General features: G+C 38.1%; 56 protein-coding genes, 3 tRNA genes and 1 pseudogene (1 of these 60 only partly in view). 18 read left to right on the top strand and 42 right to left on the bottom strand.

Annotation, left to right across the window (positions count from 1 at the left end):
- Nucleotides 1-406: the 5' portion of an anthranilate synthase component II gene (locus tag ACLCEG_RS07665; RefSeq protein ID WP_039250772.1), read on the bottom strand. 179 nt of this gene lie to the left of the window's left edge; the window shows 406 of its 585 coding nt (coding positions 1-406); it begins with the start codon at nucleotides 404-406; its stop codon lies beyond the left edge, outside the window.
- A 206-nt stretch (nucleotides 407-612) separates the two neighbouring features.
- Nucleotides 613-1,263, bottom strand: a complete 651-nt coding sequence (locus ACLCEG_RS07660; protein WP_240287338.1) for a hypothetical protein — start codon at nucleotides 1,261-1,263, stop codon at nucleotides 613-615.
- A gap of 113 nt (nucleotides 1,264-1,376) precedes the next feature.
- On the opposite strand from ACLCEG_RS07660, the gene ACLCEG_RS07655 reads away from it, so the two are divergent.
- Genes ACLCEG_RS07655 through ACLCEG_RS07645 form a run of 3 tightly spaced genes read left to right on the top strand, consistent with a single transcriptional unit; the run spans nucleotide 1,377 to nucleotide 3,605 of the window.
- Nucleotides 1,377-1,817, top strand: coding sequence for a hypothetical protein (locus ACLCEG_RS07655; RefSeq protein WP_410566942.1), 441 nt, complete (start codon nucleotides 1,377-1,379; stop codon nucleotides 1,815-1,817).
- Nucleotides 1,818-1,819: 2 nt separating this feature from the next.
- Nucleotides 1,820-3,136 (top strand): LysM peptidoglycan-binding domain-containing protein, encoded by a 1,317-nt coding sequence (locus ACLCEG_RS07650; protein WP_410566940.1) that lies wholly within the window; start codon nucleotides 1,820-1,822, stop codon nucleotides 3,134-3,136.
- A complete protein-coding gene (locus tag ACLCEG_RS07645; RefSeq protein ID WP_019457764.1) occupies nucleotides 3,126-3,605 on the top strand; it encodes a hypothetical protein in 480 nt (159 codons plus the stop codon). The genes ACLCEG_RS07650 and ACLCEG_RS07645 overlap by 11 nt, the downstream gene beginning before the upstream one ends.
- Nucleotides 3,606-3,727: 122 nt before the next feature.
- On the opposite strand, the gene ACLCEG_RS07640 is transcribed toward ACLCEG_RS07645, so the two are convergent.
- The gene (locus tag ACLCEG_RS07640; RefSeq protein WP_410566937.1) at nucleotides 3,728-5,530 is read right to left on the bottom strand and encodes an aminopeptidase P family protein; all 1,803 of its coding nucleotides are present in this window, start codon (nucleotides 5,528-5,530) and stop codon (nucleotides 3,728-3,730) included.
- A pseudogene (locus tag ACLCEG_RS07635) lies at nucleotides 5,527-7,088 on the bottom strand (peptide MFS transporter). Before ACLCEG_RS07635 ends, ACLCEG_RS07640 begins: the two are co-directional and overlap by 4 nt.
- A gap of 702 nt (nucleotides 7,089-7,790) precedes the next feature.
- Between ACLCEG_RS07635 and glnA the strand changes: the two are divergent.
- From glnA to ACLCEG_RS07610, 5 genes are all read left to right on the top strand, one after another.
- A complete protein-coding gene (glnA, locus tag ACLCEG_RS07630) occupies nucleotides 7,791-9,206 on the top strand; it encodes a type I glutamate--ammonia ligase (RefSeq protein ID WP_171057781.1) in 1,416 nt (471 codons plus the stop codon).
- Nucleotides 9,207-9,331: 125 nt separating this feature from the next.
- On the top strand, nucleotides 9,332-9,841 hold the full coding sequence (locus tag ACLCEG_RS07625) for a chorismate--pyruvate lyase family protein (protein ID WP_019457767.1): 510 nt from the start codon (nucleotides 9,332-9,334) through the stop codon (nucleotides 9,839-9,841).
- Entirely contained in the window at nucleotides 9,838-10,716 is an 879-nt protein-coding gene (gene ubiA / locus ACLCEG_RS07620) for a 4-hydroxybenzoate octaprenyltransferase (RefSeq protein WP_410566934.1), read from the top strand. The genes ACLCEG_RS07625 and ubiA overlap by 4 nt, the downstream gene beginning before the upstream one ends.
- 110 nt (nucleotides 10,717-10,826) lie before the next feature.
- On the top strand, nucleotides 10,827-12,134 hold the full coding sequence (locus ACLCEG_RS07615; RefSeq protein ID WP_004700383.1) for an alpha/beta hydrolase family protein: 1,308 nt from the start codon (nucleotides 10,827-10,829) through the stop codon (nucleotides 12,132-12,134).
- 103 nt (nucleotides 12,135-12,237) lie between these two features.
- Nucleotides 12,238-12,438 (top strand): hypothetical protein, encoded by a 201-nt coding sequence (locus tag ACLCEG_RS07610; protein ID WP_004700385.1) that lies wholly within the window; start codon nucleotides 12,238-12,240, stop codon nucleotides 12,436-12,438.
- An 11-nt stretch (nucleotides 12,439-12,449) separates the two neighbouring features.
- Here ACLCEG_RS07610 and ACLCEG_RS07605 read toward each other — a convergent pair whose 3' ends face one another.
- The 6 genes from ACLCEG_RS07605 to ACLCEG_RS07580 form a co-directional block, all read right to left on the bottom strand.
- Nucleotides 12,450-12,893, bottom strand: coding sequence for a DUF2726 domain-containing protein (locus ACLCEG_RS07605; RefSeq protein WP_004700388.1), 444 nt, complete (start codon nucleotides 12,891-12,893; stop codon nucleotides 12,450-12,452).
- Nucleotides 12,894-12,949: 56 nt separating this feature from the next.
- A tRNA-Asn gene (locus tag ACLCEG_RS07600) sits at nucleotides 12,950-13,025 on the bottom strand.
- Between the two features lie 181 nt (nucleotides 13,026-13,206).
- A tRNA-Asn gene (locus ACLCEG_RS07595) sits at nucleotides 13,207-13,282 on the bottom strand.
- Nucleotides 13,283-13,290: 8 nt separating this feature from the next.
- A tRNA-Asn gene (locus ACLCEG_RS07590) sits at nucleotides 13,291-13,366 on the bottom strand.
- 146 nt (nucleotides 13,367-13,512) lie between these two features.
- Nucleotides 13,513-14,139, bottom strand: coding sequence for a superoxide dismutase (locus tag ACLCEG_RS07585; protein WP_004700390.1), 627 nt, complete (start codon nucleotides 14,137-14,139; stop codon nucleotides 13,513-13,515).
- Nucleotides 14,140-14,284: 145 nt separating this feature from the next.
- Nucleotides 14,285-15,043: a Nif3-like dinuclear metal center hexameric protein gene (locus tag ACLCEG_RS07580; protein ID WP_410566932.1), complete on the bottom strand. Its 759-nt coding sequence runs from the start codon at nucleotides 15,041-15,043 to the stop codon at nucleotides 14,285-14,287.
- Nucleotides 15,044-15,237: 194 nt separating this feature from the next.
- Between ACLCEG_RS07580 and ACLCEG_RS07575 the strand changes: the two genes are divergently transcribed.
- Nucleotides 15,238-16,413, top strand: a complete 1,176-nt coding sequence (locus ACLCEG_RS07575) for a S1C family serine protease (protein WP_410566930.1) — start codon at nucleotides 15,238-15,240, stop codon at nucleotides 16,411-16,413.
- 49 nt (nucleotides 16,414-16,462) lie between these two features.
- Here the strand turns inward: ACLCEG_RS07575 and ACLCEG_RS07570 are convergent, their stop codons facing one another.
- From ACLCEG_RS07570 to ahcY, 6 genes are all read right to left on the bottom strand, one after another.
- Complete coding sequence (locus ACLCEG_RS07570) at nucleotides 16,463-17,701, bottom strand: multifunctional CCA addition/repair protein (protein ID WP_004700397.1); 1,239 nt, start codon at nucleotides 17,699-17,701, stop codon at nucleotides 16,463-16,465.
- 91 nt (nucleotides 17,702-17,792) lie between these two features.
- Nucleotides 17,793-20,063 (bottom strand): NADP-dependent malic enzyme, encoded by a 2,271-nt coding sequence (locus ACLCEG_RS07565; protein ID WP_004700400.1) that lies wholly within the window; start codon nucleotides 20,061-20,063, stop codon nucleotides 17,793-17,795.
- A 235-nt stretch (nucleotides 20,064-20,298) separates the two neighbouring features.
- Complete coding sequence (locus ACLCEG_RS07560; protein ID WP_410566928.1) at nucleotides 20,299-23,151, bottom strand: putative bifunctional diguanylate cyclase/phosphodiesterase; 2,853 nt, start codon at nucleotides 23,149-23,151, stop codon at nucleotides 20,299-20,301.
- A 134-nt stretch (nucleotides 23,152-23,285) separates the two neighbouring features.
- Nucleotides 23,286-24,008, bottom strand: coding sequence for a 16S rRNA (uracil(1498)-N(3))-methyltransferase (locus ACLCEG_RS07555; RefSeq protein ID WP_191028957.1), 723 nt, complete (start codon nucleotides 24,006-24,008; stop codon nucleotides 23,286-23,288).
- Between the two features lie 18 nt (nucleotides 24,009-24,026).
- Complete coding sequence (metF, locus tag ACLCEG_RS07550) at nucleotides 24,027-24,863, bottom strand: methylenetetrahydrofolate reductase [NAD(P)H] (protein ID WP_134261917.1); 837 nt, start codon at nucleotides 24,861-24,863, stop codon at nucleotides 24,027-24,029.
- A 70-nt stretch (nucleotides 24,864-24,933) separates the two neighbouring features.
- Entirely contained in the window at nucleotides 24,934-26,316 is a 1,383-nt protein-coding gene (gene ahcY, locus ACLCEG_RS07545; RefSeq protein WP_410566925.1) for an adenosylhomocysteinase, read from the bottom strand.
- A gap of 222 nt (nucleotides 26,317-26,538) precedes the next feature.
- Between ahcY and ACLCEG_RS07540 the strand changes: the two genes are divergently transcribed.
- Nucleotides 26,539-27,075, top strand: a complete 537-nt coding sequence (locus ACLCEG_RS07540) for a cysteine peptidase family C39 domain-containing protein (protein WP_410566923.1) — start codon at nucleotides 26,539-26,541, stop codon at nucleotides 27,073-27,075.
- A 38-nt stretch (nucleotides 27,076-27,113) separates the two neighbouring features.
- On the opposite strand, the gene ACLCEG_RS07535 is transcribed toward ACLCEG_RS07540, so the two are convergent.
- The 3 genes from ACLCEG_RS07535 to lipA form a co-directional block, all read right to left on the bottom strand.
- Nucleotides 27,114-27,497, bottom strand: a complete 384-nt coding sequence (locus ACLCEG_RS07535) for a carboxymuconolactone decarboxylase family protein (protein ID WP_032025652.1) — start codon at nucleotides 27,495-27,497, stop codon at nucleotides 27,114-27,116.
- Nucleotides 27,498-27,600: 103 nt separating this feature from the next.
- On the bottom strand, nucleotides 27,601-30,066 hold the full coding sequence (locus ACLCEG_RS07530) for an acyl-CoA dehydrogenase (RefSeq protein ID WP_410566921.1): 2,466 nt from the start codon (nucleotides 30,064-30,066) through the stop codon (nucleotides 27,601-27,603).
- Between the two features lie 279 nt (nucleotides 30,067-30,345).
- A complete protein-coding gene (gene lipA / locus ACLCEG_RS07525) occupies nucleotides 30,346-31,359 on the bottom strand; it encodes a lipoyl synthase (protein ID WP_004700412.1) in 1,014 nt (337 codons plus the stop codon).
- Between the two features lie 196 nt (nucleotides 31,360-31,555).
- Here lipA and sthA point away from each other — a divergent pair, with 196 nt between their 5' ends.
- Nucleotides 31,556-32,968 carry a Si-specific NAD(P)(+) transhydrogenase gene (gene sthA / locus ACLCEG_RS07520; RefSeq protein WP_004700414.1) on the top strand — a complete coding sequence of 471 codons (1,413 nt, stop codon included), beginning with the start codon at nucleotides 31,556-31,558 and terminating at the stop codon, nucleotides 32,966-32,968.
- 243 nt (nucleotides 32,969-33,211) lie between these two features.
- Here the strand turns inward: sthA and ACLCEG_RS07515 are convergent, their stop codons facing one another.
- The 4 genes from ACLCEG_RS07515 to map form a co-directional block, all read right to left on the bottom strand.
- A complete protein-coding gene (locus tag ACLCEG_RS07515; protein ID WP_410566919.1) occupies nucleotides 33,212-34,426 on the bottom strand; it encodes an MFS transporter in 1,215 nt (404 codons plus the stop codon).
- Between the two features lie 171 nt (nucleotides 34,427-34,597).
- Complete coding sequence (locus tag ACLCEG_RS07510; RefSeq protein WP_347913530.1) at nucleotides 34,598-35,944, bottom strand: MFS transporter; 1,347 nt, start codon at nucleotides 35,942-35,944, stop codon at nucleotides 34,598-34,600.
- A gap of 410 nt (nucleotides 35,945-36,354) precedes the next feature.
- Nucleotides 36,355-37,479 (bottom strand): OmpW/AlkL family protein, encoded by a 1,125-nt coding sequence (locus ACLCEG_RS07505; RefSeq protein WP_039250808.1) that lies wholly within the window; start codon nucleotides 37,477-37,479, stop codon nucleotides 36,355-36,357.
- 205 nt (nucleotides 37,480-37,684) lie between these two features.
- Nucleotides 37,685-38,509 carry a type I methionyl aminopeptidase gene (map, locus tag ACLCEG_RS07500; protein ID WP_004700423.1) on the bottom strand — a complete coding sequence of 275 codons (825 nt, stop codon included), beginning with the start codon at nucleotides 38,507-38,509 and terminating at the stop codon, nucleotides 37,685-37,687.
- A gap of 210 nt (nucleotides 38,510-38,719) precedes the next feature.
- On the opposite strand from map, the gene rpsB reads away from it, so the two are divergent.
- The 6 genes from rpsB (at nucleotide 38,720) to ACLCEG_RS07470 (ending at nucleotide 43,085) form a co-directional block, all read left to right on the top strand.
- Nucleotides 38,720-39,472, top strand: a complete 753-nt coding sequence (rpsB, locus tag ACLCEG_RS07495) for a 30S ribosomal protein S2 (RefSeq protein ID WP_001982118.1) — start codon at nucleotides 38,720-38,722, stop codon at nucleotides 39,470-39,472.
- Between the two features lie 137 nt (nucleotides 39,473-39,609).
- Entirely contained in the window at nucleotides 39,610-40,485 is an 876-nt protein-coding gene (tsf, locus tag ACLCEG_RS07490) for a translation elongation factor Ts (protein ID WP_019457162.1), read from the top strand.
- 66 nt (nucleotides 40,486-40,551) lie between these two features.
- Nucleotides 40,552-41,034 carry a DUF3465 domain-containing protein gene (locus ACLCEG_RS07485; protein WP_216133976.1) on the top strand — a complete coding sequence of 161 codons (483 nt, stop codon included), beginning with the start codon at nucleotides 40,552-40,554 and terminating at the stop codon, nucleotides 41,032-41,034.
- A 96-nt stretch (nucleotides 41,035-41,130) separates the two neighbouring features.
- Nucleotides 41,131-41,955, top strand: coding sequence for an AraC family transcriptional regulator (locus tag ACLCEG_RS07480; RefSeq protein WP_039250811.1), 825 nt, complete (start codon nucleotides 41,131-41,133; stop codon nucleotides 41,953-41,955).
- Between the two features lie 94 nt (nucleotides 41,956-42,049).
- A complete protein-coding gene (locus ACLCEG_RS07475) occupies nucleotides 42,050-42,766 on the top strand; it encodes an AzlC family ABC transporter permease (protein WP_348901440.1) in 717 nt (238 codons plus the stop codon).
- Between the two features lies 1 nt (nucleotide 42,767).
- Nucleotides 42,768-43,085, top strand: coding sequence for an AzlD domain-containing protein (locus ACLCEG_RS07470; protein WP_348901441.1), 318 nt, complete (start codon nucleotides 42,768-42,770; stop codon nucleotides 43,083-43,085).
- A gap of 38 nt (nucleotides 43,086-43,123) precedes the next feature.
- On the opposite strand, the gene ACLCEG_RS07465 is transcribed toward ACLCEG_RS07470, so the two are convergent.
- From ACLCEG_RS07465 to ACLCEG_RS07430, 8 genes are all read right to left on the bottom strand, one after another.
- Nucleotides 43,124-43,576 (bottom strand): DUF962 domain-containing protein, encoded by a 453-nt coding sequence (locus ACLCEG_RS07465; protein WP_198072323.1) that lies wholly within the window; start codon nucleotides 43,574-43,576, stop codon nucleotides 43,124-43,126.
- A 573-nt stretch (nucleotides 43,577-44,149) separates the two neighbouring features.
- Nucleotides 44,150-44,767 (bottom strand): septal ring lytic transglycosylase RlpA family protein, encoded by a 618-nt coding sequence (locus ACLCEG_RS07460; protein WP_002052473.1) that lies wholly within the window; start codon nucleotides 44,765-44,767, stop codon nucleotides 44,150-44,152.
- A gap of 289 nt (nucleotides 44,768-45,056) precedes the next feature.
- Entirely contained in the window at nucleotides 45,057-46,058 is a 1,002-nt protein-coding gene (gene mltB, locus ACLCEG_RS07455; RefSeq protein ID WP_019457156.1) for a lytic murein transglycosylase B, read from the bottom strand.
- 19 nt (nucleotides 46,059-46,077) lie between these two features.
- The gene (gene rodA, locus ACLCEG_RS07450; protein ID WP_019457155.1) at nucleotides 46,078-47,220 is read right to left on the bottom strand and encodes a rod shape-determining protein RodA; all 1,143 of its coding nucleotides are present in this window, start codon (nucleotides 47,218-47,220) and stop codon (nucleotides 46,078-46,080) included.
- Nucleotides 47,221-47,346: 126 nt separating this feature from the next.
- On the bottom strand, nucleotides 47,347-47,997 hold the full coding sequence (locus ACLCEG_RS07445; protein WP_410566914.1) for a hypothetical protein: 651 nt from the start codon (nucleotides 47,995-47,997) through the stop codon (nucleotides 47,347-47,349).
- Between the two features lie 23 nt (nucleotides 47,998-48,020).
- A complete protein-coding gene (queF, locus tag ACLCEG_RS07440; protein ID WP_410566912.1) occupies nucleotides 48,021-48,833 on the bottom strand; it encodes an NADPH-dependent 7-cyano-7-deazaguanine reductase QueF in 813 nt (270 codons plus the stop codon).
- Complete coding sequence (locus ACLCEG_RS07435) at nucleotides 48,830-49,603, bottom strand: ABC transporter permease (protein WP_039250823.1); 774 nt, start codon at nucleotides 49,601-49,603, stop codon at nucleotides 48,830-48,832. The genes queF and ACLCEG_RS07435 overlap by 4 nt, the downstream gene beginning before the upstream one ends.
- A complete protein-coding gene (locus tag ACLCEG_RS07430) occupies nucleotides 49,600-50,535 on the bottom strand; it encodes an ABC transporter ATP-binding protein (protein WP_068933489.1) in 936 nt (311 codons plus the stop codon). The genes ACLCEG_RS07435 and ACLCEG_RS07430 overlap by 4 nt, the downstream gene beginning before the upstream one ends.
- Before the next feature lie 298 nt (nucleotides 50,536-50,833).
- On the opposite strand from ACLCEG_RS07430, the gene ACLCEG_RS07425 reads away from it, so the two are divergent.
- Nucleotides 50,834-51,820: a site-specific integrase gene (locus tag ACLCEG_RS07425; protein WP_410567289.1), complete on the top strand. Its 987-nt coding sequence runs from the start codon at nucleotides 50,834-50,836 to the stop codon at nucleotides 51,818-51,820.
- Here the strand turns inward: ACLCEG_RS07425 and ACLCEG_RS07420 are convergent.
- The 11 genes from ACLCEG_RS07420 to ACLCEG_RS07370 all read right to left on the bottom strand — a co-directional run bounded on the left by ACLCEG_RS07420 (nucleotide 51,817) and on the right by ACLCEG_RS07370 (nucleotide 57,567).
- Nucleotides 51,817-52,086: a helix-turn-helix transcriptional regulator gene (locus tag ACLCEG_RS07420; protein WP_000123991.1), complete on the bottom strand. Its 270-nt coding sequence runs from the start codon at nucleotides 52,084-52,086 to the stop codon at nucleotides 51,817-51,819. The two genes, ACLCEG_RS07425 and ACLCEG_RS07420, sit on opposite strands and share 4 nt — an antisense overlap.
- 1 nt (nucleotide 52,087) lies before the next feature.
- Complete coding sequence (locus ACLCEG_RS07415) at nucleotides 52,088-52,279, bottom strand: hypothetical protein (protein WP_410566910.1); 192 nt, start codon at nucleotides 52,277-52,279, stop codon at nucleotides 52,088-52,090.
- Nucleotides 52,276-52,500: a hypothetical protein gene (locus ACLCEG_RS07410; protein ID WP_001286975.1), complete on the bottom strand. Its 225-nt coding sequence runs from the start codon at nucleotides 52,498-52,500 to the stop codon at nucleotides 52,276-52,278. Before ACLCEG_RS07410 ends, ACLCEG_RS07415 begins: the two co-directional genes overlap by 4 nt.
- A complete protein-coding gene (locus tag ACLCEG_RS07405; RefSeq protein ID WP_410566908.1) occupies nucleotides 52,497-53,063 on the bottom strand; it encodes a hypothetical protein in 567 nt (188 codons plus the stop codon). The genes ACLCEG_RS07410 and ACLCEG_RS07405 overlap by 4 nt, the downstream gene beginning before the upstream one ends.
- Nucleotides 53,064-53,360, bottom strand: coding sequence for a hypothetical protein (locus ACLCEG_RS07400; RefSeq protein ID WP_410566906.1), 297 nt, complete (start codon nucleotides 53,358-53,360; stop codon nucleotides 53,064-53,066). It lies immediately after the preceding gene.
- Entirely contained in the window at nucleotides 53,360-54,361 is a 1,002-nt protein-coding gene (locus ACLCEG_RS07395; protein WP_410566904.1) for a hypothetical protein, read from the bottom strand. Before ACLCEG_RS07395 ends, ACLCEG_RS07400 begins: the two co-directional genes overlap by 1 nt.
- Nucleotides 54,358-55,479, bottom strand: a complete 1,122-nt coding sequence (locus ACLCEG_RS07390) for an ATP-binding protein (protein ID WP_410566902.1) — start codon at nucleotides 55,477-55,479, stop codon at nucleotides 54,358-54,360. Before ACLCEG_RS07390 ends, ACLCEG_RS07395 begins: the two co-directional genes overlap by 4 nt.
- Nucleotides 55,480-55,490: 11 nt before the next feature.
- On the bottom strand, nucleotides 55,491-55,814 hold the full coding sequence (locus tag ACLCEG_RS07385) for a hypothetical protein (RefSeq protein WP_144677609.1): 324 nt from the start codon (nucleotides 55,812-55,814) through the stop codon (nucleotides 55,491-55,493).
- Nucleotides 55,815-55,816: 2 nt separating this feature from the next.
- Nucleotides 55,817-56,257, bottom strand: a complete 441-nt coding sequence (locus tag ACLCEG_RS07380; RefSeq protein ID WP_144677607.1) for a hypothetical protein — start codon at nucleotides 56,255-56,257, stop codon at nucleotides 55,817-55,819.
- A gap of 217 nt (nucleotides 56,258-56,474) precedes the next feature.
- A complete protein-coding gene (locus tag ACLCEG_RS07375) occupies nucleotides 56,475-56,777 on the bottom strand; it encodes a hypothetical protein (protein WP_410566899.1) in 303 nt (100 codons plus the stop codon).
- 40 nt (nucleotides 56,778-56,817) lie between these two features.
- Nucleotides 56,818-57,567, bottom strand: coding sequence for a S24 family peptidase (locus ACLCEG_RS07370; protein ID WP_144677603.1), 750 nt, complete (start codon nucleotides 57,565-57,567; stop codon nucleotides 56,818-56,820).
- Between the last annotated feature and the right edge of the window lie 104 nt (nucleotides 57,568-57,671).

Raw genomic sequence — 57,671 nt, 5'->3', positions numbered from 1 at the left:
TTTGCTGATCGATCACCAATGAATGATAACGAGTTGCCGAGAATGGGCTAGGAAGATTACTGAAAATACCTTTATTACTATGGTACATATCAGATAAACGTCCGTGCATCACTGTTTTGGCTCTTACAATGTTTCCGCCAAAAGCTTGCCCAATACTTTGATGTCCTAAACACACGCCAAGCAAAGGAATTTTTCCGGCAAAGTGGTTAATTGCAGGAATTGAAATACCAGCTTCACTTGGGGAGCAAGGACCAGGACCAATAACCAGATATTTAGGTTGCCATCGTTCAATATCCTCTAATGTGACTTGATCATTGCGAACTACTTTTACTTCCTGATTCAACTCGCCAAAATACTGGACGATGTTGTAGGTAAAAGAGTCGTAATTGTCGATCATTAGAAGCATTTTAGATTCAACTCGCTAATAAATAAGGGGATTCCATTTAGATGTGGTTTTTGATACTCAATTGGTACTCAGGATTGCTAAAGTACTCATGTTTAAAATAAAGCCACCATCAATAGATGGCTACTATATCAGAATTTTTATATTCTTCGACTTTATCTTTTACATAGAAGTATACCAAAATAAGTACTTCTAAATTAGATGTTTAGTCATTTAAACATAGTAGATGATATTAAAAGTGGATTTTCAATATGTAAAGCAAGCCTTTGACCTGTATGGCAAGACTCTAAATATAGATCAAATGCAGAAGTAACACTGGGATCAATTGAAGCTTGGATTGCAAAGATTTGTTTGAGTTGTTCAACATAACAGGTAAGGAATTGAACAGTGCTATCGAAACTATTAAGACTCCGTAAATTACTTTGAAAGTTTTTTAGATACGATAAATCTGGAGGAGTATGTAGACAGCACACTTCAACTGTTTTTGGTTCAACTTTATTAAGATAATTATTAGAGAGTTGTTTTTCAAGAAATGCGCTAATCGGTATTGAGTATAATAAGGAATTCACACCATTAAAAATAGAAAATACAATTGTATTATTATTAATAAAATCTATCGGTAACCCTTCATATAATCTTCTATTTATTTCCTCAGCAATAAAATCTATTTGTTTAATCTTTTGTTCTTCAATAGGGATATCAGCGAATCGCTTCATTATTCTACTTATTAATACAACATCACCTGTTCCCGCAACTGCACCTCTGCACCATAACTGTATTTTATTTTCATTATTATGTGATACGCTTAATTCATTAGTATTAATATTATAATTCATTGCTCTCTTATCTGCTGCAATCATAATAACATCACCTAGGTGAGCAGAAACAATCATAGTCATTGGGTTTAATTTTTAGATTTAATCAGATTATGCTAGTATAACTTTATATTCTAATATTAGAGAATAAAAAAAGTATGGCTGGTGGTACACGTATTGTAATTAATGATAAAGGTATTAGTTTGATAACAGGGGGTAAGTTTGAAGTTAAAGCTGGTCAACATATCTTTAATAATGGACAGCGAGTTAAAGCGGAACTTCCTAATTTACCTATCGTTAATCAGGTTAATAATTATACAAATAAATGGGATTTTTATGATTTATTTTATGAATCTAATTTTTCAAATGTGAAATATAAATTAATTAATAATAAAAGCAATACTTATATTTCAGGAACGCTAGATGAACATGGTCGAACTCAACGTATAAATACATCTACTAATGAAGCCTGCGATATTCTGATTGGTATAGATGAGAGCTGGACTGTTTCAGTCGAAACTGGCAATGAAGATGATGAACATGATTATGAATGTAAATGTGGTTCACACGAAAATCATGAACATGGGGGTGAGATATAATCATGGATTGTTTAGCCAATATAAAATTCTTAGATGCCCTTGGCCAACCAATAAATGGATTAGCTCATCAACTTTGGGTTGGTTCCTCATTAATTTCTGAGTTTGTTACTATTGCCAATGGCGAATCAGTATGGATTAAACGTCCAGTTGGAACAGTTATTGATGTTCGAGTTAGAAGCATAGTCACTGGAGAGTACAACTCTAAAGTTAAAATACAACTAATTGGCGAAAAGACTATTTTTACTATACGTAGTCCTAAAGTCTTGCTTAAAGGTATAAAGCTAACTACTAAAGAAGTAGCACAGGGAGGATATGTTAGATCAACTTATATTGTTGCTGAAGGAGATTATTTATCTCGAATCGCGAAAGACAACAATACAACTTCGGCTGAGTTAATAAGAATCAACAACTTAAAAAATGACCAAGATATTCATGCTGGGCAAGTCTTAAAGATACCTACCAATAAAACTGAGGTTTCTTCGCCTGCACCTGAAAATAAGCCAACCCCCTCTGTATCACAGCAATATCAGGCAGAGAAAACTAAGGTTATCGTAGCTCAGCGAACCGATACTTTGCCTTTAATTGCTAAACTTACAGGTAATAGCATTGACGAAATTAAGAAACTTAATGGATTAAGTGATGGTAAAATCTCACAAAACCAGAAGATAAGAGTCTATGATCGTCAAATTAAGCCTACTGTGCCTAAACCACATACTGAGAAGGAAAAAGAAGAGAATCACCCTGTAACATCACCTAAAGTTGTTCAGGATGCCTCAAAAAATAAGGAAAAGACACCAGTTGCAAAGGTATCATCATCAAACTCTGTATCTTCAAAAGTTTCTGCAAAGAATGAGAGAGCTATAGCTAGATTACATCCACAAGTAAGGGACTTAATCAGAAAGTTCATCAATGAAGTGTATGCAAAGCATCAGGTACAACTTGTTATTGTTCAAGATTATCGTACCTATGCACAGCAAGATGCTTTATACGCCAAAGGACGTACAACGTCCGGAAGTATTGTAACAAGAGCACGAGGTGGTCAAAGTAACCATAACTTTGCTTTGGCTGTTGATGTTTTTCCATTATGGGAAGATGGTAAACTTCACATGGATGCAAAGTCGGATGCTAAAAATATTCAAATACTGAGAAAAGTCGCTCCTGTCGGGAAAAATATTGGATTAGAGTGGGGTGGCGATTGGAAATCAATAATTGATAATCCTCACTTCCAACTAAAAACTGGAAAAACTATGTCGCAGCTTAGACAATTAACTAAAGATGCAGGCGGTGATCCATTAAAGGTAGTATATGATGTTAAATAAACAAGGTACCATAATAAAACTTATTATTAGCTTTTTCTTTCTCTTAACAGGATGCAACTTATCTGCTAAAACTAACATGTCTCCAAAGAAAATCTATGAGCTGGATTTAACCGATCAGGGAATTAGTCCTGAAGGTGGTGGGATTGAATTGAAAAAAGAGAAAAATTATTGTTCTCTTATATTGAGTCTTTATGGAGAATCTGGACAAGAAAAATATAAGTTCAATTTTAAGAAGGATAATTTGATTAATACAAATTATTTAAAATATAGATATAAGAATGGTTTGATAGAAACTAATGATGACTTGGATGATCTTATTGCTGATGATAGTAAAAAATCAAATAAAGGTGATATGGAATTAATAGCTAATAAGTCATTTGTTGGAAACAGAGACAGACAAATTACAAAAAAGTTTGAACTCTATAAGAAAAAAGTTCCTAAAATTCTATTAGACAGAAACTGTAACTAAATCAAAAATAATAAACGGATTAGAATAAGTATTTAGTATGGTTTTTGATTATTCCCATATCTTATAGGATTTAAATCAAAGCCTTGACTCTTTCAAGGCTTTGATTTAATGCTATTAAATATTTAAATCTTACGTGTGTTATAAATCAGCCAATCTAAAACATCGTCAGACACGTGTTCAGCTAGTCTTTCTTGAACAGTTTGATGGTAACCATTTAACCAATCTTTTTCTTCATTCGTTAGCAGATCAATAACGATACAATCTAAATGAATCGGGCAAAGGGTCAGCGTTTCAAACTCTAAAAATTCACCGTAAGTTTTTTCAAATCCAGAGTGGAGACGGTTTGCAACGAGGTTTTCAATACGAATACCGTATTGTCCCTCATGGTAAAGACCTGGCTCGTTAGAAATAATCATTCCCGCGCGTAGTTTGCTATGGGCATGTATTGGTGCGTAATAAGAAAGTACTTGCGGTCCTTCGTGTACGTTAAGCGCAAAGCCTACGCCGTGTCCTGTTCCATGGCGATAATCTAAACCATGTTGCCATAAAGTATGACGACAAATTGAATCGAGTAGAGGAGCAGCTAAACCTTCTGGATAAATGGTTTTTGCCAAAGCAATATGACATTTTAAAACCAGAGTATAGTCACGTTTTTGTTGCTCTGTTGGTGTACCAACTGGAACAACACGCGTGATATCCGTTGTTCCATCAACATATTGCCCGCCAGAGTCAATCAGTAATAGGCCATCGCCTTGAATGAATGAGTAGTGTTCTTCAGTTGCACGGTAATGGGGTAGAGCGCCATTGGCATTAAAGCCAGCAATCGTTGAAAAACTTGGGCCTATAAAACCCTCTTGCTCAGCACGGAAAGCTGTAATCTTTTCATCAATGGTCAGTTCGGAAATGCTTTCACCGTGATGAAGTGCTTTTTCCAACCAGTGAAAAAAGTGACATAGTGCAACCCCATCTTTCACCATGGCGTGACGGATATGAGCTATCTCACTTTCATGTTTACGCGATTTAAAAAGTGTACTTGGGTTGATGTCGTAGACAATCCGAATATCTTTTGCGATGGCTTGTTCATGAAAAATCGATACTTTGGCTGGATCTAAAAGTACCGAGGCATCTGAAATATTCGCTAAAAACTGAGCTGTATCTTGATAGTCACGAATCTCAATACCATTAGTTTGGAAAGCTTGCTGAGTAGTTAAATCGACTTTGTTGCTATCAATGAATAAAACAGCTTGTTCGGCACTGATATATAAATGCGAAAGGAATACTGGGTTATATTCTACATCTTGCCCACGTGCATTTAAGACCCATGCAATATCATCTAAAGATGAAATAAAATGACCCGTAATATTCTTGTTAGCTAATGTCTCACGAAGCGCCTGAATTTTTTCTTTACGAGATAGTGCATTTAAGCCTTCGGACATTAAATGAATCTGCTCTGAAGGAAGTTCAGGGCGGTTGGACCAGATTGAACCGATTAAATCTTGTTGTGTTTCAAGTTTAAAACCGCGTTGTTTTGCTGTAGCTTCTAAAGCCTTAAATTGCTGGATTGAAAGCGTTTGACCGTTTACTGAAATAACCGAACCAGCGGATAAGTTTTTCTCAATCCATGCAAGATGTGTTGAAGACTCATCACTGGTCAGCTTTTGTAATTGAAAGCCAGTTCCAGCGAGTTGTTGTTCGGCTTGCACCCAATAGCGACCATCAGCCCACAGTCCAGCAAAGTTTTGGGTCACAACTAAGGTGCCAACAGAGCCACTAAAACCGCTTAACCACTGCCTTGCTTTCCAGTAGTCAGGTAAATACTCTGACATATGAGGATCTGCACTCATAACAACCAAAGCATCAACGTGTTGAGTGGTCATGAGTTCACGAAGTTTTGCTAGTTTTTCTGGAACAGTTAAGTCGGTCATATCGTTTCCAAATTAGGTTGAACTTTGTTGCTAGTTTTATTCATTAATTTATTCAGGGGTTTCTTTAATAAAAATAACACGATTGCGCCAATAACCAACGCCAATACGCAGCGCATAAATAAACTTGGTAAATGTTCGATCGCATCTGCTGAAACTTGTCCGCCAATTAGACCTGCCATGAGGTTACCTAAAGCAGTACCTGTAAACCATAGTCCCATAATTTGCCCACGAATTACATTTGGTGCAAGTTTGGTCATGGTCGATAAACCAATTGGACTTAGGCAGAGTTCTCCTAGTGTAAGTAAAAATAAACTGCCTACAATCCAAAACGGCGAAACCAAACCATCACTAATCGCAAAACGGCTAGCAAACGACATTACTAAAAATCCGCCTGCCGCGAGTAAAAGCGCAATAATAAATTTTGAAATGTAATTGGGGTCTTTATTCGATTTGCCTAGTTTTGCCCACAGCCATGCGGCAATTGGGGCAAAAATAATGATAAAAAAGGCATTAATAGACTGGAACCATACGGTTGGAATTTCAAAGCCTAAAACATTGCGGTTTGTATAGTCCTGAGCAAATAAATTAAAAGATGTTGGCTTTTGTTCAAAAGCAGACCAAAAAAGAGCGGAAGTGATCAATAACACAAAACAAATAATAATTTTAAATTTGTCGTTTTGATCTAAATTAAGGAAAAGCAATAAATAAGCAAAGTAAGCAATAATTCCTAGGCCAATTCCTAAGGTTAAGTAGGTTGCTACCATGACTGGGTTAATGTGGATAATCCCAAATAAAGTTAACGCAATAATCATCGCAACTACGAATAAAAAACTAAATACAATTTTGGGTGCATTTTTATTATCTACAACAGGTTTATTGCAGGTGTTGGTTTCCTGACGTAACTCATTAAAAGTTTGAAGTTGCGGGAGTGCAAAAAAGCGGAAAATTAATAAAGCAATTAACATTCCGATGCCACCAATACCAAAGCCTAAATGCCAGCCATGATTTTGTACCAACAGTCCCGTTATGAGTGGGGCAATAAAAGACCCCATGTTAATTCCCATATAAAAAATAGAAAAACCTGCATCACGCCTTGCGTCATGAGTTTTATATAGTGTTCCTACAATCACCGAAATACAGGTTTTAAATAATCCGGTACCTAAAACAATCAGTACTAAACCTAAGTAAAAGAAAGACTGATTAAACAGAGAGCTAAGGGCAATTGATAAATGACCTAAGGCAATAATAATTGATCCATACCAGACAGCGCGTGCTTGCCCTAACCAGTTATCTGCAACCCATCCGCCAAAGACGGTCATTAAATACATTGAACCTGCAAATAACCCAACAATAGCGGCAGCCGTTGGTCGGTCGAGTGCTAGGCCACCCTCATTGACCATAGCAATCATGTAGAGAATAAGTAAAGGCTGAATACCATAATAAGAAAACCTTTCCCAAAGCTCTGTAAAAAATAAGCCTTGTAGCGGTTTAGGATGACCAAAAAATGCTTTATCTGGCTGTTTAAGTTCATGTTTCATTATTCAAATCCTTGAATGATTTTCTGTTTTTTTATAAACATAACTTTTAGTTTGATTATTTATAACCAAAATTTATATTTTATTTTTTAGTTATTTTTAATAATAAAAGCAAATTTACCTTGTATAAAAAAAGTGAATGAAAAAGAACATGAATAGTGGAGTTAGTTATTAGGTGTTAATTATGATCAGTGTTCATTTGCTGAATAAAAGAACTGTATAGTGCTGAAATGAAAGATAAGAATTCATAAAAATGAAAACTATTTATAAGATTGTAGGTAAACAACAGAAAGATTATTTGGATTACTTAATGAGTTAGCTTGACTCATTTAAGCATCGTAAAAATGAGCGAGATCTATGGCTTTAAGACCCGTAAAATTTTTTGTGTAATCTGATAACAATCTCAACATTATATATAAGAAAGTATTATGATCAGAAATGACTGTTAGAAATTGATGCAGTGGGTTATATCAGTGCAACAATTTTGCACTAAATTAGGGCAATAATGAGCTGTTTAAATATGCCATAATTTGAAAATGTGTGAATATGGTGCATTTGCACATTCAAACAGTATAATGGGTTCAAGACAAGGGGCCTAAATCATGAATAGATATAAGTAATTCAATGTTTTAGGTAAGTCTTATAAAGTTGGTATGAGAATTGCTTTATAAATACCAGCAACTAACACGCACTCAACAAGTGCAACAAAATTTCATTGGAGCAAAATGAGCATGGCGAACAAGGTCCTTCAACTCATACAAGAAAGTGGCGCAAAATGGGTCGATTTTCGCTTTACTGATACTAAGGGTAAAGAACAGCACGTAACTTACCCAGCTGATTCTATTGATGAAGATACTTTTGAAGACGGTAAAATGTTTGATGGTTCTTCAATCGCTGGTTGGAAAGGCATTGAAGCGTCTGACATGATCTTACGTCCAGATGCAGAAACTGGTTTCATCGACCCGTTCTTTGCTGAACCAACTGTAGTTGTGACTTGTGACGTTATTGAACCTTCAACTGGTCAAGGTTATGAGCGTGACCCACGTTCGATTGCTCGCCGTGCAGAAGAATACTTAAAATCTACAGGTATCGGTGATACTGCATTCTTCGGTCCAGAACCAGAATTCTTTGTATTTGACGAAGTGAAGTGGGACATCGATATGTCTGGCGCTCGTCATACATTAATCGCTGAAGAAGCTGCTTGGTCTACTGGTAACAGCTATGAGTCTGGTAACTCTGGTCACCGTCCACGTGTGAAAGGTGGTTACTTCCCAGTTCCTCCAGTTGATTCTTCACAAGATATGCGTGCAGAAATGTGTGCAAAAATCGAAGATATCATGGGTCCAGGTCGTGTAGAAGTACATCACCACGAAGTTGCTTCTTGCCAGTTAGAAATTGGTGTGAGCTTCAATACTCTTGTTCGTAAAGCTGACGAAGTTCAACAGTTCAAATATGCTGTTTGGAACGTTGCACATCAATATGCAAAAACAGCTACGTTTATGCCTAAACCAATGGTAGGTGATAACGGTTCTGGTATGCACGTTCACATGTCTATCTCTAAAGATGGCAAGAACTTGTTTGCTGGTGATGAATATGCAGGCCTTTCAGAAATGGCGTTGTACTTCATCGGTGGTATCATCAAGCACGCTCGTGCATTGAATGCAATCACAAACCCATCTACAAACTCTTACAAGCGTTTGGTTCCTCACTTCGAAGCACCAATTATGCTTGCTTACTCAGCACGTAACCGTTCTGCGTCTATCCGTATTCCATACGTTTCTAGCCCTAAAGGTAAGCGTATCGAAGCTCGTTTCCCAGACCCAATGATGAACCCGTACTTAGGTTTCGCTGCATTATTAATGGCTGGTATCGACGGTATCCAAAACAAGATCCATCCGGGCGAAGCTGCTGACAAGAACTTGTATGATCTTCCTCCAGAAGAAGAAGCAAAAATCCCAACAGTTGCTCATAGCTTAGATATGGCTCTTGAAGCACTTCAAGCAGATCACGAATTCTTGTTAAAAGGCGGCGTGTTCACTAAAGAAATGCTTGATGCATACATCGAACTTAAAACTGAAGATGTACGTCGTCTTAACACGACTACTCACCCAGTTGAATTCGATATGTACTACAGCTTGTAATACGTATTTAATAAAAAAGCCTGCTTATGCAGGCTTTTTTATTGCTTGGAATGTTGATTGAATTCTCTACGTTTTTTATCAAAAAATTGGGGTAAACTAGGTGCGAGTTTTCATGTGAGCAGATTATGCGTAAACGTCAACCAGTACTTAAACAGGAACAATTTTTAAATCCTGCATTGAAAACATGGTTGTATGCGTCTGGTTCTCTGACACAACAATTGACTGAACTTGGCGGTGGACAGTTCAGCGTAAAACCTTTCAAAGAACATTTTCAACGGTTAACTTTTGCAGACAGTCAATGGATGAATATGCCTCATACCCACACTTCATGGGTGAGGGAAACCTATTTATATGGCTGTGAAGTTGAGCCATGGGTTAAAGCAAAAAGTATTTTTCCAATTCAAAGTTTACAAAAAAAAGCCCGTATATTTCAGCATATTGGTTCTAAACCGATAGGCCGTTTTTTATTTCAAAGAACAACACCTCTGTGTGACCGTCGTGTTATTCGCTTACCAGAAGGCTGGACGCGACAAAGTTGCTATACTTGGCATGGATGTAAATTTATTGTTCAAGAAACATTCTTACCGGCTTTTGAAGCTTTTTTATATCAGCAGCACGACAAGGAATTACTATGACGACTGCAACAGGCACAACATGGCGTCAGCGTTTAGAAGCTTATTATTATCTATGTCGATTTGATAAGCCAATTGGTACTGAACTGGTGTTTTGGCCAACCATGTGGGCGCTTTGGGTTGCATCAAAAGGAATACCTAATTTAGGTGTTTTATTCGTCATGATTTTAGGCGTCATTTTTATGCGCGCTGCGGGATGTGCGATTAATGATTTTGCAGACCGTAAAGTAGATGGTCATGTTGAGCGTACTAAAACGCGTCCACTTGCAACCGGAATTATTCGTGCAAGAGAAGCGGTGTATGTGTTCTTGGTACTCGTTTTAGCAAGCGCATGTCTTTTGTTTTTTTTACCTATAGAAACTTTCTACTGGTCATTTGGAGCATTATTTTTAGCGTTTATTTATCCATTTATGAAACGCTATACCAACTTACCTCAAGTATTTTTAGGAGCGGCATTTTCATGGTCTATTCCTATGGCTTTTACTGCGGTAGGTAAAACTCCAGATTTAACCTGTTGGTTGCTCTATTTTGGTAATTTGGCTTGGACAGTGGCTTATGACACTCAATATGCAATTACAGATCGTGAATATGATTTAAAAATTGGCGTGAAATCTACCGCTATTCTTTTTGGGCGTTATGACATCCAAATTATTGCACTTTTACAAGTAACCAGCCTTGTTTTGATTGGAAGCGCATTATATTTAGAAAATATTTTATTTCCATGGGCTATCATTGCTTTGGTTTTAGTGGCATTCGATTTTGTATATCAAACAATTAAAACCAAAGACCGCAATCCTCAGGTTTGTTTCTGGGCATTCCGTCACAATCGCTGGGTTGGATTAATCATTTTTCTAGGAATATTTTTAAATTTCATATAGTAAAAATGACCGTAAGGTTGAAAAGTGTTCTATGCAGAGCACTTTTTTTATGTCTTAATATTTGTGCATAAAAAATATGCGGAATAAATAACACATAAAAAGGATATTTTATGAAACGGTCAAACATTGCTTTAGCTATAACATTATCAGTTTCAGCATTATTTCTTACAGCGTGTAATGACAATAATGATGACTATATTGGTGTAAATCCTGATCAAACATATATTTCTGAGAAAACTTATTCTCAAGATAGTTTAAGCGGTGCCGCATCTATTAAAGTTATGACTTATAACATGGAGAATGTACAAGGCAAAACTGCTCAAGCAACAGCTCTTGTTATGTTCCCTAAAATTGCACAACCTAAAGATGGCTATCGGGTGGTGGTATGGGAGCATGGAACAGTAGGTGTAGGAGATGGCTGCGCACCAAGCAATAATACAATTAATCCACGTTTCAAAATTTTAGCGGATACATTACTGGCTGCAGGCTATGTTGTGATTGCCCCAGATTATGAAGGTTTAGGTACGCGTGGAATGCATCCATACCTTAATTTGGGAAGTGAAGCTAAATCTGCAATTGCAGCTGTTAAAGCGGCAAAAGATCACTATGGTAATCAGCTAAACGGTGCATGGATGTCGATTGGGCAGTCTCAAGGTGGGCATGCTTCTCTAGGTACTGCGGAATTTGCAAATAACGACACCAACTATAAAGGTGCAGTTGCAACGGCACCAGCTTCTAGTCTTGGCTATATTATTTCTGTAGTTGCACCACAAGCAATTCAAGATATTCTTAAAAAAGAGCAAGCTGGTACAGCACCTATTGGTACGGCTGTCGAAGTTTATGCTGAGCTACTTGCATATGCTGCATATACCACAGTAGGTATTACGGCTTATGAGCCTAAATTTAATTATCGTGAGATTTTCCAACAACGTTCACAAAGTATAGCTGAGTTCGCAGAGGGTACTACAGGCGAAAATGGTATGTGCTTAACCGATTTACATAATAAATTTGCGGCAGATATCCGTGATTATCTTGCGACTAATGCTGGTAAAATAGTTACAGATTATCCAGGTTTAGCTGGTAATTTCCAAGAAAACCCAACTGTGAAAAAATTCTTAACTGATAACCAGCCTGCGACTAAAAAAATTAATTCACCTGTCATGATCGTTCAAGGTACTGCTGATATGGCTGTACCATATCCAGTTACAGATGCCTTGCAAAATGGTCTTAAAAAAATGGGAACTGATGTGACGTTTGTACCTGTACTAGGGGCTGCTCACACTCAAGCGATTGTATGTAGAAATGCTGAAATTTATCAATTTGTTCAATCTAAGATGCCAGCTAAAACAAATATAGTGCTTGATCCATCGGTGATAGATGCTAGTAAAAATGTTGAATGTACAGGATTAGCACAATAAGCGTGTATTTAAAATATTCAAATTAAAAGGGTCCAAAAGTGGGCCCTTTTTGTTATATTGTTACGCATTCTGAAAATTGATACCGTTCGAGTTTAAAACACTTATGAGCCAGCAACCTGTTGAAAAAAAGTCTGTTCCTTGGTTATTAATGGGATTAGGTTTGCTTATTCCTTTTTTGATTATTGGGATACTTTTCTTTGCTGCAAAGAGTGATGCTAAGAATAAAAAGCAGTATGAGCAGCAACGTTTAGAAATGGAAAAAAGAATAGCGGAGAAAGAAGCTGCAAGTTCTGAAAAGAAATAATAGAAGTGCTGTTAATGAATATCCTTTTGTAGCTGGCGTACGCTAGGGATGCTTGTATAACGTTTTACGATATATCCTGCTTCTGTAAGCATTTGATCACGCATACGGTCTTCTTCTACTTTCTCAAGATGGGTAGGGTCGTCTAACTCAATGATTGCGATGACTTCCATTTTGTCGTTTAGCACAACAAAGTCGGTAACTTTACGGTTGAACTGACTACGAACCTTATAATCATTACTGGTAATTAATGCACTAAAGGCCACTTGAGCTAAAACATGGTAACTAGGGAAACTCTGTTTCAAACGGATAAACATCTGAGTTTCAAAATTAGTAATGACAGGGCGGGCAAAGAATTTTTGTTTTTGAAATAAATAGGGACGTAAACAAACGACAAGAAAAATGCAGGTGCTTAAGCAGCCTAAAATAATAAAAAATAAATGACTCGATTCGAACATGTGACAGCATCATACAAATAAAAACCCACTCGTAATGAGTGGGTTTTTAAGAATCTTGGCTCTCCCACCTGGGCTCGAACCAGGGACCTGCGGATTAACAGTCCGTCGCTCTACCGACTGAGCTATGGGAGAATCTGGAAAAGGATTTTAGGGAGGAAAGGGAGCTAGGTCAAGGGCTAATAAGAGAATTAAAGAGAATATCTAATCGTTTGGCTTAAAAATACACGAAACATTGATTTTATTTAAAATAATGGAAAATTATTAAATCATTAGAAAAGAAAAAGCCCACAATAAATGTGGGCTTTTAGAATCTTGGCTCTCCCACCTGGGCTCGAACCAGGGACCTGCGGATTAACAGTCCGTCGCTCTACCGACTGAGCTATGGGAGATTAGTAGATGGCTCTCCAACCTGGGCTCGAACCAGGGACCTGCGGATTAACAGTCCGTCGCTCTACCGACTGAGCTATTGGAGAATCTGATGCGCATTTTATGGATGAAATCTAAATGCGTCAATAAGAATATTAAAGAAAATGAATCGTTTGCTTGATTAATATGCTTTTACTGCACTAAAAACAAAAAAACCACCCTAAAAAGGGTGGTTTTTTATAAAGAAATAAAATTATTTCTCTACACCAGCTGGTTGACCTGCAAGTTTTGCATTTGCATAGTCCCAGTTCACAAGGCTTTCTAAGAAAGTTGAGATGTATTTAGGACGTAAGTTACGGAAATCGATGTAGTAAGCATGTTCCCATACGTCAATTGTTAATACAGCAATTTGACCGTGTGCAAGTGGAGTGTCTGCATTAGAAGTTTTAGTAATAGAAAGTTTACCGTTTACTTCATCAGCAACTAACCAAGCCCAACCTGAACCGAACTGAGTTGTTGCAGCAGCAGCGAATTCTTCTGCAAATTTTTCGTAGCTACCGAAAGCTTCGTCAATTTTAGCAGCGATTGCGCCAGTAGGCTTACCACCACCATTTGGTTTCATGCTGTTCCAGTAGAAAGTGTGGTTCCAAACTTGAGCAGCATTGTTGAAAATACCAGCTTTAGAAGCATCACCAGCAGTTGCTTTAATGATTTCTTCTAAAGTCTTACCTTCAAGGTCAGTGCCTTTAATTAAGTTGTTTAAGTTAACAACATAGGTATTGTGGTGTTTGTCGTGATGGTATTCTAAAGTTTCTTTACTGATATGTGGCGCTAAATCATCATAGCCATATGGAAGTGCAGGTAAAGTAATGGTTGTCATGTTCCTATTCCTTGCATTTGCTGGGTTATACAATTAAGTGGCTCTATTGTAAATGATTCTGGTAACAATAGGGCATCGTTTTAAAGAACTATACACAATAAAGATCTAATTAATACGCATAACACAGATTGAAAAAAAGACTTAATTAAATCGGATTATTCAATTCAAAATATTCAGCTTCAATTGCAAATTGTTTTGAAATGGCTTGGGCCAAACGTTGAACGCCATAACGTTCGGTTGCATGGTGACCACAGGCAAAATAATGAACACCTAATTCTTTAGCTTCGTAAAAAGTTCGTTCACTCACTTCACCAGAAATATAAACATCACAGTTTTGCAAAGCCGCTTTAGAAATATAATCTTGAGCACCACCTGTACAGAAGCCTATTTTTTGAATAGTTTGTTTTTCTGCTGGTAAGTGAATGACTTTAAAATCAAAGCTATTTTGTAGTTTTGTTTTAAATTCCTCTACAGAAAGCGCTTGTTCTAAATAACCGATATTACCAATCGGATGTTTTTCGGTTAAATCAAGAGGTTCTAAATTCTGTAAATCTAATTTCTCTGCAATCGCTACATTGTTGCCCAAAGTTGGGTGCGCATCTAACGGCAGATGGTAAGCGACTAATGAAATATTATTTTGAATGAGTTTTTTAATACGGTTGCCGCGCATTCCTGTAATTGGGTACGGTTCGCCTTTCCAAAAATAACCGTGGTGCACGAGTAATAAGTCTGCGTTTTGAGCAATTGCTGCATCAATAGCATCTGCGGAAGCAGTAACGGCACAAACGATACGATTTACTTCAGTTGAACCTTCAATTTGCAGGCCATTTGGTGCGTAATCTTTAAATTCTGCCGCTTTTAAGGTTTGATCACACCACTGAATAATTTCATGCAAATTCGCCATGATATTTCCTGAATTGAGTAGTAAATAATTGCTAAAGCTATAGAAACATATTTTGTTGTGTAACTAAAGCTAGACAAATCTTTTTTGACTTTTTTATGTATATCGACATATTTAATTTAAAATGCGTAATTGAAAATTCTTTTTGTTCAATATATTAATTTAATTAAAAACTTCTTTTCGTAGAGGATATGAACGTGCGCCGCACCTTTACATGGTTACCTTGGGTGTTACTTATTATTGTAATTGCCAGTTTTATCGCATGGCAAAAATACCATCGGCCGAAACCAACTGTTGCAGTTGATGGTGTGCAAATGCCTGCTGAGAAAGTTGAACCACTGGTGGATACTTCTCGAACGGGCGGGGTGGTGTCCTATAGCGCTGCTGTAAAAGTTGCAGCGCCGGCAGTTGTGAATATTTTTACGACCCAGAAAGTTAAACAAAATCATCCTTTATTGAGTGATCCTGTCTTCCGTGAATTTTTTGGAAATCAGGTTCCTGAACAACAACAGCAAAATGAAAATAGCTTAGGATCTGGTGTTATTGTTCGTGCCGATGGTTATATCTTGACGAACAATCATGTGATTGCTCAAGCCGACCAGATTGTAGTTGCTTTACATGATGGACGTCGTGCCGTAGCTACAATTGTCGGGACAGATCCTGATACAGATTTGGCAGTGATTAAAATTGATTTAGATAAGTTACCAGTATTGCCATTTAAATTGAGTGGTAATGAAGTTGGTGATGTTGTCTTAGCAATTGGTAATCCATTTGGTGTGGGTCAAACAGTAACTCAGGGAATTGTTTCCGCAACTGGTCGCTCAGATTTAGGTATCAATACTTACGAAGACTTTATTCAAACAGATGCTGCAATTAACCCAGGTAACTCGGGTGGTGCGTTAATTGATGTCGCAGGTAACTTGATTGGTGTAAATACTGCTATTTTCTCGCAATCTGGTGGTTCATTAGGTATTGGTTTTGCGATTCCTGCTAAAGTTTGTCAGCAAGTATTAAACTCAATTTTAAAAGATGGTCGTGTTGTTCGTGGTTGGTTAGGTATTAGTTTACTTCCACCTACACAAGATGATGTGTTGGCACCAAAACCTCCAGTGGGTGTTGTAGTCGCTGATGTTCTAAAAAGTGGACCAGCAGCTTCAGCAGGCATTAAAGTGGGCGATAAAATTGTTCAGGTGAATAATGAACCGATTACTTCGGCTTCTCACTTAATTAACTATGTGGCTTTACAAGCACCGAATAGCGAAATTAATGTACTGGTTGAACGAGATGGTAAACAACAAAACTTTGTTGTGACTGTGGGGGAGCGTAAAGCGCAAAATACCCAATCTCAGTATATTCCGCTACCAAAGCGTTAAAATCTAAATAAAAAAAGCCTCGTAAAGAGGCTTTTTTTATGATTACTCATTAGGAATGACTAACACTTTGATGCTGATTTTTAAATTCAGTTAAAGCTTCAATTCGATATTGAATGAGCATCTCACCAATTTCAGCACCTTTAATATTTTCAGGTAAATTCTGAACTTTAATAGAGCGAACAATCTGCATAGCTTCAAGCATATATTGAGCTTGAGGATAAGGACGATCTTCTAATCCTAATCTTCCTTTTGCATCACATTCACACGCTTGTACAAAAGCTTCTACTCTTTCAGGACGACGTAAAACATCTAGGCGTTGTAGTAGACGCCATAAAGTGCCTGGTTTTAAGGACATAATCTGGTGGCATTTTAAATGTTCTTTGCACACTGATAATGCCAACTGCTTGGTCTGAGTTGGAACTCGTAAACGTTCACACAACTCAGTAACTGGTTTAATACCACGCTCTTCATGCATGATATGGCGAGGAAGCTCATCAGCAGGGGTCAATGCTTTACCAAGATCATGCACTAAAACAGCAAAACGCACGTCGAGTGAATAATTGGATTTACAAGCTTGTTGTAATGACATAAGGGTATGAATGCCACAATCTACTTCTGGGTGATATTCAGGACGCTGAGGTACACCAAATAAAGCATCAATTTCAGGGAAAAGATGTTTTAACGCCCCACAATCACGCAGAGTTTGGAAGTAAATGTCTGCATGAGTTTCCATTAAAGCGCGAGAAGTTTCCTTCCAAACACGTTCTGGTGTTAATGCATCTAGTTCACCTGACTCCGCCATAGTTTGCATAAGCTGCAAAGTCTCAGGAGCAATTTGAAAACCATATGGGAAATATCGTGCTGCAAAACGAGCCACACGTAAAACCCTTAAAGGGTCTTCAGCAAAAGCTTCTGAAACATGGCGTAGAGTTTTATTCTCTAAGTCGCTTTGCCCACCATATGGATCATATATTTTGCCGTCTTGATCCATGGCTATTGCATTAATGGTTAAATCACGACGAATTAAGTCATCTTCTAAGCTTACAGTGGTATCAGTAAAGAATTGAAATCCGTGATAGCCCTGACCTGATTTCCGTTCGGTTCGTGCAAGTGCATATTCTTCTTTGGTTTGGGGATGAAGAAACACAGGGAAATCTTTGCCTACAGGTTGGAAACCTTGGGCGAGCATGTGTTCCGGCGTTGCACCGACCACAACATAGTCCTTTTCTTGATAGGGATGCCCAAGTAAATAATCTCGAACAGCACCGCCTACTAAATACACTTGCATGAAAAAACCTCTATTCTTCAAGCAATCATGCTACAGAATAGAGGTTTTCTCAAGTCATTAGAAACGCTTTTCGTAAAAAGCAGTTTCTAAATTACTTTTCTTGTTGTTGAATTTCAGCAACAGTTAAAGCAGTCATATTGATAAGGCGGCGAGTCGTCGCTGTAGGTGTCAAAATATGAACTGGTTTCGCAGCACCTAGCAAAATTGGACCAATGGTAACGTTGTTACCAGAAGTTGCTTTTAGCAAGTTAAATGAAATGTTTGCTGCATCTAGGTTCGGCATAATGAGCAAGTTTGCTGAGCCTTTGAAACGTGAACCTGGGAATGCAAATTGACGAATGCTTTCATCTAATGCTGCATCACCATGCATTTCACCTTCAACTTCAAGCTCTGGAGCTTGCTCAGATAAAATACGATAAACTTCACGCATTTTTTGAGCGCTTGAATCAGTCTGGTCGCTACCGAAACTTGAGTGAGAAAGTAAAGCTACACGTGGTGTAATACCAAAACGACGTACTTCTTCAGCTGCTAAAATTGTCATTTCAGCAAGTTGTTCAGCAGTCGGGTTAGTGTTTACATAGGTATCAGCAATAAACAGGTTACGGTCTTCAAGCATTAATGCATTTAGCGTGAAGAAGTTGTTCATACCTTCTTTAAGGCCAATAACGTTGCGTACGAAGTCTAGGTGAATGTTATAGCTACTGTAAGTACCACATAACATACCATCAGCTTTACCAAATTTAACCAGAAGTGATGCGATTAAAGTTGAACGACGACGAGCTTCACGTTGAGCATATTCAACAGTAATGCCTTTACGTTGCATTGTTTGGTAATAGTCTTTCCAAAACTCTTCGTACATCGGGTTTTGTTCTTGATCTACAATCTCAATATTCACGCCATGTTGTAAACGTAGGCCTAATTTTTTGATATTTGCTTCAATGACAGCAGTACGACCAACTAAAATTGGTTTAGCTAAATCTTCATCAACTGCAATTTGAACAGCACGTAATACGCGTTCATCTTCACCTTCAGCGTATGCAATACGTTTAGGATCTGTTTTTGCTTGAGCGAAGATTGGTTTCATCAAGAATGCAGAGTTATAAACAAACTCAGATAATTTTTGACGATATGCAGCAAAGTCTTCGATAGGACGAGTTGCCACACCTGAATCCATTGCAGCTTTAGCAACAGCAGGTGCGATTTCTAAAATTAAGCGTTGATCAAGTGGACGTGGAATTAAGTAGTCACGACCAAATGAGGCAGATTTTTCGCCATAAGTAGCAGCATCAGCTTCTACGTGAGCCATACGTGCAATTGCATGTACACAAGCAATTTTCATATCTTCATTAATTGTTGTGGCACCTACGTCAAGTGCACCACGGAAGATATAAGGGAAACATAAAGCGTTGTTTACTTGGTTTGGGTAGTCCGAACGACCAGTTGCCATGATGACATCAGGGCGTACTTCATGCGCGTGTTCAGGTAAAATTTCTGGATCTGGGTTTGCCAAAGCAAAGATAATTGGATTTTCAGCCATTAGTTTCACCATGTCTTTGGTGAGAATGCCAGCAGCTGAAAGGCCCAAGAACATATCTGCGCCAGCCATTACTTCATGTAATTGAGTCGCTTTAATGTCTTGTACATAACGTTTTTTAGATTCATCTAAGCCTTCACGTGAAGTCGTAAGAAGACCACGAGAGTCGGCTACAATGATATTTTCTTTATTTACGCCCAAAGCGCAAAGTAAATCTAAACAAGAAAGGGCAGCAGCACCTGCACCTGAAGCAACAATTTTGATTTCTTCAATTTTCTTGTTAACCAGTTGTAGAGCATTTAATAATGCTGAACCTACAATAATACTTGTACCGTGTTGGTCATCATGGAACACAGGAATTTTCATGCGTTCACGAAGTTTCTTCTCGATATAGAAACATTCTGGCGCTTTGATATCTTCAAGGTTAATGCCGCCGAAAGTCGGTTCTAATGAAGCAACAATATCAACGATTTTATCTGGATCGTTCTCAGCAATTTCAATATCAAATACGTCAACACCAGCGAACTTTTTGAAAAGAACGCCTTTACCTTCCATTACTGGTTTAGAAGCTAATGGACCAATATTACCTAAACCAAGAACCGCAGTACCGTTACTTACAACAGCAACTAAGTTGCCACGTGCAGTATATTTTGCAGCAGCTGAAGGATCACGTTCAATCTCTAAACATGGAGCAGCAACCCCTGGTGAATAAGCTAGAGCTAAATCTCGTTGGTTGACGAGTTGCTTACTAGGCGTGACGCTGATTTTCCCTGGATTTGGATATTCGTGGTAATTTAAAGCGGCCTGTTTTAAAGATTGATCGTCCATCTGAGTCTCTATTTGATACAAAAAAGCAAACTAGTCAAATCACTCATTTAGGGGGAGGCAATGTGACGCTCTTACTATGCTTTAATTTTGCCAATTAAGAGAATAGTAGACGAATTGCCAATAGCCCCATAGTGAGCTAAATGCTAAAGAATATAACACTACTTCTCTATTTCTCACAGTCAAAAACGCTCATTTTTGGAAAAACCAGTGCATGTAAAATAGACTGTTAAAACAATTATGAAATATGTGTATTTGATTGAAGATATTGCTTAATCTGATTTGGATGAAGTGGACGACTAAAGAAATAGCCTTGTAAAAAATCACATTGTTGTTTTTGTAGATAAATAACTTGCTCTTCGGTTTCAACACCTTCAGCCACCAGTTTTAATCCCATACTTTTGCCCATCGCAATCATGGCATTGACAATAGCTTCTTGTTTTTGATCGCCGATTTTTGAAATAAAGGCCCGATCAATTTTTAAAACATCGATTGGATATTCTGTCAGGTAAGCTAAAGATGAATAGCCTGTACCAAAGTCATCGAGTGCAATCGAAATATTGCGTTCTTTAATTGAATGCAATAATTTTTTTACATTATCAGTATTGTCTAATAAAGCCGATTCAGTAATTTCGAGTTCTAGATTTGATCCATCGAGTTGATATTTCTCTAAAACTTCATCTAAATCATTCAGTAAAAGTCCACGATGAATTTGTTGAGCAACAATATTTACAGAGACTTGAATATCTGAATAACCTGAGTTTTTCCACTCTTGTAATTGTTTGCCAACCTTATCTAAAACCACTTTACCAATATCGGAAATAAGGCTACTACGTTCGGCAAAAGGAATGAACATATTCGGCATGACTAATTCCTTGTCCGGATGTTGCCAACGAATTAAGGCTTCAAAGCCTTTAACAGATTTGTCATTTAAATTAATTTTTGGTTGGTAATAAACAATAAATTCATCATTTTGGATAGCTTTGCGTAATTCTTGCTCTAAATCTGCGGTTTTATACGGATTGCTTGCTTTATTGAAATAGTAGCAAATGGTGTTACCACCTAAACGTTTTGCTTCAGATAGTGCTTGTTCGGCATGGTTATTGAGATGGTCAATTTGTCTACCGTGTTCTGGAAAGCAGGCAACTCCAATAGAGGCGGTAATAAAATACTCTTGTTGATCAATATAAAATGGAGTATTTAATGCTTGTAAAATATTTTGGCAATATTGCTCAATATTAGGATGAATTGGTGATATTTCATAAATAATTGCAAAATCATCACCATTTAAGTAAGCCACTAAAATGGCATTAATGTTGGTGAGGCGTAGACGCTGCGCAAACTGTTTTAGTAATTCATCACCACTATCATTATTTAAAAACTCATTAAACGCTCTAAACCTATCAATATTAATGCGTATTAATGCAAGATTTTTAAAGCTATAAGATGGATTAATTAAATACTGGTGTAATTGATTGTAATAATAAAAACGATTAGGAAGATGAGTTAAGCTGTCATAATTTTTTAAATAAGATAAATGTTGCTCTTGTCGCTTTTGTTCGGTTAAATCACGTGCAAAACCAATATAATTAATAACTTGATTATGTTCATCTTTCACAGCATTAATATGGAGCCATAAGTGAACACTTTTACCTGATACAAACTTTTCATCAAACTGGCCCATATATTCGCCAGTTTTAAGTAGTTGCTGGGTAATGGAGTCATGAAACTCTTGTTGCTGTAATTTATGATTTATTGTGATATTAAATAGTTGTTGATTTAACAATTCAGATTTCGAGAAACCAGTTAATTTTTCATAATAGGGATTAACATCAATATAATTCAGTTTATCATCTAAAATAAAAATTCCTTCTGCTGCTTGTTCGAGCACAATAGCGCAAAGTCTCAAATGTTCTTGATCTTTTTTTTCTTGATGAATATCTCTAGTCATTCCCACCATACGTAAAGCTTTATTGGTTTTAGGGTCACGGCTAATGACACGACCTACATCATGTATCCAGCGCCAAGAACCATTACGCCGTAAAATACGAAAGGTAATATTGAAGTGATCAGATTTTCCATCTAAATGCTCTTTTAAACGCTCATCAAATAACTTTCGATCATTGGGATGGATACGTTCTAAAATTGTATTGAGGTGTAAAGATGTACTTTGAGTCTGCTTTTGTCGATCAAAAAAAGTAATTTCTAATTTTTGTTTTTCAATGTCCCAATCCCACGGACGAATACCAGCAGTTTCATGAGCAAATGCCAAATTATGATGATGGCTTTCAAGCTTCTCATTCATTTTAGTTAAATCATAGGTTCTTTCACGTACTTTCTGTTCGAGCAAATGATTATTAAATTGAAGCTGTGCTTCAATATCTTTTGATTTATTTACTTCTTGTTGAAGTTGTATACATAATTCTTCAGCCCATTGTGTATGTTGTTCCGCAACTTGTACGAGTTGTTTATTTTTAAATAGGAGCTGAGAAATTTTTTGGTAGTTACGTTGAGTTGCGTAAGCACAAAGTAGGGTAGCTAAGAAGGCTAAATTATACGCAAAGTAAAAGGGAAGTTGCGATGTCTGTACATGTGTAAACTGGCTAATAATAAGCGGAACAGTACTTGGAATAAAAAGTAAATAAAAATATCGGGGTTGCTGAGTTAGAAAGGTAAGACCGATAATATGAGATGAACTAATAAATAATCCAATTAGAATATGAACATCAGAGATAGATATAATTGTAGAAGGAAGGGAGAAATGCAGAACAATTATATTCACTCCTATTAATATCCCTGATACCAAACAAATAGCTTGTAGTGTTAAATTAGTTTTTCTAATGAAATTAATGTCACGATAACGTGTTAAAAACTTTGGGATAAATAATAGACAACTAAGACATAAAATAGTGAAACCAATTGACCAAATAAAATTTGTAATGTAAGAAGTAAAGTAACAAGTGAAAATAATGGCCGAAATTAAACAAAGTAATATTAAGCTAATCAGATACAAGCGAATATATTGAATTGAGAGTCGGAGCTGCTCAATCCTTGTTTGATGCTGTAAATATTCTTCCTGAAGGCCAGACATAAGATTTTTCTATCCTATTTTTTTACATTTATACAGAAAGAATCTGATTTATCAGTGGAAAAGAATTTAAATTAATATTCATACATTAAAAGTAAGTTAACTTTAATTGTTGATTTAATCAATGTTCAATTAGCTTATATGGATAAAAACCGATAATTTAAAATAGATAATGCAACAACAGGCGCAGTTTCGGTGCGTAATACACGGTCTCCGATACACCAGTTCATAAAACCCGCTTGATTGGCTTGTGTAATTTCATTTTCGCTTAAACCACCCTCAGGACCAATTAAGAGGGCGAGTTCTGGTTGGATCCCTGCTAGTACATCTTTTTGTTCTTTTTCAGGAGCCAAAACAAATTTGGATGCAGGAAGATCAGAAGATTTTAGCCATTCATGAAGAGGGACGGGTGCTAAAACTTCTGGGACAAAGTTTAGCCCGCATTGTTCACAGGCTGCAATTGCAACAGCTTGCCAATGGTCTAATTTTTTTTGATCACGGTCGTATTTTAAACGCATTTCACAGCGTTCACTGGTTAAAAGCTGAATTTTGCTTACACCAAGTTCAGTGGCTTTTTGAATGGCATAATCCATTCGGTCGCCTTTACTCATGACCTGACCAAGAACAGCTTTAAAAGGGGCATTACGGTTAGCAGGATTAAAATTCTCAATGGCGACAAATGCATTTTTTTTATTAATTTCTGTCAGAGTCGCAAGATACTCACCACCTTGACCATTAAATAGAGTTGCTTGTTCTTGTGGTTGTGCACGTAAAACACGCACCCAATGATGAAATACCGATTCAGTCAGTTGAATTGTTGAGCCAACTGTAAGTTCAGTTTCGATAAAAAAACGATTCATTGGGTACGCCTTACAAAATTAATTTAAACCAAGATCAACAACAAGTTGACGGGTTGGTTCAACTTGATTCATTGAATAGAAGTGTAAGCTTGGTGCGCCACCTGCAATCAAGCGCTCGCATAGCTTAACAACAACTTCATGACCGAAAGCTTTAATACTTTCACTGTCATCGCCATAGGCTTGTAACTGCTTACGGATCCAACGAGGAATTTCAGCACCAGTACCATCTGCAAAGCGAATTAAGTTGCTTGCATTGGTAATTGGCATAATACCAGGAGCCACTGGAATGTTAATTCCTGCACTCTCCAAGCGCTCTATAAAGTAAAAGTACGAATCTGGATTAAAAAAGAATTGGGTAATTCCTGCATTAGCACCAGCTTGTACTTTTTCAATAAAACGTTGAATATCTGAATCAAGATTTTCAGCTTGAGGATGCATTTCTGGATAAGCTGCAACTTCAATATGAAAATGATCACCTGAGTGCTCACGAATAAAACGTACTAAATCTTGAGCATAAGGAAGCTCGCCAAGTCCAACCTGACCAGATGGTAAGTCGCCACGTAAAGCGACAATACGGTCAATACCTTGTGCCTTGTATAAATCGAGTAGTTCAGCAATACGCGCTTTATCATCACCAATACAAGAAAGGTGAGGGGCAACAGGTGTACCTTTGCCATTGAAATCATCAATAGCAGCAAGCGTGCGTTCGCGAGTAGAGCCACCGGCTCCATAAGTAATCGAGAAAAACTCAGGGTTTAATAGCTGTAGTTCTTGGTGAACAATACGAAGTTTTTCAGCACCGGCATCAGTTTTTGGCGGGAAAAACTCAAAAGAAATAGGTGTACGTTTAGTCATGTCAAATCCTTGTAAACAGCGAAACATTTTAGAAAAAAGGGCAGTCGGTTCACCGTCTGCCCTTAAGTTCTTAGTATTTGTAAGCGTCAGACTTGAATGGTCCCTCAACAGCAACGCCTAAGTAATCGGCTTGCTTTTGAGTTAACTGGGTAAGTACACCACCGAAACCGGCAACCATTGCCGCAGCAACTTCTTCGTCAAGTTTCTTAGGAAGAACTTCTACACGGATTTTTGCAGCTTTTTCGTTTGCAGGAAGGTCAGCAAATTTCTCTTGGAATAAGTGAATTTGACCTAAAACTTGGTTAGCAAAAGAACCGTCCATCACGCGTGATGGGTGACCAGTTGCATTACCTAGGTTTACAAGGCGACCTTCAGAAAGAAGGATAAGGTAGTTGTTTTCGTCTTCTGAACGATAAACTTGGTGAACTTGTGGCTTAACTTCAACCCACTTGTAACCACGTAAATACGCAGTGTCGATTTCTGTGTCGAAGTGACCGATGTTACATACAACTGCACCAGCTTTTAAGCTATCTAACATTGCAGCATCACATACGTGGTAGTTACCAGTAGTCGTTACAACAAGGTCAGTGTTGCCAAGTAAGTCTTGGTTAACATCTTCTTTTTTACCTGTTTGTACGCCGTTTTTGTATGGAGATACAACTTCATAGCCGTCCATACATGCTTGCATTGCACAAATCGGGTCAACTTCTGTTACACGAACAATCATGCCTTCTTGACGTAAAGATTGAGCAGAACCTTTACCTACGTCACCGTAACCGATCACAAGCGCACGGCGGCCAGATAACAACATATCTGTTGCGCGTTTGATTGCGTCATTTAATGAGTGACGGCAGCCATATTTGTTGTCGTTTTTAGACTTAGTAACTGAGTCATTTACGTTAATTGCAGGTACTTTCAAAGAACCGTCTTTCCACATTTCGATAAGACGTTGAACACCTGTTGTTGTTTCTTCGGTAATACCGTGAATACGTTCTAAAAGAGCAGGGTATTTGTCGTGAACAAGAGCAGTTAAGTCACCGCCATCGTCCAAGATCATGTTGGCATCCCAAGGTTGACCATTTACATTGATTTGTTGCTCTAGGCACCATACATATTCTTCTTCAGTTTCACCTTTCCAAGCAAAAACTGGAATACCGCGAGCAGCAATTGCAGCAGCAGCGTGGTCTTGAGTTGAGAAAATGTTACATGATGTCCAGCGAACTTCAGCACCTAATTCAACAAGCGTTTCAATTAGAACCGCTGTTTGAATGGTCATGTGAATACAACCAAGAATTTTTGCGCCAGCAAGTGGTTTAGATGCTGCATAGCGTTTACGTAAGCCAATCAAAGCTGGCATTTCTGCTTCAGCAAGTTTGATTTCTTTACGACCGTAGTCAGCAAGTGAAATGTCAGCAACTTTGTAATCTGTAAATGAAGCATTAACCGCGTTCATCAGGATCTCCTAGGAAAAAAATAGTATTGATCATTCTGTTCGCGGATGCCGTTGTTGGTTAAAACGAGTGTTTAACCGATCGTCGAGCCTGGCAAAATGATCTTTAGTGCCGATCATTTGTCGCAGCATCCCTCGACTAGCGAAACATTGTACTTGGAAAAGCTTTTAGTGCCAATCCAGTTTTGTTTATTATCTGCTTAATTACGACTTTAGATTTAAATTATGGCCTTAAACATTCCCGAATCTTTGGCAAACCTCGAGGCAAACAGTGGTGTTTTTGCAGTTTGGATGGTGCTAAAGCATTATGGGGTTCAGGTTGATGTTGCTGAATTGATTAAAGTTTGCCGATATGAGCAAGATGGTACCTATACCATTGCTTTAGCTGTTGCTTTAAAAAAGTTTGGTTTTGATGTTTCATTTCACTCAGATAAAGACCCTAACATTAGCCCTAGTGAACGCATGAGTTATAAAGAAGCAAAGGTATTAAAAATACCAACGGGACCAGCACTGAGCTATCAAGATATTCAAGTCGCAATTCAAAATGGGCAAATGGTAATCGTGTACTATGACACTTTGGATGGGGTCGGTAATCAGTCTCTTGTTTATTCTATAGATCCAAAAGAAATTTGCTTTTTTGATAGTTTCGAACCAATGTCAGCTGCAGTTTTTGAGAACCAGCGTAAAGCAGAAGGAATTTGTCGTCAGGCTATTGTAATTGGTGATCGTAATTTAAATATTTATTCGACTACATTAAATTAGGTCAAAGTGAGCCAGTAGAGTGCTGGCTCAGATTGAAGTTATTGTTGTTGATATTCTTGAATGACTTCTAAAGCAGCACGAAAAGCTTCTTGAGTAGCAGGCGCGCCGCAATATGGCAGACTATGCAATAAAGTTTCTTGAATCTCTTCAACTGTACAACCATTGTTGAGTGCGCCACGAACATGGCCCTTGAGTTCTGTTGGTGATTTGAGTGCTGTGAGCATTGCTAAAGTAATTAATGAGCGATATTTACGTGGAAGCACACCTTCACGTTGCCAAGTTGATCCCCATGCATGTTCATTAATCCAGTCTTGTAAAGGTTGGGTAAAGGGTACGGTATTTTCTTGGGCACGTTTTACAAAAGTTTCTCCCATCACTTCTGTGCGTACTTTTAATCCATTTTCGTAATCTTGCTTAGACATTAATTTCTCCTAAAAATAAAAGCGTCGAGTGACGCTTTTATGGCTATTTATTAATTAATGCGAATCAAAAATGATTGCAATAGTGAATTGGTGGAGGCATCAGTCACACTATTTGATGAGGGTTTGACAAAGGTAGATCCTTATCGAGTTTTTCATCAAAAACATCGGTAAGCATGCTGTCAAATCGAATTGCATTGTATTGCAATAGTTGTTGAGCTTCGTTTTCAGAAATAAAGCCTTCTTTTATCGCTTGTGCAATATTCTCTTCAAAAGTAAGACCAGTAAACTTGCCTTTGGATTCAGCTTTCTTAAACTTATCCCAAAGCGGTTCAAGGGTTCTTAAAATCTGGAACGTGTGCTCTAGACGGCCAGTAACATCGTTAGGTTCAGTTGAATAGTACACATGGCGTTTGAGTTGCTCTCTAAACGGATGTTCTTCCATCATGAGTTCCGCAACTTGCTGTTTTAATTCATCATCTGGTTTTGAAATCACACGACCTAGCGGGAAACATACCCATTTTACAAATGCTGCTGGAAGCTTGGCTGGGAAGTTGTCAAATAGCCCCCAAAATGCTTCCTGAATATTTAAGAACGCTTTTTGTAGTGCTAGTTTTGCGTGCAATTGTTCAGCTTCAGTTTTTTGCCCAGCCTCATAAAATTTTAAAATCGCAGTAGAAATAAATAAGTTTGCATGTATATCAGCTAAACGTCCCGATAGCATTTCTTTGCGTTTTAAATCTCCTGCAAGTAAGCCAAGCGACATATCAGAAACAAGGGCGAAGTTGGCACTGAAACGGTTAATGGTTTTATAGTAACTTGAAGTGAACTGATCTGATGATTGCGGTGCATCACTTGAACCACCAGTCCAACCATAAGCAAATGATTTTGCACCGCGATTAAAGGTATACGCTAAGTGTTTAAATAACAGGTCATCGAATTTTTGAACTGCATTGGCTTTGTCTTCAGACTGAAGTAATTGCAGCTCTTCAAAAAGATAAGGGTGACAGCGCATTGAACCCTGACCAAAAATCATGAGTGAACGGGTTAAAATGTTTGCACCTTCGACAGTAATTGCAATCGGGATGGCTTGATAGGTAAGGGCAAGGAAGTTACGAGGCCCAAGCTGAATACCACGTCCACCAGCAATATCCATGCCGTGATTAATGACTTTACGCATGGTTTCTGTTGCATAGTATTTTGCCATGGCAGTCATCACGGCAGGAGTTCCGCCTTGATTTAAACCACATGTGACTAAATAACGAAATGCTTCAAGCATATAGGCATCACTGGCAATTTCACTGCTTGCTTCTTGCACACCTTCAAATTTACCAACAGAAATATTGAACTGTTGACGAATTCTCGCAAAAGCACCCACAGTGAGATAACTCATTTCACCTGCGGCTGTAGCTAACGCTGGAAGTGAAATACCACGCCCAACACCTAAGCATTCCATCAGCATGCGCCAGCCTTTACCCGCATTTTCTTGTCCACCAATAATCCAGTCGATAGGAATGAAAACATCTTCACCCTCAACTGTTCCATTCATAAATGGAGAGCCGGGATAATGGCGCGCTCCTATTTTTACACCAGCATGGCTTGCAGGAATAAGTGCACAGGTAATACCGTATTCGGTTTTATTTTTATCGCCGAGTAGACCTTCAGGATCATAAAGCTTAAATGCTAAGCCAACTACTGTGGCAATTGGAGCAAGCGTAATCCAGCGTTTAGAGAAATTCATGCGCAGGCCAAGGACTTGAGCGCCTTCATATTCGCCGTAGCAAACAACGCCTGAATCTGGGATAGCGCCGGCATCTGAACCAGCTTCAGGACTGGTTAAACCAAAGCATGGAATCTCTTCGCCTTTAGCAAGGCCAGGTAAATATTGCTGCTTTTGCGCATCGGTACCGTAGTGCATAAGTAATTCACCAGGTCCTAAAGAGTTCGGAACCATACAACTTACTGCTGCAGTTAATGAGCGTGACGCAATTTTGCTCATAATACGGCTTTGAGCAAATGAGCTAAATTCTTTACCACCAAAGGACTTGGGAATAATCAGGCCTAAGAAACCTTTATCTTTAATGAACTGCCAAACTTCAGGAGGAAGGTCTTTTAATTGATGGTGAATTTCCCATTCATTAAGCATGCTGCATAGCACTTCAACTTCATTATCAATAAAACTTTGTTCTTCTGATGAAAGTGTAGGGTAAGGATACTTCTCAAATTGCGACCAATCTGGAGCACCCATAAATAATTCTTTTTCCCACCAACTTGTTCCTGCTTCTAAAGCCTCTTGTTCAGTGGTACTGATGCTCGGCATTGAGTTTGCCAGAGTTTTATATGCAGGTTTTGTAATTAAGCTAAACCGTAAAGGCTTAAACAAAATAATAATGCTAAGAGCAATAAGAGGAATCCCTAAAAGCAGTGACCATGGCGTTAAAATGAGTGCAGTAAGGACGGCTACAGCAATCGTAATAACACTACCAACGACTCTGTTTAGGTTAAAAAAGAAAATTGCCCATATTGCAATAAGCTGAATGACAATACTTAAAACAAAGAGTAGGAAAATCATACTTGCTCCTTGCTAGATAAGCCCTCAAGTTAGACGTTACAAAAGGCGAGGAGAGATTTAAGGCTTAACTAGCTTATTTTTAATGCTGTTTAAATTTGATTTTTTATGTCGCAATTGATCTATATGCTAGAGCAGGGATATATCGTACTTTTAGGTATAAAATATTTTTGAGTGAAAGTGTAATAGCTTGTTTTATCTATTTGTCAAGAAATGTTATTGATTTTCTTATACAAATAAAAAGCCCTCTGTATTAGAGGGCTTTTTATAGAAATTTAATTTTTAAGCTTCGACGACTTGAACAGCGATTTTTTTAGCTGGATCTACTTTACGACGAACTTCTGGTACTGGCTCACCGTGATATTGACGGTCAGCAAAGTAACTCGAACGAACCATTGGCGCAGACCAGATATTTCTAAAACCAAGTTTACGGCCATGCTCTGCATAACGCTCAAACTCTTCTGGTGTTACAAAGCGGTCAATTGGTGCGTGTTGTTTTGAAGGTTGTAAGTATTGACCAATAGTCACATAGTCGACATCGTGAGCACGTAAGTCATCAAGTAATGCAATGACTTCTTCTTCAGTTTCACCAATACCTACCATCAAACCACATTTGGTTGGGATGTCAGGGCAGTATTCTTTAAACATTTTCAATAAGTTTAAAGAATGTTGGTAATCTGAACCTGGACGCATCGCTTTATAGAGACGAGGTACAGTCTCAATATTATGGTTGAAAACATCTGGCGGACATTCAGTCATAATGCGTAAAGCAATATCCATACGTCCACGGAAGTCTGGAACTAAAATTTCAAGTAATGTGCTTGGACTAAGCGCACGAGCTTCCTTAATACAGTCCACAAAATGTTGTGCACCGCCGTCAAGTAAGTCATCACGGTCAACCGAAGTAATTACTGCATATTTGAGTTTAAGATTGGCAATAGTCTCTGCCATGTGACGAGGTTCATCAGGGTCTAGTGCATTTGGTCGACCATGTGCGACATCACAGAACGGGCAACGACGTGTACAAATATCACCCATAATCATGAATGTTGCTGTACCACCACCAAAACATTCTGGTAGGTTAGGACAAGCTGCTTCTTCACAAACGGTATGGAGTTTTTGAGCACGTAAAGTGGTTTTAATACGCTGAACTTCTTCTGGTGCCGTCATCTTGACACGAATCCAGTCAGGTTTACGCGGCACTTCAACCGTAGGTACAACTTTTACAGGAATTCTTGCGACTTTTTCTGCGCCACGAAGTTTTACACCCTGTTCAGGTTTACGGTGTTCTGACATATTTAACTTTTCCACTCGTTTATAGAGACATTGACATTGTATTATAGCCGAGTTCTTTGGTTAATAGCGGAAAATAACTATTCATATAATAAATGTGGTTATTCAGAAATATAGGGTTGAGAAATACATAAATTCACCGCATATTAGTCATAATCTATTATAAAATATGGTCATTCAAGAGAGGAAGGAGCTTTCAATGCCACGTAAAAAAGAGGTCGTTAGTGGGAATTTCGTTAAGTACGATGCGGTAGTTCTCGGTTCTGGACCTGCAGGTGAAGGCGCGGCAATGAAGCTTGCAAAAGCGGGTAAGCGTGTTGCAATAGTAGATGTGCGTGATCAACTGGGTGGTAACTGTGCTCACGTAGGGACTATTCCAAGTAAAGCATTACGTCAAACAGTTTCTAGTATTATTCGCTATCAACGTGACCCGATGTTTCAAAAAGTAGGTGAATGGAAACAGTTCACCATGAAACAGGTGTTGCGTAATGCTCACAAAGTGATTCAACAACAGGTTGATACACATACACGTTTTTATGACCGCAACAAAATCGGCGTATTTCATGGCCGTGCATATATTCAAGATAAAAATACAGTTTTAGTTTTTAGCCATGAAGGCATTAAAGAAACAATCATCTGTAAGCAAATCGTGATTGCGACAGGTAGTCGTCCTTATCATCCACAAGGTCTCGACTTTGACCATCCTCGTGTATTTGATTCAGATAAAATTCTTGATCTTGATTACTCAATTCAAAAAATCATTATTTACGGTGCAGGCGTTATTGGCTGTGAATATGCTTCGATCTTTATTGGTTTAGATCATAAAGTTGACTTGATTAATACTCAGCAAAAACTCTTAAGCTATTTAGATGATGAAATTGCTGATGCTTTGTCTTATCACTTACGTGAACAAGGTGTGTTAATTCGTCACAACGAACAAATGGATCATCTTGAAACATTTGATGACCACGTTGTATTACACTTACAAAGTGGTAAAAAAATCAAAGCCGATGCGATCCTTTGGTGTAATGGCCGTTCAGGTAATACAGAAGGCTTAGGTCTTGAGAATGTTGGGTTAGTGCCAAACAACCGTGGTCAGCTTTCTGTAAATGATCAATACCAAACTGAAGTTGAAAATATCTATGCTGCTGGTGACGTAATCGGTTGGCCATCACTTGCTTCTGCTGCTTATGACCAAGGGCGCTGTGCTGGCGCAAACATGAGTGGTGAAGATGCGAAGCCAGTACGTGATATCCCAACAGGTATTTACACCATTCCGGAAATTTCATCTATTGGTAAAAATGAACAGGAATTAACGGAAGAGAAAATTCCGTATGAAGTAGGTCAAGCTTCTTTCCGTCATTTGGCTCGTGCACAAATTACGGGTGATACAGTGGGTGAATTGAAGATTCTTTTCCATCGTGACACTTTAGAAATTTTAGGTATTCACTGTTTTGGTAATAACGCTGCCGAAATTATCCACATTGGGCAAGCAGTTATGCACAGCCCAAACAATACCTTGAAATATTTTGTCGAAACAACGTTTAACTATCCAACCATGGCTGAAGCTTACCGTGTAGCTGCACTTAATGGTATGAATCGCTTGTTTTGATTTTAAATAATTTTTCAATAAAAAAGCCCGAAAACTTGCGGGCTTTTTTATTTTCATTAGACCATACGATTTTTATATTTTTATGACAATGTACAGAGTGATTTCAGCGCTTCATCTTTCTAGTGTGCACAAAATGCTTGATTAAAATATTCAAATAAATCAGGCGTCTGTTTCCATAAAATGATGGAAAGAACCAGAAAAGCTACAATGAAGAAACTCATAATTGTTTTCAAAAGTAAGGCATTATGCGTCATGAATAACAGCCTCCTCATTTACAAAGAAATGTACAATTACCCCTAATATACTCAAAGCTATTGAACATAGCCAAATCGCATTGTAATTACCTGTTAAGTCATGGTTAACACCGCCAAGCCAACCGCCAAAGAAAGAACCAACTTGATGGGTGAAAAACACAATACCGCTCAGCATTGAAAGGTATTTAACGCCAAACATATTTGCGACAATGCCATTGGTGAGTGGAACAGTAGAGAGCCATAGAAGACCCATAACGACGCCAAAAGCATATACTGTATAAGTGCTTAAAGGTAATACTAGAAAGGCAATGATTGCGATGCCACGGCTACCATAAAGCGCCATTAATAATTTAGGTTTTGAGAAACGATCTCCCAGCCAACCCGCCCCATAAGTTCCCACAATATTAAATAAGCCGATTAAAGCTAGAAACACTGTACCTGTCGCCGCATCAAAGCCGTGGTCGATTAAATAGCCTGGCAAATGTACCCCTAAAAATACAACTTGGAACCCGCATACTAAAAAACCTAAAGCTAACCACCAAAAAGGTTTGTGTTTTCTGGCAATGTTAAGTACTTGTTTAAATGTGAGTTGAGGTTGAGCGATTGCTTTTGGGGCTTGGTTGCTTGGCCCTTTTAACATCCATGCTAGAGGAATGATAAGAGCGATTAACAGCGCACTCACCATTAAAGCTGCGGACCATCCTACTGTTTTAAGCAAGAGGAGTGTAGATGGCAGCATAATAAACTGACCGAAAGAGCCTGCCGCACTGGCAATACCCATTGCCATACTTCTTTTTTCTGGAGGAGCGGCTCGCCCTACGGCACTGAGTAAAACCGTAAAAGAGGTTGCAGATAAAGCTAAACCAATAATAAGACCTAAGCTTAAATTTAAAATGAGTACACTTGAACTAAAAGCCATTAAGAGTAAGCCAAGGGCATAAAGTAATCCGCCAACAGCAACCACAATTTTACTGCCATATTTATCTGCGATCGCACCGGTAAAAGGCTGCACAGCTCCCCATATTAAATTTTGCATCGCGATTGCAAGACTAAAAACATGTTGCCCCCAACCAAAATCATGACTCATTGGAACTAAATAAAGTCCAAAACCATGACGAACACCTAATGAAAGAGCCAAGATAAGAGCGCTACCAATTAACATGTATATAAGTGGCTGTGAGAACTGATTGCCTGTTTTAGTCATTGTGATTGGAAAATTATAGGAAAGTGATGAGTTATTGTAGAAGATGTATCGAAAGATATCGATATAGATGGTGGGAATATTTAAGAAAAATTAAAAGGTAACAACGCTAGTCTCTTTATAACAAAAGCAAACCAGCAGAAATCATTTTGATTTCTGCTGGTTATGAAAAAATTAAGTTGCAGAATTACGCTCAAGTAGCGCTTGTTCAAAAAGAACTTGTTCTTTTTCTTTGTGTTCGGTTGTGAAGCGAATCAAAATCACGCTACAACCCGCAACCATAACCAGTCCACCTAAAATAAATAAGCACGTTTGAATATCAAGTACACCTTTTAATAAAAAGCCAGCTGCAACTGCACCTGCATTACCACCCGCACCAATAATTCCTGCTACACCGCCTAATGCATTACGGTCAATAAATGGTACAAGAGCATATGTTGCGCCGCAGGCCATGTGTGTAAATAGTGCAAAAATAGTCATTGAAAGAATAGCGAGAGCGACACCATTCATTTGAGAGAAAAGGACTAAGAATAAACCTTCGCCTAAAATCATGAGTACAAGTACTTTCGTGCGTCCATCTAGTCCTTTAGTAAGTGCGACTTTATCGGAAATAATGCCCCCTAGTGCACGCGCAAATAATGCAAGAAGACCAAATATTCCTGCCGTTAAACCCGCAGTTTTTAAATCCATTTTGAATTGATCAACATAGTACATGGCTGCTACGTTATGAATAAAAATTTCGATACCAAAGCATGCACCATAAGCCAGAAATAAAATCCAGACGCGGTAGTTACGCGCAGCCTGCATTAAAATTGCCATACCGCCTTTTTTGCCGCTGCCAACATCAATGCCTTGTGCACGAACTTCTTTAAAATCACCTTGAGGACAATCTTGAGTTAACTTCCAGTAAAGGACTCCCACAATCACCATCATCACACCCGGTACGATAAGAGCAATACGCCAGCCCATAGTTTGCTCAACACCGAACATGACAATTGCACCAAGTAATAAAGGCATTAAGGCTTGAGTTGCACCGCCGCCAGCATTACCCCAACCAGCCGCCGCTGCGTTTGCTGTACCTACAACATTAGGTGCAAACATAATACTTGTATGATATTGCGTAATAACGAAGCTTGCGCCAATTGCACCAATGAGTAAGCGGAAGAATAGAAATGATTCATAACTGTTGGCAGCAGCAACACCAAATACCGGAATACTGCCAAGTAAGAGTAGGGCTGTATAGGTAATTCGTGGACCATATTTATCGCAAAGGGGACCGACAGCGAGTCGCACTAAAATCGTAATTGCAACGGCGGCAATATTAATATTGGCAATCTGGTCTTTAGTTAAACCGAACTCACCTTTAATAACAGGCATTAAAGGAGCACAGGCAAACCATGCGAAGAAGCAGACAAAAAAAGCGAGCCAAGACATGTGAAAGGCACGCATTGCTGGAGTTGAGAAGCTGAATAATTTAATCTCAGTTGCTTTTTTTGCATCTAGATTGATCTTTGAAGACATACGCCGTCCCTCTGAACTGAACGAATTTTTAATTTGCGCGACAAAATAAATTGTCTATTTGCATACCGATCAGAGCGGACGTCTTTGGCCGTCTTGGTTTATCCATTGAATCGCCATTGATTCATCATGTTGTAGATAAAGCAAAGGCTGTGCCAAAAAATAATTTTTACTAAAAGGAAAATGTTAGTTTTTAATTTTATTCAGTTAGTTGGAATTTAATAAAATTAATTAACAAAATAAGATTAAGAAAAAAGCAAACCACAGAGATGGACATGAGGTTCTCCTAATAATTTAATAAGAAATGCTCATTTTTTTAGCATATTGGTTTAAAAAGAAGCAGGATTGAACTTACCAATAAAAAAGCTATAAAAGCTTCAGCAAGGCTTTTATAGCTTGAGTATTTTAAAAAATTAGAAACGGTAGCCTACACCTACATAGGTAATAAGTGGGTCGATATCAATTTTGGTATTCGCTTTAATAAGCTCTTTACCTGTATTTTGATCTGTGACATAAATTTTTGCTTCATTATTCATTTTTGAATAAGAAACTGAGCCGACGGCGAACCAGTTCGGATTGAAGTCATAGGTCGCTCCAACCGTAACAATCGGTGCGAAAGTATCGGTCGCTTCAAGTTTAACAATAGGGTTAGCTGAAGACGTTTTACCGTCTAATGCTGCACCCGCTTGACCATCATGAATATTTTGAATCATATGGCCTGCTTTGATTAAATCTGATTCAATCCCTGAATTCATTTTTAAATCATTGAAATAGGCATACATCACACCTGCACCAATGTATGGACGAAATTTATTTACACCCGATTTACCAAATTGGTAATGCAGTTCAACTGCTGGTAACCAAGCTCGTGCTGTGGCAGCTTTACCGCCTTGAGTAAGATCAGTGATATGAATATCTTGTTTTAAAGGTATATCACCAAGAATAGTACCAATACCACTCGGTTTATCTACGCCAGATAAGGGAGCATAAATATTACCTTTCCCTTTAATATCAACTTTAGGTGGAACACCAGCTTTAATTTCCAGAGATAAATTATCTGTAAAATTATAATTTGCCATGATACCCAGAGTATCAACACTTTGAGCTTCTAAGCCCGTACCTTGAGCTTGCCAGTTAGATAGTCCATTAATTGTGGCATTACCTGCAATATTGGAATTTAAGTACGTTTTTCCATCATCACCTTTATGGGTAATAAACGGACTTATCAGGGAACTACTTGTAAACCCTTTTAAAGTATCATATTTATTTTTACCATTAGCGGTTGATTGATCTATTGCATTAAGAACAGAATCTACAGTTACATCGCCTACTTTAGAGCTGGTTCCTTCAGCGACACTGGTATTAATGTTGACTGGATTTGCGCTTCCTTGTGGCATTGCATGTAACCAGCCGGCAGAGACTGAAAAGCGTTTAAAACCATCACCATCTTTTAAGCTAAAATATGGAGAAGCGGCGAAAGTGACTGTTGGCAGAGCAAAAAAGGCAGCTGTCATACAAAATAATGACTTTTTCATCATAAAGGACTCCATGTCCGACATTTGTTTACTGATTTTTATTGAGCCCACCTTAGCGCGTTTTATTAAATTGATTGTTTAATAAAAATTAATAATTGTAATTGTTTTGAAATATTTGTTTATATTTGGAAAGAATTATTAATAAAAAATACAAAATAAAAAACAAAAGGCTACTCAAAGTAGCCTTTTGTTAATGTTTATTAAATTATTAGTTGAAGCGAGAAAGGTCTTCTTCAGGACGAGCTGTCAATACTTCGATACCTGTTTGAGTCACTAAAATAGTGTGTTCATATTGAGCAGAAAGTTTATGGTCTTTCGTTACAACAGTCCATTTGTCACCAAGTAATTTGGTTTGCCAAACACCAGCATTGACCATTGGTTCAATCGTAAAGGTCATACCTGCTTCTAAGCGCATACCAGTGCCAGCTTGGCCATAATGCAACACTTGAGGTTCGTCATGGAAAACGGTACCAATCCCATGACCACAATATTCACGTACTACGCTAAAACGTTCTGACTCAACATATTTCTGGATAGCATGGCCAATGTCACCTAGGTATGAACCGTCTTTAACTGTTGCCATTCCACGGTACATTGCTTCTTGAGCAACTTTACATAAACGGTTTGCCAAAATAGAAGTTTCACCTCCTACGACATACATCATGTTGGTGTCGCCGTGATAACCATCTTTAATTACGGTCACATCAATGTTAAGGATATCGCCGTTTTTTAAGATTTTATTTTCAGAAGGAATACCATGACACACGACATGGTTAACCGAAGTACAAATAGAATGTTGAAAAGCAGGGCGTCCTGGAGCACCACCATAACCCACACAAGCTGGAATGGCATGTTGTACATTTTCAATATGATTACGGCAAATGGTATCAAGTTCGAGGGTGCTTACACCGGCCTTAATATACGGCTTGATCATCTCTAGAACTTCAGCCGCCAGTCGTCCTGCAATGCGCATTTTTTCAATTTCATCTGGAGTTTTGATTAATCGACGTGGAGCTGTATAAGTACTGTTCATGATCTCTAAAAACTTTTGGTAATTTACAAGCGTCTATGGTATAAATAGCCGCCCATTTTATCAAATGCTTTTCGTGAATATCTTTTACGAAGATTTTTGATAGGTGGAGTAAAAAATCCGCACATATATCGTCACATTACTCTGGGTGCCCGTAAAAAGGTGGAGAATGCGGATATATGGAGGCCTAACCCAACTTTTAAGGTAAAGAAAATGGCAGATTACAACGTAAGCATGCGCGACCTTCTTCAAGCAGGTGCGCACTTTGGTCACCAAACTCGTTTCTGGAACCCAAAAATGCGTCAATACATTTTTGGCGCGCGCAACAAAATTCACATCATCAACCTTGAGCACACTGTTCCTGCGTTAAATGATGCTTTGAACTTCGCTAACCAATTAGCAAGCAAAAAGAATAAAGTTTTGTTCGTTGGTACAAAACGTGCTGCTTCTAACATCATCCGTGAACAAGCTCAACGTGCTGGTCAACCATATGTAGACCACCGTTGGTTAGGTGGTATGTTGACGAACTGGAAAACACTTCGCCAATCTATCAACCGTTTAAAAGATCTTCAAACTCAATCTCAAGACGGTACTTTTGCTAAGCTTACTAAACGTGAAGCTTTAGAACGTACTCGTGAGATGGAAAAACTTGAGCGTTCTTTAGGCGGCGTTAAAAACATGGGTGGTTTACCTGACGCATTATTTGTAATCGACGTTGATCACGAAGCGATTGCAATTAAAGAAGCTAAGAACTTAGGTATTCCTGTTATCGGTATCGTTGATACAAACTCTAACCCAGACAACGTTGATTACGTTATTCCTGGTAATGACGATGCGATCCGTGCAGTAACTTTATATGCTTCAGCTATGGCTGACGCAATTCTTGCTGGTAAAGAATACGCTCAATCTCAAGCGAACGCTCAAGCAAAAGGCGATGACGCTGCGAAAGACGCTTCTGAGGCTTAATGCGTTTTGACGCAGGCTTGTCATTTTTGCGACATGTAATGGTGGCAAATTAAGCGTCGAGAGTGCAAACGGCCCAGAGTTTCTTTGGGCCGTTTTTGTTGAAAAGATTTATTTTCTACCGATTTTAGGAGATCAACATGACTGCAATTACTGCAAGCATGGTAAAAGAATTACGTGACCGTACTGGTCTTGCAATGATGGAATGCAAAAAAGCATTAACAGAAGCGAACGGTGACATCGAACTTGCTATTGATAACCTTCGTAAATCTGGTCAAGCTAAAGCTGCTAAAAAAGCTGGCAACATTGCTGCTGACGGTGCAATCACTATCGTTCAAGACGGTAAGAAAGCGATCTTAGTTGAAGTAAACTGTCAAACTGACTTCGTTGCTAAAGACGAAAACTTCTCTAACTTTGCACACGCAGTTGCTGCTGCTGCTTTAGCTGCTGGCGAAACTGATGCTGCTAAAATCGCTGAATTAAAATTGGCTGATGGCCAATCAGTTGAAGAAGCTCGTATTGCGCTTGTTCAAAAAATCGGTGAAAACATCCAAGTTCGTCGCGCGAAAATCGTTGAAGGCGAAAACTTGGCTATCTACAAACACGGTTTAAAAATCGGTGTTGTAGTTTCTTACACAGGTGATGCTGACACTGGTAAAGGTATTGCAATGCACGTTGCTGCATTCAACCCAGTAGCAGTAAGCGCTGAAGCTGTTCCAGCTGACCTTATCGCTAAAGAGAAAGAAATTGCTGAAGCGAAAGCGTTAGAATCTGGTAAGCCAGCAAACATCGTTGAGAAAATGGTAACTGGTTCTGTTGAGAAATACTTAAACGAAGTTGCTCTTGACCGTCAAATGTACGTTATCGACAACGACAAAAAAGTTGCTGACGTATTAAAAGCGACTGGTACAACTGTTGCTAACTTCGTACGTTTCGAAGTTGGTGAAGGTATCGAGAAAAAAGCAGAAATGAGCTTCGCTGAAGAAGTTGCTGCTGCTCAAGCTGCTGCGAAGTAATTCGTATCACAATAAAAAAAGCCCCTATGGGGCTTTTTTTATCCCTATTGAAATCGGAATATAAAGATGACAAATAAAAAAAATCTAAGTATTGGCGGCATTATTGTCTTATTGATTGCTGCATATTTCGGTCTAGATTCATCTGGGCATAAGAAGAATCAAACATCATCACCCACTCCTATCACTCAGCATACTGAAACGGCGCTTTCAAATGATGGCGCGGATACCATAAAAACTGCTTATGATCGTAAACAAAGTAATGTTCAAGTGCAGGGAAGTGGTCGAGTAAAAGCAATTTTAAGAGAAGATAATAATGGGACAAGACATCAGAAATTTATTCTTGTATTAAAAAATGGTCTTTCAATTTTGGTCGCACATAATATTGATTTAGCACCAAAAATTGAAGATTTACACAAAGGAGATATTGTCGAATTTAATGGTGAATATGAATATAACGAAAAAGGTGGTGTATTGCATTGGACGCATCATGATCCACAAAATCGACATGAAAATGGTTGGCTAAAACATAATGGGCGTATTTACCAATAGAAAACGGATATACATTTCTATCTAACAGCAATTTTGTTCTATGCATCTTTTTAAAACATGCTATGTTTTTTCTAGATAAGTAGATGAGATGTATATATGTACCGCGAACAGGCTGACTACTTGCATTTGCGAGAGTTGGGCGGTTTAGAACTATTAAAAGCACATTACCACCAAACGCAATTTTCAAAGCATACCCACGAAGGGTATTGTATTGGTGTGATTGAAGAGGGTGCACAGTCTTTTTTTAGGACGGGACAGCTACATGTAGCCCCTAAAGGCGACATTATTTTGGTGAATGCAGATGAAATTCACACAGGTTCATCTGCTGTCGAATCGGGTTGGCGTTATCGAGCAATTTATCCTACACCAGAAATGCTTGCTGAAGTGAGCCAGGATTTTTTTGAGAATGGTCATGGCGCACCTTGGTTTCCTCAAGCAGTTATTCAGGACTTAGGTTTGTCTCAACAACTTTGCTTGTTATTTGATTTATTAGAACAAAAAGATAATTTTTTGCTGAAAGAAACCATGTATCTGTCGACATTGGCTTGTTTAATGATGCGTCATGGTAAATCACGGCATACCTTTTGTGAGCTACCAGAAGCTTATTCGAAAATCTTAAAAGTTAAAGATTTGTTGGCAGATATGCCTGAAAAGAATTTTTCTTTGCAGGAATTGGCTGATATGGTTGGATTAAGCGCTTGGCATTTTTTAAGACAATTTAAAAAATATGTGGGTTTACCACCTCATGCGTGGTTGGTACAGGCACGTTTGCAAAAAGCGAGACAGTTATTAAAGCAAGGTGATCAAATTGTGATGGTTGCACAGCAATGTGGATTTTCTGATCAAAGTCATTTTAACCGTCACTTTAAAAAGGCGATGGGTGTGACACCTACCCAGTATGTAGCAAGCCTTAATCTCTAAAATTTATTTTCATTTCTAAACGCAATTTTGTTCAAGAGAAGCTAACCTGCATAGAAGAAAATCTATAAATATTTAATGTTATAGATGTCTAGAGATGAATACTCACTTAAATCAATCTGTAAGATTTTCTAAAGGCCAACCTCCGTATCTTTTTTTACGAGGGGCGGTAGATATATTGCCATTGTCTATTTCGGTTATTCCGTGGGCTATTTTGGCTGGTTCAATGGCAATTCATGCAGGTTTATCATTTTATAAAGCATTAGCAATGTCAGGAATTGTGTTTGCTGGTGCTGCACAATTGGTCAGTTTGAGTATGGTGATGGAAGGTGCATCATTATTAACAATCTATATCACGATTTTCTTTCTTACTGCACAGCATTTTATTTATGCATTAACTTTAAGAAATAACATTTCTATTTTGTCTTTGCCAAAGCGATTAAGTTTAGGTTTTTTGCTAACAGATGAATTGTTTGCTTTAAGTGCTCCGAACGAAAAAAGGCATCCTCATTATTTGTTAGGGGCGGGTATATGTTTTTATTTATTCTGGGTGATTTTTAGTTTAGCTGGAATTTTATTGGCTACGACGATTCCAGATTTATTGTCCTACCATTTAGATTTTTCGATTATTGCTATTTTTGTGGCCATGATTATTCCTATGTGTAAGGAAAAGCCTGTCATAGCTGGAGTTTTAACAACTTGCATTACTGGCTCTTTTTTCAAATTTTTAAACTTGGAAGGAGGTATTCTAATTTCTGGCTTATTGGGAATGCTTATTGCGGTTTTTGCAGAAAATAGAACAGGAGAAAAATAATATGTCATGGCTTATGATTTTAGGATTGGCTACTATTGTGTTTTTTAATCGTTATTATTTTTTAGAACCGAATGTAAAAGTAAAATTACCCGTATTGATGAATAAAATGCTGAATTATTCAGCGCCTTGCTTATTAACTGCTATTTGTATACCAGTAATCTTTTTTGAGGGAAATGAACTAAGAGGTATTTTTGATAATCCTTACTTATACGCGACAATATTTTGTATTGTAATAGCTTTCTATTTAAAAAAAGTTTTGCCCAGTGTGCTACTCAGCTTAGCATTTTTCTATTTTATAAATTTTCTAATAAATCAGTAAATTTAAGCTGAATCTAAAAGATTCAGCTTTTTAATAAATTATTGAGTAATCAGTTTGTTCTGCCGACTTTTCCACTTAGGTAATATTTTTGCAAGATAGGCATCCATACACCAAACTGGACCAATCAATAGAAATTGTAAATCTTTAAAGAAAGAAGGTTTTTTACCTTCAACTTTATGTCCGTAAAATTGTCCAATCCAAGCAATGACAAAAAGAGCAATATAAAATCCTACCCCTACAGGTAAGACATAAATAAGCCAAGCCATCACAACGAGAAGTGCAGCCATTGCTACTGCAAGTACAAGATCGAGTCGAGCATAGAAAATTAGAGTCAGTACAATGAGTAAAGCAGTGAGTAAGACGCTAAAGTGGGCAATGATTCCGATAATAGAAAATAAAATAGCTGGGACGCATACCCAGTGGATTTTCTTGTTCGTTGGATTTTGATGGCTTTCACTGTATTCATCAAACCATTCACCAATAGATTTCATAGACCTTTTTCTCCATGTCTAATTTTGAATCATTCTTTTTATGCCTATATTTTAGCCTGTCGTTATGTGAGTAGACAAGAAAAGTTGCAAATCTTCCTTATCGTTCATTTATGTGATCTTAAAATTTAAGGATTCATCATCTGGAAAAAGCGGGTTGGAAAAGTTAAAAGCCGAACTTAAAAATAGCGAATTCTATTTTAGAAAAATCTGGCTATTTATTTTTGGATTTTGAAGTCAGGAAATGACCCAAAAAAGCACTTTTTTATGAAAAGCCGGAAAATAACAGAAAAATACTCAACTCAACTGCTCTTAAAACGCGATAAATAGCCCTTTTTAGACTAAAGTGGTACTAGGGTAGCGTAATTTTTTTTAAATGGCTCTAATCGAAAAATAGAAGAAAAAAATGAGAGGTATTAAAAAGATGTGTTTTTGGGTTAAAAATTAATCAATTTTGTAATTGTAAAATGAGTAGAAACATAAAATTTTTGAACATAATTTCTTATGATGAACTCCAAAAATTAAAAAGCCACAAATTAAATTGTGGCTTTTTTCATGAACTCTAGGAGTAATCGCTTATGAAGTAGGACCGTCTACACGTTCAATACTTACTTTAGCAGTGCCTGCATTGGTAATACCAAGGCGTTTTGCTGCACCGTATGATAAATCAAGTACACGATTTGCATGGAATGGACCACGGTCGTTTACTTTTACTACCACACTTTTGCCATTATCTTTGTTTGTCACACGGATATAACAGTTCAATGGCAGACTGCGATGAGCAGCAGTAAGTGCATTCATGTCGAATGTTTCACCACTTGCAGTTTTACGGCCATGAAATTGACGACCATACCAAGATGCCATACCAGTTTGGCTAAACTTACGAACAGTATTTGAAGCTACTGTGTTAAGTTTTTCAATCACTGAAGGCTCATCTTCAGGGATTTCAATTTTAGCTGCGATAGCTTGACGACGAATTTGATCGCCAGAACGTTCAGTGATTGAAAGACTGTTAATGTTGGAAAAACGAGAATTAAAGCTTTGAGTATCTTTACTCAATACACGTGCTGCTAAATTTGCATTTGGACCATCTACATCACTGTTTAATGATGATGACTGCATCATTTCAGCGTGCAGTGGGGCCATACTTAAACTAGCCGTCAGTGCAAGAATGTATTTCAGCGATAACTGCATTTATATAAACTCCTGAGAACATGCTCTTTTTCTTTTAGCAAAACGCTAAAAATTGAAGTGAACATGCCTAATTATTCACTTTTGCAATTGCTTGATTGGGGTGGATAATATTCATCGCTTACGGAGAGTGTCTAGTCTTTAACGAGAAATAGTTACAAAAAGGGCAAAAACTTACAGTTTTAGATTAAAAAATAACCAAATATGTAACAAGGTATTTAAAATGTGTGTATTGTGATCGATTTAACAAAAATATTTATTGACTTTTACATAAGCTCATCAAAAAGCTAGCCTATCGGCTAGCTACTTCTGTGCCTAACAACCATACAGCAGTCGCATACATTCGGCTTTTATTATAAGTAGTAATCACTTGAAAATTTGGATAAGTTAAATAGTAAATTGGACCGTTATAATCTTGTAATTGAATAACATTTACCATATCTAGATCATCAATTTTAACTAAAGGATTTAATGGTGAAATCCCTTGAGTTTTGAGTACGCCATATGGAGAAGGCTGAGTTAGGTCTTTGGCAATGATATTTTCTGGATTTGAGCCGACATAACGAGCCATGAAGCCAATCGGTTGATCGCGTTGCCATCCTTGTTTTGCTAAGTAGTTTGCGATTGACCCAATAGCATCTTCCGCAGAGTTACGAAGATCAATGTGCCCATTACCGTCAAAATCGACTCCATACTTACTGATATTGCTTGGCATAAACTGTGGGTAGCCAATTGCTCCAGCATAAGAGCCAACAATACTATTGGTTGGATAGCCTTCTTTATAGGTCCATGCAATCAGAGCAGCTAACTCATCACTGAAATAATCAGCACGGCGCGGGTAACCAAATGCTAATGTCGCAAGCGCGTCACGAGTGATGAAAGAACCTTTATTGGCTCCATATCCTGTTTCAACACCTAAAATACCTAAAATGACAGCTTGAGAGACACCAAATTGCTGTTCAGCTCGGTTAAGTGCATCTGCATATTGGTTTTTAAAGCGGACACCACGCTGAATAGTACCTTCAACCAAAAACATAGAGCGATAGTCGTACCAAGGCTTACTTTCACCTGGGCGAGTCATAATATTTATAATGTTTGGTAAATTTTTTGCACCGCTCATCGCGGCATCTACTTGTACACTGCTTAAACCATAAGTATTCATGGCTTTTTGTTTAAAATTTAAATAATTAGGATCATTTACAAAATCATTGGCCTGAGCAAAATGACTTGTGCTCACTAGGCCAGTACACAAGGCGAGTACTTTTAAAGTTTTATTAACAAATTGAGACAACATATCTTTTTAAAATTCCAAATTATCGATGTGTATGAATAGACATGACTAAACCAAAAGTGGCCATTAAAGTAATAATAGCGGTACCGCCATAACTCATAAAAGGCAAAGGAACACCCACTACAGGTAAAATACCACTGACCATTCCTGCGTTTACAAATACATAAACAAAAAAAGACAAACCAAAGGCGCCAGCAACCAAACGGCCATAATTATGAAAGCTTTGTAAACCAATTTGGAATGTTCTAAAAATAATAGCTGAATAAAGAATAACTAATATAAGTACGCCAATCAGACCAAATTCTTCGGAATAAGCTGCAATAATAAAGTCAGTATGACCTTCTGGTAAAAAGTGTAAATGTGACTGTGTCCCTTCAAGAAAACCTTTACCTGAGAAGCCGCCAGAACCAATAGCTGTTTTAGATTGAATAATGTTCCAGCCTGTTCCTAATGCATCTGCTTCTGGGTCAAGTAGCGTTAGAACACGTTGACGTTGATAGTCGTGTAAAAGGAATTCCCATGCAATTGGAATAACAATAGCGGCACAGGCTGCTGCTGCGCCGATCATACGCCAAGATAGACCACTTAAAAATAGTACGAAAATACCACTGGCTAATACGAGTAGAGATGTTCCTAAGTCAGGTTGTTCCGCAATGAGTAAAAAAGGAACACCAATTAACATTAATGATAAAACAACTTGGGAGAAGCTAGGGGGAAGTGGTTTGCGTGCTAAAAACCAAGAAATCATCATTGGCATGCCAATTTTCATGAACTCACTGGGTTGCACACTTCCAAAACCGGGAATATCAATCCAGCGTTTAGCTCCCATACGAACTTCACCAAAGACCATAACTCCAATTAAGGAAAATAGTGCAAATAAATAAAAGTAGGGTGAAAAAGCTTGATAAACCTTGGGAGGAATTTGAGCCAGACCAATCATGACTAAAAAGCCAATACCAAAGCTCATAGCCTGTTTACTGACTAAGCCGACATCTTGTGCAGATGCACTATATAGTACCGTTAAACCTAACAGAGCATTTAGGAATAAAAATAGGCATAACCAAGGGTCAATATGAAGTTGCTGCCAGCGTGATGGTTGCATGGCAGTACTAAGACCATCTCGAGGAGCTTGGCGTAAAAATTTATATTGTGGACTAGGAGACATGCGGCTTTAACTAGGTCAATCAGTGCTTGGCGCATGCTAACATAAACGTGATTTATGGCAATGTATATCAATATTTTGCAATAAAAAAACCTGGCGTTTGCCAGGTTTCCGATAGTCTACTTTTTATTAGTTAAAGAATAGACCATCATGATATTCAGCCATCGCTTTCAATTCAGTGCGATTTAAACTTGGAATGAGTTTATCGATCGCGATATGAACCGCTTTAGTCACAGCAGCAGCGCCAATATCGGCTGCTTTACGCTTAATCATGCCTAAATCTAATGTCTTGTTAAAATCAGACATAAAGTGTCTAACCATAGCATCGCCAAACTGTTTATAGAGTTCTGCTAATGCTGCTTTATTAATGTCATTACCTACTTGAAGCTCAGCAAAATTATGCTTCAAATTAGTCACTAAGCTAGCATCTAAAGCTACGCCAACTTTATATTGACCTTGTGGATCTTTAAATAAGCTTTTCTCTGAAAACTCAACTGACTGTTTAACAACATCATTTGGTGCTTTACTGAGTAATTGCTTTAAAAGTACGGCAACTGTAGATTTGACATAACCAGCAAGTTTTTCGGCAGTATCTCTTTTTTCACTCGCTGGGAAATGTTGTACCAACTGAATCAGTACATTATCAATAATTTCTTCATTGAGTTGTAAAGCAATTTTGTCTCGAAGTGGATATAGCGGTTCACTAGAATTTTTATTCGCAATTCCAGTCTGCATATCGTTCAATAAGCCTTCAGAAGGGGTAAAACCAAAAAACGGCATGGTGTATCCTCAAATTATTCGTTTTATTGTCGTGCCAATCGAATCGGTTTTGGCATCCATGATAGATCCGATACTCGGCAAGGATTGATATCAAGTCCACCGCGGCGAGTATAAGTTGCATAAACCATCAGCTTTTCAGGCTGCAAATTTTGCCAAACATCTGCAAAGATTTGCTCAACACACTGTTCGTGGAAACCGTTATGCTGACGGTACGAGATAATATAAGCTAAAACACTACGATAACAAGGTTTTTTGCCCTTAAAACGGATAAAAACTGTCCCCCAATCTGGTTGTCCCGTGACTGGGCAGTTACTTCTCAAAAGATGAGAATACACCTCAATTTCGACTTCTTCGTCAGACTCATCTAGTTTTAAAAGCGATGCATCGGGATGTTGTTCTAAACGTTCAGGTGTTAGATCATCAATACAAATGCCTTGTGGCTTGGAAATATCGAGATCATCTACTTGAAATAACGTTAGCTCAACTTTTGCACCTGCTGCAGCTGATAAATCTTTTTCAACTGTTTCAATGAATAACGCTTTAGAGTCAAACTGAGTAAAGTTAAGACTATTGAAATAAAGTTTTAATGACTTTGATTCAATCAAATTTGGTGAAGACGCTGGCAGGGTAATTCGGCCAATAGCAACCTGCGGAATACCGTGCGAGTTTAACCAAGATATTTCAAAAACATGCCACCAATCTTTACCTTGGGTAATACCTTCAATATGTGAATAATTTTCACGAGATTGAGCACGTGCGATTGGAAATAACACATCGGGTTGATAGCTAGTTGGATATTGGGTTTCTTTACCCAATAAAGACTGTTCGACACTCATTCACGCATTCCTGAACCACGAGCAAGTAAATAGTAAGCAACTCCGTAAAGTACAACACAACATAATGTCACAATGGTTAAAGAGAACGTAACGTTCACGTCACTGTGACCTAAAATGCCGAAACGGAAAGCATTAACCATATACACAATAGGATTAATTAAAGAAAGTTTTTGCCAAAAAGGACCAAGTGCACTAATGGCATAAAACACACCACCTAAGTAGGTGAGTGGAGTAAGTACAAATGTTGGAATAATAGAAATATCATCAAATGATTTCGCATAGACTGCATTAATGAAGCCGCCTAAGGAAAATAAAACAGATGTAATTAATACTGTATATATAGTTACGAACCAGTTATGTATAAAAAGGTCAGTAAAGAACATGCTCATTGCAGTAACAATGGCACCCACTAATACACCACGACAGATACCACCAATGACATAGCCCCATAAAATAATATGTAATGGCACAGGGCTCATAATGAGTTCTTCAATGCTTTTTTGGAATTTTACACTAAAGAAACTAGAAGAAACGTTCGCATAACTGTTGGTAATAACAGCCATCATGATCAGGCCGGGCACAATAAACTGCATGTAGCTTACGCCGCCCATTTGTCCAATACGTGACCCAACCAAATTACCAAAAATGACAAAATACAAGCTCATGGTAATCGCAGGTGGCAATAAGGTTTGGGGCCAAATGCGAAGAAATCGGCGTACTTCTTTACGAACTAAAGTCCAGAGGGCAATTTGCAGTTGGTTAAAGTTCATTTTGCCTCTCCTTCAAGATTTTTCTCAACCATTTTCACAAATAGCTCTTCGAGGCGATTTGATTTGTTTCGCATACTACGAACACGAATGCCTTGTGACTCTAAAAGTTGGAATAAGTCATTTAATGTATGAGCCTTATCCATGGTCACTTCTAAAGTGCTGCTATCAATTAAGTTGAACTTCACTCCAATAATATTTAACTGAAGTGGGGCAATCGGTTCTGCTAAATCGAAAATAAAAGATTCTTCACTCAACTGGTTTAAGAAACTTTTCATACTGGTGTCTTCTTTGATGACACCGCGGTCAATGATGGCAATTTGACGACAGAGCATTTCCGCTTCTTCTAAATAGTGTGTCGTTAAAATAATAGAAGTGCCACTTTCATTCATTTCTGTTAGAAAATCCCACATAGAACGACGTAACTCAATATCTACACCGGCAGTAGGTTCGTCTAAAATAAGAAGTTTAGGCTCATGCATCATGGCACGGGCAATCATTAGACGACGCTTCATACCACCAGACAGCATGCGTGCTTGTATATTACGCTTTTCCCAAAGGCCTAGTTTTTCTAAATAATGTTCTGCACGTTTTTCGGCAATCTTTTTGTGAATGCCGTAATAGCCAGCTTGAGTGACTAAAATATCGAATGCTTTTTCAAACTGCCCAAAGTTAAATTCTTGAGGGACAACGCCAAGCTGTTGTTTTGCCAAGGATGGGTGAGTGTCGAGATTGTGCCCAAAAATCTCAACTGTTCCTTCGGTTTTTTTTGTGAGAGAGCTGATAATACCAATGGTTGTTGATTTGCCGGCACCATTTGGGCCTAACAACGCATAAAATTCACCTTCAGGCACAGTGAGGTTAATACCTTTTAACGCCTGAAAACCATTACGATATGTTTTGGACAAATCTTTTAATACCAAAGCATCAGTCATGAAATTCTCACATTATGAAAGAGGGGTATATTTTGAGCGATAATGATTAATAAACCAAGTAAAATAGTCGGAATTTTCTGAAATTGAGATAAAATTATGAAGTTATTATATATAAATTGGTGCGCCCGGCGGGCACTTGATCAAAAATAACAACTTCTTAGGTTTTTTTATCTTTTCTTATTATTTCATACAAAACAATCAAATGCCAAATTGGCTAATGATGTGTACTTCTATTATTTCTTATTTTTTCCTATTATTTCGGTTATCACAATTACGCCAAGATTACGCCACAAAAATTATGGCTTCATTTAGACAACGCAACGACACATGGCGAGCCGAGATAAGTGTAAACGGAATTCGCGAAAGTGCAACCTTTGATACAAAAGCACAGGCTAGGGCTTGGGCCTCAAAACGTGAGACTCAATTACGCGAACAGTCACATGGAAAACTTCCGGACCATTCATTTTTAGAAGCAATTGAACGCTATCTTAATGAAGTAAGTATAAAGAAGAAAACTCATGAGAATGAAGTCAAGCGAATGGCTTTCTTTAAGCGTGAGTATAAAAAGCTATGTCAAAAACAGTTGTCAAAAGTTACCACTGACGATTTAGTCCAGTGGCGTGACTCCCGGTTAAAAGAGGTGCAGGGTGCTACTGTCAGACGTGAAGCAAATATTTTAGCTTCTTTATTTACTGTTGCCCGGAAAGAATGGAAGTGGATTAAAGAGTCTCCAATGGCCGACTTGACTTTACCCCCACCATCAAAGCACCGTGATAGACGAATTGCCCAAGATGAAATTGATAGATTATGTCTTGCAGCAAATTGGGATAACAATGTCCCGGTAAACTCTACGCAGCAAATTATTATTGCCTTTCTTTTTGCAATCGAAACTGCAATGCGTGCTGGTGAGATTGTTGGCTTGAGTTGGGATCGTATTTATTTAAAAGATAGATATTTAGTTTTAACTGAAACAAAGAATGGTACTAAACGAAATGTGCCACTATCTAAGCGTGCAGTTGAGTTGCTTACTTTATTAAAAGGTCTTGATAAAAAGCAGGTCTTTACTTGTAATTCCCAAAGCTTTGATACGCTTTGGCGTAAATTGAGAGATAGATGTCAAATCACTGACTTGCACTTTCATGACACACGCCATGAAGCTTGTACACGCCTTGCAAGGAAATTAGAAGTTTTAGACTTGGCCCGTATGATTGGGCATAAAGACTTAAGAAGCTTGATGGTCTATTACAATGCTACTGCAAGCGAAATTGCAACGAGGCTTGATTAGCCTCGTTTGCGTGGTCTTCCTTTCTTTGGCTCATCATCCGATTGTTCATTCAACCAGTTTGATAGCTCTGCCAAGTTCCAGCGTCTTCCTTGACCGCACTTAATAACATAGCGCGGTTTAGGGAAGGTTGGCAGGCAGCAAACTGCCGCCTTAAAATGTACATCTCGATATCCCAAGAACTCAGCAGCTTGGGAGTCATTAAGCCAGATGTCCGAAGGTGGTAACGCTACAACAAAGTTACTACCTATATTCGCAATTGCTGTCATTTCACCCCTCCTTACTTTCCGCTTTTCTAAAATCAGTGCCTTCTGGATCTATCCCAAAATATTCACAAATTTCTTTAGCTTTTGTCGCACCTGGCCCATGTCTGGATACATGAACCCAATTCAAAACGTTCTTTGGCTTTTTGCTATTCATGAGGGCCATTAGATAAAGTTGCTCAAAGTCGAGACTACTCATTCTTCACCAACCCTTTCAATCACTGTTTGGATTGCTTTCAAAGTCATGTCTTGATCAACTGGATTCATCAAAAGTGTTGTGATGTGCCAGCACTTAGTTTGATATTTTTGTGCATCTGCTTTGTGAGCTTTACAACGACGATCCAATTCTTCATTAAACAGAAGTAACTCTGCATGTTCTTGCTGAAGCTGCTCAAGTGTCATGTGCATATAGTCACTCATCCCTCAGCTCCCGATTCGCTTGCTTCTAACATCTTCAAGTTTTCTGCAACTGCATTTTCAGCTTCGGCTTTTGAAGCGAATTGAAGAATTTTAAAGTTATCTTCATCTTCATAGATATTTGCAAAATATACTTTTGTTGACTCAGTACGTTGCCATTTTTGCAACTCAAGCACTTCTCCCTTATCTATTTCAATGTCATATTCGAAAGGGTAATCAACTACATAATCTGAGCCTTCCAAATAATATGTATCTGTAAGCTTTTGTTGAGTATCTGGCACCGCCTGATCATTATTAATCTGTGCATACAAATCTTGTCTTTCATCAAGCAATTCAGTGATTCGATCTTGAAGACGACCAATCTCAAAAGATTGTTGCACTGCCTGAGCTTTGGCTTTTTCCATCCAAACTTCTTGCATTAGTTCAATTTCGTTATAGCTGAGAGTGCATCCAGCTTCACGAACTAGGTTTGTTAAAACACCTAAACTATTCCAACCAACTTTAATTACACCTTTAGTTTTCAGGAATTCTATAAAAGCCTCTCTTTCCTTATTCAAATCAATCATTCACGCCACCATTCTATAAATACGTTTAACTTCATGATTCAGCTCATCCATTGCTGAGCGACCTTCCTTGAAATACTTCAAAAGCATTAATTTGTAGCGCTCTTGAGCTGCCTTGTTCATCACACCTTCGTTGTTCACCATAAGGGTGGCTTTATTACCTTTAATCAGGTTTACGCCGTGTGGTGTACCTCGCCCGCGATACCCAGCATTTACATTGAAAACTACGAACTTTTCGAAAAGCTGCTGGGGTAGCAGCTTAGGTTCGAATAGAAATTCTGGAGTAGTCTGTTTCGACATTAGAAAGGCTCCTCCAGTAAATAATCTGGTTCAGCTTCTGCTTGAGAAACTGCTAGATTTTCTAATTCAAAGCGGCGCTTTTTAACGAAATCCATAAGTCTTGGCTGAATCTGTGGATCTCGTGCAGCCACATCTATTTCCAGTGCATCCAATGTTGTAAGGTCAGGTGCGTTTTGGATCTGAACCATTAGTGAAGGTGGTTCACCTTCAACTGGTTTTATATTTGCCAATTCTTCTAACCGTTTATGAGTAGCAAGTAGAAGTGGCTTTGTTTGTTCATCAGTCCATGTACGTGCGTAACGATAAACAGCATTTACTTCTGCAGGCGTTTTGGACTCCTTAACCCGTTGCAGAAGGCTATCGAGGTTTTTTTGATATTCAGGATCAACTTTAGGCTCGTTAGTTTCTGGAACTAACAGATCCTCAGAAGTAGTGACATTCGTTTGCTCAGTAATAACAATTGTGGGTTGTTTAACTTCAGCAATAACTTCAGAAGTCTTTTCTTTAACTTGTGGTTCTTCTGCCTTAACCTGAGATTCTTTTTTACTACGCTTCTTTGACTGTTTATTCTCAATTTCAAGTTCTGGAGTTTTTAAAGGCACATCTTTTATTGAATTGCCGCCAAGTACTTTACAAAGAGCTTCATATTGTAATCTGGCATTATCCAAATCACGTTGAGCAAAACCACCATCAACCATTGTGACAATGCCATAGCCCACACCTTGATAAACATGCTTCTCAATATAGCCAGCGGGATTAATAACAAATACCTCTGTGCCTACCTCTAATTCATCAACAGTTAAAGGAATGGTAAATGTGATACCAGCTAATTCAATAGTTTCAATCTTTAAGCAGAATTCAAAACCTGGTCTAGCAAAAACAGAAGCTGTAAATTGATCTAAGTCTTCAAAATCCGACATATCGTCAGCGTAACGACAAAGTACTGTTTTACCTTTTTGAAGAGCCGCAAATGCTTCAGATGCTGTTAGTAAATTATTCATGCTGTCATCCCATTTTTAGCTAATGTTTCAACTTCTTGTTTAACTGCTTGTAGCTTCACCGCTTCAATTTGAATAAGGGCATCAATACCAAAATGTTCACACACTGTTTTTACATCGAGGCCACGTTCAGCAATAAAGCTCTGAAGCTCGTCTCTTTGTTCATCTGAAATGCCGTTAAATTCAGGAGGGCTAATCCAAGAATTTCGTTCTTTATCGAATGTGCAATTCAATGCTTTAGCTCTCATTAACATTGCTTGGCGCATGTTCTGGTAGTACATGTGCTCTTTATCAAGCGACTCTGTTAATTGGTTAAGATCACCAGCATGCTCAGCTTCTTCACAACTTTGTTTCCAGTTCTCTAACTCTTCTTGAGCTTTAGCTGCCGCATGTTGTGCTGGTGTTAATGTGTTGATGTGGTCCTTGGCTAGGTTGATGAGGTCAGCCAAGAAAGTAGGGTGAGCTTTTAGATCTGGTACCCACACTTCTCCAGTTTCACCACCTAATGCGCCTGAGTTTTTCGCATGATGTGTAGGGGAAGGTTTGAAATTAATTACACGGGCATTTTTACCTTCACCAGTAGTAACAGTTGTTAGATAACCCATGATGTCTGCAATGCGGTAAAGTTCATTACGGTTTTTACCGCCTAGATCTGGCCGGTAAATAATTTGATCGCCGTTTTGATCTTCTGAAGCATGAGCAATGAAAACAACATCTTTGCCAAGGCTAATCAGAGTATTGATGTACTGCTTAAAAGTTTGGTTTGCTAAACCTTGGGCCTTTAACTTTAAAGAGCCATCTTTTTGACGGTTATTAGCAGTAAGTAATAGATGAGTTTTAATGCATTCAAGCATAGCGCCCACGGTATCAATGACTACGGTTTTATAAGGTGCTAAGTCCGGAGGAGTAAGGTTTGCAACGTCACTCCATTGTTGAACTTGAACAACCGCGCCACGACGTAATTCACCAGTACGGTGAGCACCACGGTCAAAGTCAAAAGAGATTGCTTTTTCCGCAGTAAAACCCATTGATGACTTACCAAGACCAGGATCGGCGTATAGGTAAACAATGATTGCTTGTACCAATAATGTTTGGTCAGCAGTAATAATCGGTAGAGCCATTTTTCTTATCCTTATCTTGAGCCAGTAAAACCGCATTTTTGCTTGTAAGCTTTACGGTCAGGTGAAGGGATGTGTGAGCCGCCTAGATCTTTAGCCAGTTGCTTAGAGCGCTGAAATCGGATTTCTTGGTTGAGTACTTCCCAAACTCTCGGATATTCAGTTTTGAATTTCTCTACATCTAAAGGTGTCTTAACCCCTTTAATGATTTTGTACAGCACAGTGCCATTAGCGTTTGACACAAATACTTGCCAGCCGATACGAACAGAGTAGCGCCCTGTATTGTCTCGGCCTAAATATGACTTGTAGCCGTCTGGATGATGCTTAACTTTTTGCATGATTAAGCCTCCTCGATCCAATGGTTACGATCGATATAGCCCACCAACAAAATATTTATATTTTTATGGTCGTCGCGATTGGTGAAGTCGTTCCAAGGCTTGCCGCTTAGGTCTGTTACTGACTCAATAGAAAGGTTTGTAATTTCAGCTACTTTAAAGTCAGACCCTACTACGCCGTAACTGTCGGGAACACCTTCATAATCAAAAGTGACATTTAACTTAAAGCCGTCAATGCGTATTACGCCTTCACCTGAGTGTTCGCCAGTTTTCTTAGCAGCTAGAAGTTCATATTCAGAAGCAATCACTTGCTTACTTTCATATGAATAATTAGAAGTGACGCTAGAATTAGCGGTTTTGTATTCACAAGATGTCAAAGCTATAAGTACAGCGATTGTTGTAACGCTTGTTACCTTATGCTTGTGTGGAATTGCTTTTACATTCATAATTAACCTCATGTAGGTGGAAAGCCCTGATTGCCGTGGAAAGTTGTCAGGGCTTTTTATTGTCTTGATGAATAAAGCATACTTAACAGAAAATAATAAGTAAAGTAAGGTTAACAAATATTTTGTAAAATAAATTTTATTTTTATTTAGTGGCAAAAGAAAACCCACCATGGTGGTGGGTTGGATGGAGCTTATTGAGTTGATTTAGGCTGTCTATCTATACATTCGAATACTTTTCTAAAAAATCATCTATCCATTCTTGCGCTACATCAAGATTGGTTATATCAGATATCTTTAGATTGATCTCTTCTGCTTCATTAAATCCTTCAATAATTGCCTCAAAAATATTTGCTTCACTAATGATCTCACGTGCCATTTCCGCAGCGTCATAGCTCTGCTTGGTTTTTTTAAGCAAAGTTATTTGTTTATCAATTCCTGCACCAATTTTTCCTAATGCCAATTTAAACTCTTGACGATTAATTGTTAGCGCAGTTTTGGATTTATTAAGTGTTGCAATCATAACATTCTCTTTTCTTTAAAATATTAATTACTCTTCTCACCTAAATTTCACCATCATAAGAATGAGAAACATATTTACCAATGATACCAATATGCTCTAAGTCTTGCGGCTCAACGATCTCTCTTTCATAACTAGGATTATCACTATCAATGATCAAGGCCCCGTCATACCTGCGAGACAACCTCTTAATTTTCAGCTCATCACCATATCTAATAGCGTACACCTTTCTATTCTGAACTTGCTCCAATCTATTGATAGACTTATCAATAATAACAACGCTACCACTTGGTATCCTTGGTTCCATGCTATCGCCATCTAAGTCAACCTCTATAAGATTTTTAGGCGACACTCTTTTCTTTTGAAACCATTCTAAGGGTTGTGCGCACCCATTCCTTTTTGGTACTGGTTCAAATTCAGCTAACCGCCCATTACCAGCCGAAAACTTAATATCGACGTGTGGAATAATCATAAAGGAGTCAGGATCAAGATCATCGGGGGCCTCCCATGCCATAACAGGTCTATATAGCGAATCGTTTTTACCTTCTTGGCTGATATCGTCTAGCATTCGAGAATCTAAGCCATTTAACCAACGGTGATTTACACCTAAAAATTTTGCAGCTTTTTCCGCATTACTTTGCTCAAGAGTTTGGACATTTTTGTCAATCCAATCTGATACTGCGGGTCTACTAACACCACAAAAGTCAGCTAAATGAGCTTTAACAAAGCGTTTTCCAGATGTTTGTTCGTAATGCTTTATAGCTAGATTAAATCTATCCTGAAGAGTATTCATAGTGTCTTCACCTTACAAAGTAAAGCTAGCTTAACTATAATTAAATTAAGTGTGCTTGATAATAAAAATAAATTATGATTAACTGTACTTAACATTTTGTATTT

Source organism: Acinetobacter sp. H1(2024), from assembly GCF_046557555.1.
GTDB classification, from domain to species: Bacteria; Pseudomonadota; Gammaproteobacteria; order Pseudomonadales; family Moraxellaceae; genus Acinetobacter; species Acinetobacter seifertii.
Note: the sequence above shows the minus strand (reverse complement) of the source record. Positions and strands in the feature narration are given on the sequence as shown.

Excerpts from the sequence above, each read along its gene's own strand:
- ACLCEG_RS07660 (WP_240287338.1), bottom strand. The coding sequence starts at position 1,263 with ATGATTGCAGCAGATAAGAGAGCAATGAATTATAATATTAATACTAAT.
- ACLCEG_RS07655 (WP_410566942.1), top strand. The coding sequence starts at position 1,377 with ATGGCTGGTGGTACACGTATTGTAATTAATGATAAAGGTATTAGTTTG.
- ACLCEG_RS07650 (WP_410566940.1), top strand. The coding sequence starts at position 1,820 with ATGGATTGTTTAGCCAATATAAAATTCTTAGATGCCCTTGGCCAACCA.
- ACLCEG_RS07645 (WP_019457764.1), top strand. The coding sequence starts at position 3,126 with ATGTTAAATAAACAAGGTACCATAATAAAACTTATTATTAGCTTTTTC.
- ACLCEG_RS07640 (WP_410566937.1), bottom strand. The coding sequence starts at position 5,530 with ATGACCGACTTAACTGTTCCAGAAAAACTAGCAAAACTTCGTGAACTC.
- glnA (WP_171057781.1), top strand. The coding sequence starts at position 7,791 with ATGAGCATGGCGAACAAGGTCCTTCAACTCATACAAGAAAGTGGCGCA.
- ACLCEG_RS07625 (WP_019457767.1), top strand. The coding sequence starts at position 9,332 with ATGCGTAAACGTCAACCAGTACTTAAACAGGAACAATTTTTAAATCCT.
- ubiA (WP_410566934.1), top strand. The coding sequence starts at position 9,838 with ATGACGACTGCAACAGGCACAACATGGCGTCAGCGTTTAGAAGCTTAT.
- ACLCEG_RS07615 (WP_004700383.1), top strand. The coding sequence starts at position 10,827 with ATGAAACGGTCAAACATTGCTTTAGCTATAACATTATCAGTTTCAGCA.
- ACLCEG_RS07610 (WP_004700385.1), top strand. The coding sequence starts at position 12,238 with ATGAGCCAGCAACCTGTTGAAAAAAAGTCTGTTCCTTGGTTATTAATG.
- ACLCEG_RS07605 (WP_004700388.1), bottom strand. The coding sequence starts at position 12,893 with ATGTTCGAATCGAGTCATTTATTTTTTATTATTTTAGGCTGCTTAAGC.
- ACLCEG_RS07585 (WP_004700390.1), bottom strand. The coding sequence starts at position 14,139 with ATGACAACCATTACTTTACCTGCACTTCCATATGGCTATGATGATTTA.
- ACLCEG_RS07580 (WP_410566932.1), bottom strand. The coding sequence starts at position 15,043 with ATGGCGAATTTGCATGAAATTATTCAGTGGTGTGATCAAACCTTAAAA.
- ACLCEG_RS07570 (WP_004700397.1), bottom strand. The coding sequence starts at position 17,701 with ATGCAAGTGTATTTAGTAGGCGGTGCTGTTCGAGATTATTTACTTGGG.
- ACLCEG_RS07565 (WP_004700400.1), bottom strand. The coding sequence starts at position 20,063 with ATGGACGATCAATCTTTAAAACAGGCCGCTTTAAATTACCACGAATAT.
- ACLCEG_RS07560 (WP_410566928.1), bottom strand. The coding sequence starts at position 23,151 with ATGTCTGGCCTTCAGGAAGAATATTTACAGCATCAAACAAGGATTGAG.
- ACLCEG_RS07555 (WP_191028957.1), bottom strand. The coding sequence starts at position 24,008 with ATGAATCGTTTTTTTATCGAAACTGAACTTACAGTTGGCTCAACAATT.
- metF (WP_134261917.1), bottom strand. The coding sequence starts at position 24,863 with ATGACTAAACGTACACCTATTTCTTTTGAGTTTTTCCCGCCAAAAACT.
- ahcY (WP_410566925.1), bottom strand. The coding sequence starts at position 26,316 with ATGAACGCGGTTAATGCTTCATTTACAGATTACAAAGTTGCTGACATT.
- ACLCEG_RS07540 (WP_410566923.1), top strand. The coding sequence starts at position 26,539 with ATGGCCTTAAACATTCCCGAATCTTTGGCAAACCTCGAGGCAAACAGT.
- ACLCEG_RS07535 (WP_032025652.1), bottom strand. The coding sequence starts at position 27,497 with ATGTCTAAGCAAGATTACGAAAATGGATTAAAAGTACGCACAGAAGTG.
- ACLCEG_RS07530 (WP_410566921.1), bottom strand. The coding sequence starts at position 30,066 with ATGATTTTCCTACTCTTTGTTTTAAGTATTGTCATTCAGCTTATTGCA.
- lipA (WP_004700412.1), bottom strand. The coding sequence starts at position 31,359 with ATGTCAGAACACCGTAAACCTGAACAGGGTGTAAAACTTCGTGGCGCA.
- sthA (WP_004700414.1), top strand. The coding sequence starts at position 31,556 with ATGCCACGTAAAAAAGAGGTCGTTAGTGGGAATTTCGTTAAGTACGAT.
- ACLCEG_RS07515 (WP_410566919.1), bottom strand. The coding sequence starts at position 34,426 with ATGACTAAAACAGGCAATCAGTTCTCACAGCCACTTATATACATGTTA.
- ACLCEG_RS07510 (WP_347913530.1), bottom strand. The coding sequence starts at position 35,944 with ATGTCTTCAAAGATCAATCTAGATGCAAAAAAAGCAACTGAGATTAAA.
- ACLCEG_RS07505 (WP_039250808.1), bottom strand. The coding sequence starts at position 37,479 with ATGATGAAAAAGTCATTATTTTGTATGACAGCTGCCTTTTTTGCTCTG.
- map (WP_004700423.1), bottom strand. The coding sequence starts at position 38,509 with ATGAACAGTACTTATACAGCTCCACGTCGATTAATCAAAACTCCAGAT.
- rpsB (WP_001982118.1), top strand. The coding sequence starts at position 38,720 with ATGGCAGATTACAACGTAAGCATGCGCGACCTTCTTCAAGCAGGTGCG.
- tsf (WP_019457162.1), top strand. The coding sequence starts at position 39,610 with ATGACTGCAATTACTGCAAGCATGGTAAAAGAATTACGTGACCGTACT.
- ACLCEG_RS07485 (WP_216133976.1), top strand. The coding sequence starts at position 40,552 with ATGACAAATAAAAAAAATCTAAGTATTGGCGGCATTATTGTCTTATTG.
- ACLCEG_RS07480 (WP_039250811.1), top strand. The coding sequence starts at position 41,131 with ATGTACCGCGAACAGGCTGACTACTTGCATTTGCGAGAGTTGGGCGGT.
- ACLCEG_RS07475 (WP_348901440.1), top strand. The coding sequence starts at position 42,050 with ATGAATACTCACTTAAATCAATCTGTAAGATTTTCTAAAGGCCAACCT.
- ACLCEG_RS07470 (WP_348901441.1), top strand. The coding sequence starts at position 42,768 with ATGTCATGGCTTATGATTTTAGGATTGGCTACTATTGTGTTTTTTAAT.
- ACLCEG_RS07465 (WP_198072323.1), bottom strand. The coding sequence starts at position 43,576 with ATGAAATCTATTGGTGAATGGTTTGATGAATACAGTGAAAGCCATCAA.
- ACLCEG_RS07460 (WP_002052473.1), bottom strand. The coding sequence starts at position 44,767 with ATGCAGTTATCGCTGAAATACATTCTTGCACTGACGGCTAGTTTAAGT.
- mltB (WP_019457156.1), bottom strand. The coding sequence starts at position 46,058 with ATGTTGTCTCAATTTGTTAATAAAACTTTAAAAGTACTCGCCTTGTGT.
- rodA (WP_019457155.1), bottom strand. The coding sequence starts at position 47,220 with ATGTCTCCTAGTCCACAATATAAATTTTTACGCCAAGCTCCTCGAGAT.
- ACLCEG_RS07445 (WP_410566914.1), bottom strand. The coding sequence starts at position 47,997 with ATGCCGTTTTTTGGTTTTACCCCTTCTGAAGGCTTATTGAACGATATG.
- queF (WP_410566912.1), bottom strand. The coding sequence starts at position 48,833 with ATGAGTGTCGAACAGTCTTTATTGGGTAAAGAAACCCAATATCCAACT.
- ACLCEG_RS07435 (WP_039250823.1), bottom strand. The coding sequence starts at position 49,603 with ATGAACTTTAACCAACTGCAAATTGCCCTCTGGACTTTAGTTCGTAAA.
- ACLCEG_RS07430 (WP_068933489.1), bottom strand. The coding sequence starts at position 50,535 with ATGACTGATGCTTTGGTATTAAAAGATTTGTCCAAAACATATCGTAAT.
- ACLCEG_RS07425 (WP_410567289.1), top strand. The coding sequence starts at position 50,834 with ATGGCTTCATTTAGACAACGCAACGACACATGGCGAGCCGAGATAAGT.
- ACLCEG_RS07420 (WP_000123991.1), bottom strand. The coding sequence starts at position 52,086 with ATGACAGCAATTGCGAATATAGGTAGTAACTTTGTTGTAGCGTTACCA.
- ACLCEG_RS07415 (WP_410566910.1), bottom strand. The coding sequence starts at position 52,279 with ATGAGTAGTCTCGACTTTGAGCAACTTTATCTAATGGCCCTCATGAAT.
- ACLCEG_RS07410 (WP_001286975.1), bottom strand. The coding sequence starts at position 52,500 with ATGAGTGACTATATGCACATGACACTTGAGCAGCTTCAGCAAGAACAT.
- ACLCEG_RS07405 (WP_410566908.1), bottom strand. The coding sequence starts at position 53,063 with ATGATTGATTTGAATAAGGAAAGAGAGGCTTTTATAGAATTCCTGAAA.
- ACLCEG_RS07400 (WP_410566906.1), bottom strand. The coding sequence starts at position 53,360 with ATGTCGAAACAGACTACTCCAGAATTTCTATTCGAACCTAAGCTGCTA.
- ACLCEG_RS07395 (WP_410566904.1), bottom strand. The coding sequence starts at position 54,361 with ATGAATAATTTACTAACAGCATCTGAAGCATTTGCGGCTCTTCAAAAA.
- ACLCEG_RS07390 (WP_410566902.1), bottom strand. The coding sequence starts at position 55,479 with ATGGCTCTACCGATTATTACTGCTGACCAAACATTATTGGTACAAGCA.
- ACLCEG_RS07385 (WP_144677609.1), bottom strand. The coding sequence starts at position 55,814 with ATGCAAAAAGTTAAGCATCATCCAGACGGCTACAAGTCATATTTAGGC.
- ACLCEG_RS07380 (WP_144677607.1), bottom strand. The coding sequence starts at position 56,257 with ATGAATGTAAAAGCAATTCCACACAAGCATAAGGTAACAAGCGTTACA.
- ACLCEG_RS07375 (WP_410566899.1), bottom strand. The coding sequence starts at position 56,777 with ATGATTGCAACACTTAATAAATCCAAAACTGCGCTAACAATTAATCGT.
- ACLCEG_RS07370 (WP_144677603.1), bottom strand. The coding sequence starts at position 57,567 with ATGAATACTCTTCAGGATAGATTTAATCTAGCTATAAAGCATTACGAA.